Raw genomic sequence first — 57,375 nt, forward strand, 5'->3', positions numbered from 1 at the left:
CCAGGTGGCGTGTTGGGCGGTCCACCACGGTGCGGAGTGCAGGACGACGATGTCGGACTGTGCGCGCATTAGCAGGGTGAAGGTTCTCGGCTCGCGCACCTGATTGACGATGATCAGGGCGACACCGGTCACCTGCAGCATGCTGCCTTTGCCGTACTGGCGACGGTGCATCTGGCTGTGGGGGATGCGGGCGGAGAAGACGGATTCGCCGTCCTGCAGCAGCAAGATCTCTTCGTCGCCACGCTCGAATTGCTCGCGCAGTTTGCCGCTCAGGCGCACCAGTTGCGAGTCGTGGGGAGCGACGAGGAAGCCTTCGCGGTTGACGATCATATCGGCCGCAGAGACCTTCAGCGGCTCCATCTTCTGCCCGGTGCCCAGCTCCTGGAAGATGGCGTTTTCCATCTGTGGTGCGTAGGCTCCGCTGCCGGGGTAGCCTACGGCTTCGACGAGCGTACCGAGAGGGACGGCACGCTTCAAACCGCTCTGCACGAAGAGGCTTCCGCCGTTGTTGTCCTGCAGGTAGAGGCCTTCTCCCGGTTGCGACCAGGTGACCGTGCCGGTGACCTTGATCTGGCTGACGCCGGCGCTGCCTTGCTTGTACTGCAGCATGGCATTCAGCGGGCGATTGGGCAGGTCGAACGGCTCCTGCGGGGCAGGTCGCTCAATGGTGATGTCTTTGGTGCTGGCGACGAAGAGGCGGATTCCGATGAACTGGCGGCGATTGTTGAAGACTGTTCCGGAGACGCCTCGCAGCTCTACTTGCGAGGCCGTGAGTGTACGAATGGCTTCAGGGTCGAAGTCCTGAACGACGGCGTTGACGATGGTGCCTGCGCCGATGTCGACGGTGAGCATCAACCGTGGATGTCCCCAAAGCTGTTTTACTTCGGCCACGCGGACAATGCCGCGGAGCGCAACCCACTGGCTGTCGCGAACGCCACCGAGCAGGTCGGCTGCGGAACGGACGGTGGGCTCCGGCAAGGTTTCGTGGCCGACGATGCTGAGGCTATGCGCCGTAACGATGGGAGCAAAGAGCCCGGCGTCGGTATGTCCGCGCAACTCGATGCGGTCGCCCTGATGCAGGGCCGGAGTCTCGGATGCGCGGTCTACCGAGATGCCGCCCGTTTTGTCGGCGAGGAAGAAGCTGTTTTTCCAGCCAGAAAGCGTGGTGACGACGCCTTCGAGTACTACCGGGCGATGCTCGCTCGCTTCCGCTTCGGTCAGGGCGCGGATGCTGCTGATCGTTTCCAGCGTTGGGGCCTGGGGCTGCCGCGGCCAGGCTGCTCCAGCCGGCAGGCAGAGGAGTGCGACGATCGTCCATTTCTTGAGTGTTGCGGGGAGCATCATCCTTAAGGATACGTATCGGCCGAGATTTCCGATGTACCACCATCGGCACAAAAAACAGGCACCAGGGTCACCTCCCAGGCCTTGTTCGCTGGTCTGATTTGGCTATCCAAAGATATGGTTCTTTCTACCAAAACGTTTTAGTAAAGGGTTAGACTGCTACGCATGAAGTTTCGAGCCCTTTTCGTCGCTGTTTTGCTGACCGCACTGTCGGCTACTCTTGCTGCCCAGCAAACGACACCTGCCACTACGCCTGCTTCCGCTTCGGCCACGCAGCCCAAGCCCGGGCAGAAGCTGGGGGAGATTGCGATTACGTTTGATGATCTGCCTTCGCATGGAGCGTTGCCGCCGGGCGTGACGCGTATGGATATCGTCAAGCGCGTACTCGCGGTGATAGAGAAAGAGCAGCTTCCGCCGGTGACAGGCATGGTGAACGGGGCGCGGTTGCAGTGGGACCCGAAGGGCACGAAGGGCGTGTTGGAAGCGTGGCGTGATGCCGAGCAGCCGTTGGCCAGCCATGGGTTCACGCATCTGAACCTGAACGAGAAGCCGCTCGACGTCTGGACCGCCGACGTGGAGAAGAATGAGCCTTTGCTGCAGAAGCTCGCAGCCTACCCCGAGGGGCAGCCGCAGAAACAGTCGTGGAAGTATCTGCGCTTTCCGTATCTGGGCGAAGGGGAGACGCCGCAGAAGCGTGCTGCGGCCCGGACGTGGCTGACGCAGCACGGCTACCTGGTGGCCGAGGTGACGATGAGCTGGGGAGATTATGCGTGGAACGAGACGTATGCGCGCTGCTCCGTGAAGCATGATGATGTGGCGATCAAGCGTCTGCATGACACGTATCTGGCTGCGGCCCGGCAGAATATGTGGGCAGAGCGGATTGAGAGCTTCAACGCGTTTGGACACGATATTCCGCACGTTCTGCTGCTGCATATCGGCGCGTTTGATGCGGTGATGTTTTCTGAGTTGGTCGCGCAGATTCGAGCCGATGGCTACAAGTTTGTCTCGCTGCCGCAGGCGGAGATGGATGCGGCGTACAGCACGCCGCCGAACAAACTCGACGGCGGCGGGCTGTTTGAAGACCAGGTGTCGCGCGCCAAGGGGTTGGCAATTCCTCACCGCGATAGCTACGAGAAGGAGCTTGCTGCGATGTGCCGTTAGCCGCTTGTGTTCCTCTGAGAAACTCATCGGCGGCGTGGCTGCGTTTCCTGTGGCGCTTATGCAAGACTTAGCCGTATGAGCTTCCGTCTGCTGGGCGCGATGATCTGCCTTTGCCTGCTGTCGAGCACGATCGCGCGCGCGCAAAGCGGCACTCCTGCTGTGGGGAGTGAGCCTGCGCCGCAGATAGCGTTCACCTTTGACGATCTTCCGGCGCATGGTCCGCTGCCTCCGGGAGAAGACCGCCCAGAGCCGGTGCGAGAGATTCTGGCGGCGTTGAAGGCCGCGAATATGCCTCCGGTCTATGGCTTCGTCAACGGATTTCGCGTGACGCAGTTTCCTTATCAGGAGCACATTTTGAACGCGTGGCACGCGGCGGGCCAGCCAATGGGCAGCCACACGTACTCGCACCCGGGGCTTGACCAGCTTACTGCGCGGTCCTACATCAACGACATTCAGCGAAACGAAGAGTTTCTGCGTCGCGCAGACGAAGGCGGCGACTGGCGCTGGTTTCGCTATCCGTTTCTGGAGGAAGGGAACACGCTCTCCAAGCGGGACAAGGTGCGTACCTGGCTTTCGCTGCACGGGTATCGTATTGCGGAGATCTCCATGGACTTTCAGGATTACAACTGGAACGACACCTATGCGCGCTGCTCGGTGAAGAAGGATGAGGTTGCGATTCGCCACCTGCATGACACCTACCTGTCTGCGGCGTCCCAGGCTGTTGTGGCCTTCCGGGGGCTGTCGCATACGCTCTATGGCCGGGACGTTCGCTACATTCTGCTGATGCACGTTGGAGCGTTCGACGCGAAGATGCTGCCAGAGCTTCTTGCGCAGTTTCGCAGCGAAGGCTTCGAGTTCGTGACGCTGGAGAAGGCTGCGGCCGACGAAGCCTACAGCTTTGACCCCCACCAGACGACCAAGGGCGGATCGACGTTCCTGGAGCAGGTGGCTGCGGCGCGTAAGGTGAACGTCCCCGATCTTCCGGACTACTCCGTGGAACTGGCCCGTATGTGTCACTAAGAAGCTGAGTTTCTCCTGCGCGCCATCGCGTATCCTTAGCTTGTATGCCTGACAATTCTTCGCAAGAGCCCCTGCTCGCGACGCGCAATACGGCTGACGAGCCCTTTGCCGGTACGCCCCCGTTTGAGTCCTGGGGCCGCTATCCGCGCTATAACGCTACGGTGAAGCCTCTGCATTGGCAGAGCGATTTTCCCCGGGCCATCGACGGAGTGCACACGGGTGCGCTCGCCGTGGGGATGGGGCGGTCGTATGGCGACGTTGGCCTGCTGAAGGACGGCACGCTGCTGCATACCGTCAGCATGAATCGACTGCTGATGTGGGACCCGCAGACGGGTGTGCTCACCGCTGAAGCGGGCATTACGCTGGCGCAGATTCTCGATTTTGCTGTTCCGCGCGGCTTCTTTCTGCCCGTGACGCCCGGCACCAAGTACGTGACGCTGGGTGGTGCGATTGCGAACGACGTTCACGGCAAGAACCACGAAGCCGCTGGATCGTTCGGCAACCACGTACCGAAGTTTGAGCTGGTGCGCTCCGATGGCACGCATGTTCTGTGCTCGCCGACGGAGAATCCGGACATGTTCGCGGCGACGATCGGCGGCATGGGGCTTACCGGCGTCATCACCTGGGCACAGCTTCGGCTGAAGCCCATCGTGAGCCGCATGATCGACTACGAGGGCATTCAGTTTCACGGCATCGACGAGTTCCTCGCTATCAAAAAGCAGTACGCCAACGTGGAGTACACCGTCTCCTGGCTTGACTGTGTGTCCACGGGGAAGAACTTTGCGCGCGGCGTCTTCATGCTCGGCGACCACTCGAAGGACCCCGGTGAGTTGAAGCCCTCTGGCAAGCCCAAGCTGACCTTCCCCATGGACGCCCCGGGCTTTCTGCTGAATAAGCTGACGATCTCGGCGTTCAACACGGCGTTCTTCCATAAGCAGATGAAGAAGCACGTCATCACGAAGCAGGACTACGAGCCGTTCTTCTACCCGCTCGACGCGGTACACAAGTGGAACCGCATGTATGGCAAGCGTGGGCTCGTACAGTTCCAGTTCGCACTGCCGTGGGAGACCAGCAAGGAAGGCACGATCGCCATGCTGCAGGAGATTACCAAGAGCGGCCTGGCGAGCTTTCTCGCCGTGCTCAAAACCTTCGGGGACGTGCCCTCACTCGGCATGATGAGCTTCCCGATGCCCGGCTTCATGTTTGCGCTCGACTTTCCGATCAAGGACATCACCTTCCCGCTGATGCAGCGACTCGGTGATATGACGAAGGACTTCGGAGGCCGGCTCTACCCCGCGAAGGACGCCTGCATGACCGCTGACCAGTTTCAGACGTACTACCCGCAGTGGGAGCGCTTTGCTCGGTACAAAGACCCTGCGATCACTTCTAGCTTCTGGGAACGCGTGACCGGACCGAACGGAGGTGCACGATGAGCACGGTTCCTCCTATGAATACCGGCGCGATGGGTGCCGTTACTGCTGCCAGCGCTCGCACGACGAAGACTGGCGAACCTTATACACCGAAGCGCATCCTCGTACTTGGTGCGACGAGCGGCATCGCCGAGCAGTGCTGCCGTCTGTGGGCGGAGCGTGGCGATAGCCTCTTCCTTGTAGGCCGCGACACCAACAAGCTTGCAGCGGTGGCTGCGGACCTCAAGATTCGCGGCGCGGCGTATGTCGACAGCGCGGTGGCCGATCTTGACGACACGGCGCGCCATCCCGAGTTGCTGGCACATGCGATCAACTCGTTGGCTGGACTCGACGTAGCGTTCCTGGTGATGGGTGCTCTTGGCTCACAGCCTGCAGCGGAAAAGAACTTTGCCGACGCGCACCGCCTGCTGCACACGAACTACGTCGCTCCGGTAAGCCTGCTGACGTGGCTGGCGAACTACTGCGCGCAACGCCATAGCGGGACGCTCGCTGTGGTTAGCTCGGTCGCTGGCGAACGTGGCCGCAAGTCGAACTACGTGTATGGTTCGGCGAAGGCTGGGCTCACGGCGTTCACAGACGGCCTTCGCAATCGCATCGACCGCGAAGGCGTGAAGGTGATGACGATCAAGCCCGGCCCGGTGAAGACCTCGATGACCGAGGGTATGAAGGGCAGTGAAAAATTTGCGCTGGTTGAGGTCGTTGCGGCTACGCTGGTGAAGTCGATCGACAAGGGCACGCCTGTTGTATACGTCCCCGGCATCTGGCGAATCATCATGGCGGTTATCCGTACAATTCCGGACAGCATCTTCAAAAAGCTCAACCTGTAACTCGTATTGCGAGTAAGTAGAGCCCGATAAAAAAGTAACTTACGCCGACCTGATTTCAGGTCGGCGTACTTTTTTATCGCCTGGCGAATCAACCGGATACCTGCGCGACTATCTTTTGATGTCGTCCACCGACAGGGTATGGAAATTCAGGCAATATCGCTTTCCGAAGCTACGTTTGCTCAAGAAGTATCGCGTAGCGAGGGCGGGGAAATAGGGGAAATATAAAGAAATAGTGAATTACAACTTTGGCATCGAGATTGCGTATGTAGTGTGCGAGCGTCCCTCATAACCCAGCGATGAGTTGCACTGAGAACGTTCATTTCTATCCGAGGTAGCAACTAATGTTCGATCCCTCCTCATTTCGCGTAGGCCAGGCCGTTCGTCGTGGACTGCTTGTGCTCGCCTGTGCTGCTGCCGTGACGGTGAGTCACGCGCAGTCCAACCGCGGCACCGTGACCGGTGTCGTGCAGGACGCAACGGGCGCAGTTGTCGCCAATGCTGAAGTTGTTCTGAAGTCCCCGTCGCAGGGAACCACGATCGTTCTTAAAACGAACTCCGCTGGTGTCTACCGTTTCGACAGCGTGAACACAGGCGACTATGTTGTCACCGTCAAGTCTGCTGGCTTCGTAAGTCAGGAGCAACCTGCAACTGTCGTCGTCGGTTCGACCGTTGGACGTGATTTCAAGCTTGCTGTTGGCAGCTCGAACGATACCGTTGAGGTTGTTTCGAACTCTCTTGAACTTCAGACGGAAGATGCCGTTCGAGGCGGCACCGTCGCATCTCGCGAACTTGCAGAGCTCCCGATCTCAGGTCAGAACTCTCTGAATTTGATTCTTACTGCTCCGGGTGTTGTACGTTCAAACCTTGCAGCTGGTGGATCGCTGGACAGCGGTATTGGCGCAGTAAATGGTGCTCGTGCTCGCTCAAATAACTTCCTTATCGATGGCTTGCAGAACAACGACATCTCGGTAGCAGGCCCTCAATACGTCATTACCAATAACGACGTGTTGCAGGAAGTGAACTTCCAGACTTCGAACTTCTCGCCTGAATTCGGTCGTGCTGGTGGCGCTATTGTTTCTCAGATTACAAAGTCCGGTACGAACAAAATTCACGGTACCGTCGCGGTCGTTTATCGCAGCCAGCTCTTCCGCGCTACAACCTCGCTGGAGCGCAGTGCTTTCACTTCCAATCTGGCGACGTACGCCGCGCAGCAGGCCGCAGGCAACACTTCCTATCCGTACCCCGATGTGAAGAACAAGTTCCACGAGTTCCGTCCGGCCATCACCATTGGCGGTCCGCTTGTTATTCCTCATCTTTATGATGGCAAGGACCGTACCTTCATCTTTGGCGGTGGGCAGCTCTTCCGTGATCGTTATAACGCTCTGGCAACCTTCACCAGCATTCCGACGGCTACCGGCTACACGACCTTGAACAATTTGGCAGCATCAACCGGTTGCAGCAACGTGCGTTTGTACCTGAGCATTCTCAACGCACTCGGCAATCCAACCTCGAGCTTCCAGCAGGCGGCGACTTCTATTGCTGTCCCCACTTCGCTTGCAACGTCGACATGCAACGGCACCGCACGTACGGGCCAGACGCTCTCGACTGGTCAGTTCTACCGCTCGGCTCGGGAAGCTTACGACGATCAGAACTTCAATGTTCGCCTCGATCATAAGGTTTCGGAGAAGCAGAGCATGCTCTTCCGCTTCCTCTATGATGACAACGTTGACAACCTCGGTGGCAGCGAAGCTGTGGGCCCTGCGTTTGACGTTCCGTCACGTGGTCGTACTATGGGCGGCGCGTTCAACGACGTTTATCAGGTCAAGAACAACCTGCTAAATGAGTTCCGCTTTGGTTACACACGCTCCAGTGTTAAATTCCTGATCCCTGCAAGTGCTGCGTTGGGCGCTTCGCTTCCTGCGTACTCGGCTACCAGTCTCAACATTCCTGCGATCTCATCCTCCTTCAGCCAGGGACGTACGGCTAACAGCTTCGAGTATGAAGACACATTGACCTACGTGAAGGGCAAGCATGCCTTCAAGGTTGGCGGTGCTTTCCTTCGCCAGCTCGCAGTGCAGATTGCTCCATTCAACTCGCGTGGTACGGTTGCTTACTCGCAGATTACGGCAGCAAACTCAGCGGCGTACTATGCCACGGCTGTTACTGCTATCGCGAACTTCATCGACGATTACGCTGGTGTGAGTTCCGCGCCTGTGAACAAGTTGTTTGATACGGCCAGCCCTGCACAACCGGGTACCTATCGTCCAAACCTTTTCACGCAATCCTACTTTGCTCAGGACACATGGAAGGTTACTCCTGACCTCACGCTTGTTTACGGTCTCCGTTACGAGAACTTCGGTCAGCCGGCGAATAGCCTCCCGAATCCCGCGTTTGTGGGTTACGGTACCAGCGACTATCTTTCGACGGCTCGCGTGAACCAGGACAACAATAATGTTGGCCCGACGTTCGGCTTCTCGTATAACCCTCATATCGGCGGTGGCCTGCTGAATGGGCGCACCGTTATCCGTGGTGGATACCAGGTGACTTACGACACTTTCTACAACAACCTGTTGTCGAATATGAAGGCAGCTTCACCCAACTCACCGTCAAATCTCACGACTGCCAGCGCTATTTCCGCTACCACTCTCCGTGGTACTCCGGGAATTTCAACGGCTCTCGCGACCGCAGTTCCGACGTTGAACCCGTATACGACGCAGTCGTCGATCTTCCCGAAGAATATTCGTAACCCCTACTACCACCACTTCTCGCTGGGTATTCAGGAACAGCTGCCTGCGAAGATGGTGTTGGATGTGGCTTACGTCGGCACACTTGGCCGTCAATTGTTCTTCACCAACCCCATCAACCCGGGTCTTCCGAACACGGCTCAGACCGCAGTTGCAACGCAGACCACCACGTATGGCACCCAGACTCTGCGTGTGTACGCAAACCGCGGCAACGTTCAGACACGTGATAGTGGCCTGACCTCTAACTATCACTCTCTGCAGATTCAGCTTCGCCATAAGGGACTGAGCACGCCGGTAGGTCACATCTTCTTCCAGACCTCCTACACGTGGTCGAAGAACCTGGATGTACTGACGGAAACCTTCGCAACGAGTTCCTCGGGACAGAATCCCTCGCGCTCGCCTCTTCTTGGCGGCCCGCTTGGTTATCTTGACTACGGTCCTTCCGATAACGACCGTCGCAATGTATCGAGCACGGTCGTCAATTGGGCTGTTCGCGGACCGAGCCGTGGGGTTCTTAAGCGTGTTCTCGGTGGCTGGTCTGTTGCTCCGATCCTCACTGCGCAGAGCGGCACTCCGTACACCGTGCTCAATGGTGTTGACCGTGATCTCGACGGCTCCACTCTTGGCGATCGTCCTGACGTTGGCAATATGAAGGCTGCCTATGATTCGCGTGGTACCTATGACACCACGTGCACCAACGGCGTCCGTAATCTTGCAACCAGCTCTTGCACTTCGAAGGATCAGGTTCGCTACATCCTCGTAACGACTTACTCCCCCTCGAGCCCCAGCATCGCCCATCGTAACTTCGCTTACACCACGCGCTATCTAAACCTGGATACAAACATCCTGAAGAAGATTGCGATCAAGAACGATGTCAACCTTGAACTGCGTGGTGAGTTCTTTAACGTAACCAATAACCAGAACTACGACACCCCATCCGCTTATTCGAACCTCAATACGTATGGTGCGTCGACCAACTTCCTCAATACTTCGCTCCAGAGCGGCGGTTCGCGCTCCTTCCGCGTAGGTGGAAAGCTGTTGTTCTAAGCAGGACGAAGTCATAGAGAAGGCCGCCCTCGGGCGGCCTTCTCTATTTGCATAACGTGAAATCTCTTGTTCGTGAGGCTCCGAGCTAACCCGCTTACTGCTGCTGCTGGGCTTGCTGTAGCTGCTTCAGGCTTGGTGCTGGCTGCTCCGGAAGTGCTTGCGCTTTCTCCACCAGGATGACCCAGTCTTCCGGTACCGGGAGTTCGCGGTCAAGTGATGGCGTTCCCTGGCTAGGCTCGACGCGTACGGCTACAGAGAGTTCGCTCTTCGTGCGGCCGCGGTAGATGCCGTGCGTTGGAGGAACGTCGGAGTAGTCGCGGCCGATCGCTGTGCGGATATGGCGGTCGCCGGCGACAAGGTTGTTCGTCGGGTCGAAGCCGACCCATCCAAGCTCCGGCAGGAGGCACTCGATCCAGGCGTGCGTTGCCTGATCGTCGGAGCGATCCTTGAACTGGGCGCCGTGATAGAGGTAGCCCGAGACGTAGCGGCAGGGGATCCGCAGGTGGGTGCGGACCAACGTGATCATGACGTGCGCAAAGTCCTGGCAAACGCCCGCGCGCGCGATCAGCGCTTCGTCGATAGGCGAATCGGCGGTTGTCGATTTCGGCTTGTAGTCGAAGGCGCGGTAGAGCTGTTCGTTGAGCCGGTGCAGGGTCGTCAGAGGATCGTCGGAACGGTCCAGCTTCAGCTCCACAGAGAGCTTTTCCAGCTCTTCCGTCGAGGTGCAGAACTGGCTGGGGAGCAACATCTCCCAGAAGTCGCCTGCCTGCACCATGGCGTCGATCTCGTCCCACGAGCCCGGCGGCAGAGATGCCGGGACTTCTGGGTGCGGGGTCATCTCGACGATCGCTTCGGCCACGATCACAAGCTGCGCATGCTGGCCTGGAATGTCGAAGTGATGAATGTGGTTGTTCAGGTGGTCGCGGTAGCTGAAGACTCGGCAACGCGGCGAGACGGCGAGGTGGAACGTGAGGCAGCGTTGCTGTGCATCGGAGCGCGGATGCATCCGCGTCTCCATAATGCTTTCGCTCACGGGCGTCTTATACGCAAACTTGGTCAGATGTCGGATCGAGTAGTACATGGGCGGCTCCGTGTACAGCGACTGCAACTGCGACTTCATGGGGTAACTACACTTCTTTCTGATGCGGTCTTGCCTGTGCAAACCTTGCTTGAAACGGTGATGCAGCGCGAATTCTCAGCCCGCGAGCGCTGCTTGAATCGAATAGTCCACATAAAGATGGTAGATGGCTTCGTGGATCTCCTGGCATTGCGCCTGGATGTTGTGCAGGTAGGCGACAACGTTGCCCGCCAGAATCTCGTCCACGCTGGCGTAGCTCAAGGCTGCCGCCGCACGGCCGGCCATCTTGCGCAGGCTTTCTGCGCGGGTGCCGCCGGCGTCGTCCTGGATCTTGTCCAGCGCCTCGCGAATGCTCTCGATCGAGAAGCGGATCGAGTGAGGAAACTCTTCATCCAGCACCAGAAACTCGAGGATTTTTTCCGGGGTCAGATCTGCGGTGTAAACCTTGCAGTACGCCTCGAAGGCGGTCGCGGAACGCAGCAGACCCATCCATTCGAGATACTCGTTGCCATCGATGGTGGGTTCGGTCTGGGCCCACAGGTCACCCTGATACGCCTCCAGCAAAATGGCTGTAGCGGCAGCGCGTTCGAGGAAGCGGCCTACCTGGATGAAGTGCCAGCCTTCGCCGTGCGACATCGTGGAGTCGGTGACACCCTGGAACTGGTGCACGGCCTCCATGACCTGCTGAAGAAATGCAGCAGGCGCATCGCCTGTGGGCTGCTCTTCTTCTACCTTCATCATGGTGCGCAGCTCTGGCCGCGTCACTTCCAGGTACAGCGAGTTCAGCCGATGCCATTGCTCGGTCGAGATCTGCTCGCGTACGTGGCGCGCGTTTTCGCGGGCCTTCATAATGCAGTTCAACACGCTCGACTTGTTCGCGACATCGAACGTAAGCGCATGCATCAGGTCGTAGGGATTGCCTTCCCACTTCACCTGTTTCGGCTTGCCGAGAGAAGCGAGCAGACGCTCCCAGCGATGGTCTGCGGAGTTTGCGTTCTCATCCAGCATCAGGTTCAGATTCACGTCCAGCAGACGCGCTGTGTGTTCGGCGCGTTCCAGGTAGCGGGACATCCAGTAGAGCGAATCAGCAACGCGTGAAAGCATCCGTGGGAGGGTTCCTTTACAGCAGAGTTACAGGATGGTTGGATTTCACTCTACATCACGCGAAGGCTTTGGCGGCTATGGTTTGTGCGGTGGAGCTTTCATCAGCGCAACAAAGAGCTTGCTGAAGCGTTCGCTGTCTAAATCCTGCTGCACGTGAACCAGTTGTACGTCGCGTTGCGGCTTCGTGGCGGCTGACCAGGAGAGCGTTCCGCCGTAGTTCGGACCACGCGTCAGATCGACGTCGATGTAGAGCGTTTGCTCTTTCGTGATGATCTTCGGATCGAGCCACGCGGCGGCCTCGAGCTCGTCCCACAGGTAGTGATACTCGCGGGTGTACTTCGCCACGTACTGCGCGGCAGGCGTATCGCCAGCGGCGATTTCTTGCATCATCTCCTTGCTGAACAACGTCTTCACGCTGATGTCGACGGTTGTCAGATCGATGCGTGGCCAGTGCGCGCGCAGTACGATGTGCGCGGCTTCGGGATCGAACCAGAAGTTGAACTCGTGGCGCGGGTCGGTCGCAAACTCCGGGTCGCCGGTGTTGGGCTCAAGACTTCCGCCCATGATCAGGATGCCCTTGGTCAGCTCGGCGAACTCAGGATCGATCTTCAGCGCGAGTGCGATATTCGTCAGCGGCCCCGCGGCGTAAATCGTGACCTCGTGAGGATGCTCGTGCACCTGCCGCACCAGAAAGTGCGCGGCGTCTTCCTTCAGCGGAGCCGTGTGCGGTTCGCCTTCTTCAAGCTTCGGAACGAGCATCGGAGCGTGATAGGGCTGGCCACTGTTGTGCTCGGCGGAGTCTCCCCAGGCGCCGTACCAGACGCTGCGTCCGTAGATCGCGCGCTCCTGCCTGGCGTCGGCTTCATCATGCACGAGAGGGAAGATCGCTCCGGGCACGACGGGTACGTCCGTACGGTGGATCAGCTCGAGCATCCGCAGCGTATGCGCTACCTCTTCGGGCTCCCACGCGTTGCCGCTCACCATCGTCAGGCCAAGCACGCGGACGTCCGGTGACTGCAGCAGCACCATCATCGCCATCTGGTTAGAGCCGCCGGGGCCGGAGCCGTCCTGGTCCATGATCACCAGCCGCGGTGCAGGCTGCTGCTGGGCCTGCAGTGCCGCGCAGGGGAGTAGAGCTAATGTCGCCGTTGCAGCCATCATCGTCCGCACAAAAGAGAAGCGCATGGCCTCGATCATACGAGACCATGCGCTGTTTGGTGCGTTGGTGGTGATCGCTAGAAGCGAAGCATCAACGCGCTTGCGGCAGGAACGGTGAAGCTGGGTCGCTTCGCTGTGGCGGAGCACTTCGCGGTCTTCGCAAAGTCACGGCCACCGCTCCAGTTGACGCGCTTGGAGGTCAACGAGGATGCGGTCAGAGTCGCAGTACAGGCGCCCTTGGCCTCCGGCATGTCGATCGTCAACGCCTGCGTCTCGTCCTTGTTGATGATGGCCACCAGCGTCTTGCCGTTCGGCAGCTTGGCTGCATAGGCCGTTGCGTTGACTGAGCCTGCAGCTAGCTCCACGCCGATCATCTGTGCTCCGGAGAACTGCTGTCCGAACTGCATGCCGTAGAAGACCGGTTCCGGCACGTACTTGCCGTCGATATGCGCAATCGGCGTATAGAAGGGGCGCGCGTGTGGCTCCTTCGGGTCTTTCATCAGGGCTTCGCCTGGCAGGGTTCCGCCCAGAGAGGCTGCGACCTGATCCCCGCCGCCGCCGTGCAGGTTGACTCCCGCGTAGCCGTCTTTCGCCAGCGTCAGAACGTAGTCTGCGGCCCACAGCGATGCGGCGAAGGCGTCGGAGACTCCCGGCTTGCCGCCGAGGTAGCAGGTGTTGCCCTCGGTCATGCGGTAGGGCACATGCAACCGCTCTGCAGCGGAGGAGATGTCCTTTGTCAACTGATCGACCTTTGCACTGTGCTTCAGCAGCAGGTCGATGTTGACGTCCGGGTTCTTGGGCGGGCCGTTGAAGTAGTAGTGATGGCTCAACGCCGCTACCTGCGGACGCTCGCTCGCGGGCAGCTCCAGCAGCCGCGTCACGACCTTCGCATACCACTCAGGATTGCCCGAGGTGTCGGGCAGGCCGAACTTCGCGCTGGGCACGGCCCTCGTGATGGCCTGTGCTTCGGCCAGCCACTCGTCGAAGTACTTCTCTGCCGTCCAGGTCTTCGGATCGCGCAGATGCATTCGAAAGAGGTCTGGCTCGTTGCCTACCTGAAAGTACTCGAGCTTTGCGCCCAGCGTCTTCGCAACGAAGACAGCTTCTTCGGCGGCGCGCTGCGGCGTGTTTGTGCCCAGGTTGATGCCGTAGAGGCACGTCCAGCCTGTCGCATCCAGAAAGCCGCGCAGGTTGCGAACCGCTTCCGGGGTGATCGCGTACTGGTGCTTGTCGATGGTGAAGTTCTTGTCTTCGTGGTCGAAGTGAATCTCTGGTTGCGTGGCTTCCGATGTTGCCTTCCACCAGCCCACGTCGGAGGTGTTGCCACCGATGCGCAGCACGCCATGCGGTGCCAGCTCGGTGAACGCTGCGATCAGGCCCTTGTTCGCCACGGAAAAGAAGTTGGGGTCGGAGAGCTGCTCGGTCTCGTAGGAGAGGCCGATGAAGCTTGCCGGGATCTTCGCACCGAGCTGCTCGGGCTGAAGCGTCAGCGTGGCGGGTGAGGATGCAGGTTCAGCGAACGCGGAGCGGGCAGAAGCTGCAGCAGCGGCTGTCGCAAAGACAAACTGACGGCGATTCAAAATCGGCATGGCACAAAGACTATGCTTTCTTTACCGCTGAAGTAAAACGATTTAGTAGATTTTATTTTTAGCTGGCCTTGCGGTGCAGTGATGCACCGGGGCGCCAGCCCTCGCGTCGGCGTTTCGCTGCCAGCTCAAGGTCGAAGCTCCGCTCGGGAATATCCGAGGTGTCGACCTCCGCGTCGGGCTTGTCTGCGAGTTTACGCAGCCGTTCCAGTGCCTCTGGAAGAAGAGGATCAGCCGATGTTTTGCGAACGGTTTCGCTCATAATCCATCCTTTCGTGCTCCAAAGCCTTCCTGGCTGAAATGATACGCACAAAGATGTCCTGGTCGTCAGACTCTTCAAGATGGATCACAAGTAAAACCGTAATTCCAGCAGCGAGACCGACCGTTCTCCACCGCAACTCACCGTCGGCGACAGAGTCTTCCTGTGTCAGCCGAAACTCATCCTGGAAGATCAGTGCTGCGTCCTCGAATGCCAAGCCATGCTTTTCGAGATTGCTTGCAGCTTTCTTTTCGTCCCACTCGAAATAAATCACGCGTCTAGCTCAGCACCCAGGTGTCCTTGGAGCCGCCGCCCTGCGAGCTGTTGACGACCAGCGAGCCGCGCTTGAGCGCCACGCGGGTCAGGCCGCCGGGAACGATCGTCACCTTGTCGCCGTAGAGCACATAGGGGCGCAGATCGACGTGGCGGGGTTCGAGTTCGTCGCCGATCAGGCACGGGGCGCGCGAGAAGCTGATCGTCGGCTGCGCGATGTAGTTGTTCGGATTTGTGCGGATCTTCTCTGCGAACGCCGCACGTTCCTTTGGCGTGGCGTGGGGGCCGATCAGCATGCCGTAGCCGCCGCTCTCGCCCACAGCCTTTACGACCAGCTTGTCGAGGTTCGCCAACACGTGCTCGCGCTCCTTGGGGATACGGCACAGGAAGGTCTTTACGTTGTTCAGAATCGGATCTTCGCCGAGGTAGTACTTGATGATGTCAGGGACGAACGCGTAGAGCGCCTTGTCATCAGCCACGCCTGTTCCGAAGGCGTTCGCCAGCGTCACATTGCCGGCGCGATAGGCGTTGAAGATGCCGGCAACGCCGAGGATGGTGTCCGGGCGGAACGCCAGCGGATCGATGAAGTCGTCGTCGACGCGGCGGTAGATCACGTCCACGCGGCGCAGGCCGCTGGTCGTACGCATGTAGCAGATGTTGTCGTGGACGACGAGATCGCGGCCTTCTACCAGCTCAATGCCCATCTGGCGCGCGAGGTACGCGTGCTCAAAGTACGCCGAGTTGAAGACGCCCGGCGAGAGCAGAACGATGTTTGGCTCGGGGCGGCCTTCCGGTGCGAGCGAGCGCAGCGTTCCCAGCAGAACCTGGGTGTAATGCTCGATCGGGCGCACGTTGTAGTGGCGGAAGAGCTGGGGGAAGATGCGCTTCATCACGCGGCGGTTGGTCAGCATATAGCTGACGCCCGACGGGACGCGCAGATTGTCTTCCAGCACCACAAACTCGCCGTTCTGCATACGGATCAGGTCCGTTCCACAGATCGCGACGTAGACGTTGCGCGGAACCTGGAGGCCGACCATGTGGCGGCGGTACTGCGGGCAGGAGTAGACTAGTTCGCGCAGGACGACGTTGTCCTTCAGGATCCTGCCTTCGTTGTAAATGTCCTTCAGGAACATGTTCAGCGCGGTGATTCGCTGGGTCAGCCCGCGCTCTACCCGCTCCCATTCGGCGGAGGTGATGATGCGGGGGAGCAAATCGTACGGGAAAATTTTTTCTGTGCCTTCTTCGCGTCCGTAGACGGTGAAGGTGATGCCCTGGTTCAGGAAGCTGAGGTCGGCGGCCTGCTTGCGGCGCTGAACTTCGGCGGGCGGCAGCTCGGCAAAAAGCTCGAGAAGCGGCTCGTAGTGCGGGTGCAGAGCGTTTGGCCCGGCGAACATCTCGTCGTAGGCTTCATCCAGCTGGTAGTTCGCCAGTGCGGCCATTTGCTGGGAGAGAACAGCTTGCGAAGCGTCCGATGCGGTGCGATTGTCCATAGAGTGGCCTCAGTATAGGCGAAGCTTCTTCCTCCCGCGCACCCTCTGTGAGATAAACTGAAAGCGACGCGCCGAAAGCCGAAAATTCCCATTCTCCGGTGTGCTCCGCTCAGGAGCCCGTTTCTCCTCACGCGCGTCCAGACAAGGACAAGTTTTGAGCCAGCAGCCCATTCGCAATATCGCCATCATCGCGCACGTCGACCACGGTAAGACTACCCTCGTCGACGCTATGCTTCGCCAGTCCGGCACTTTCCGCACCAACGAAGCCGTTGTCGACCGCGTCATGGACTCCAACGACCTTGAAAAAGAGCGCGGCATCACGATTCTCGCCAAGAACACCGCGATCCACTACAAGGATTCGAAGATCAACATCGTCGATACCCCGGGCCACGCCGACTTCGGCGGCGAAGTAGAGCGCGCCCTCAAGATGGTCGACGGCGTTGTTCTGCTCGTGGACGCTTCGGAAGGCCCGTTGCCGCAAACGCGCTACGTGCTCTCGAAGGCCCTCGAAGCCAAGCTGACGCCGATCGTCGTCGTCAACAAGATCGATCGTCCCGACGCGCGTCCCCAGGAAGTGCTGAACGAGGTCTATGACCTGTTCATCGACCTTGACGCCGACGAGTCGGTCCTCGAGTTCCCGGTGATCTACACCAACGGCAAGGCCGGCACCGCGACCATGGACCTCGACAAGCCGGGTACAGATCTCGAGCCCCTCTTCGAGCTGATCCTCGCCAGCATTCCCGAGGCCCCCGGCACCGCCGACGGTCCGCTGCAGATCCTGGTCACGAACCTCGACTACTCGGATTACCTCGGTCGCCTGGCCATCGGTCGTGTCTTCAACGGCACGCTCAAGACCGGCCAGGAAGTCACACTCTCGCGCGTAGACGGCTCGCTCGTGCCCGTGAAGATCACCAAGCTCTTCACCTACGACGGCCTCAAGCGCGTCGATACCAACGAGACGCAGGTCGGTGACATCATCGCCGTCGCCGGTATCGAAAACATCACCATCGGCGAAAGCTTCTGCGCTATTGAAAACCCGCAGCCTCTGCCGATCATCAAGATCGACGAGCCGACGATCGCCATCATGTTCGCCGTCAACAACGGCCCCTTCGCTGGTAAGGAAGGCAAGCTCGTTACGTCGCGCAACATTAAGGAGCGTCTTGACCGCGAGCTGCTGACGAACGTCTCGATCCGCGTGGAAGACACCGGCTCTCCTGACACGTTCAAGGTCATGGGCCGTGGCGAACTCCAGCTCTCGGTGCTCATCGAAATGATGCGCCGCGAAGGCTTCGAGCTTATGGTTTCGCGTCCCACGATCGTGACCCGCCGCATCGACGGCGCTCTGATGGAGCCCTCCGAAGTTCTCTCGGTGGACGTTCCGGAAGAGTTCTCGGGCACCGTCATCATGAAGCTCGGACCGCGCAAGGGCGAGATGACGAAGATGGCAAACCACGGCTCCGGCCGTGTCCGCATGGAGTTCAAGGTTCCGTCGCGTGGTCTTATCGGCCTGCGCAACGAAATGCTGACCGAAACGCGCGGCACCATCATCATGAACTCCATCGCAGGCGAGTACATCCCGTACACCGGTGAGATCCCACAGCGTCCTACGGGCGCTCTGATCTCCGACCGTACCGGCACCACGACCCTCTACGCGCTCGACGGCGTACAGGAGCGCGGCGTGCTCTTCCTCGGCGACGGCGTCGAAGTCTACGAGGGCATGCTCATCGGTGAGCACTCGCGTGACAACGATCTCGACGTCAACTGCGTTCGCGAAAAGAAGCTCACGAACATGCGTGCTTCCGGTTCGGATGACGCTGTCCGCCTCGTTCCGTTCAAGGCCCTGACGCTCGAGCAGTCCATCGAGTTCATCGCCGACGACGAACTGGTCGAAGTCACCCCGAAGTCGATTCGTATGCGTAAGAAGATCCTCCAGGCGAACCGCCGTCCCAAGGGCACGCGTGGCGGCTCTACCCTCGAGTAACGAACACTGCAGCAACGACAACGGCCTCCTTCGCGGAGGCCGTTGTCGTTGCTACTCGTTCTTCAGGCGCGTGTTCCCGCGATCAAAATGTCGATCAGACGCCGCGCGCTGGCCTCCCAGCCGGGAACGGCCGTGGTGTGGAAGACGCCGACGAACGCTCGGATCAGGTCGCCGGGCTCTGTATCGGCGCGCAGCTCTCCGCTGTCGATCGCTCTTTGAATGGCCCGCGCGAATGCTCCATGGGTGCGCTCGCGCGAGCCTCCGATCAGCCGCATGGCTCCGCCCTCCACGGTATCCATTGCGGGGATGATGAGCGTCTTCTGAGCCACGTGATCGACAAACACGTGCATCCACGTCCGCAGAGCTTCCAGCGGCGGCAGTTGGTCGGCCAGGCGGTCGGCAGCGTTGGTCAGCTTCTCTACCTCGCTGTAATACACCGCTTCAATCAACGCCTCACGCGTCGGGAAGTGCCGGTAAAGCGTCCCGGAGCCGACTTCCGCGTTGCGGGCGATGTCATCAAGGCTCGTCTCAGCTCCGTCGCGTTTAAACGCTTCTTTGGCCACCTCCAGAATGCGCTCACGGTTCCGCTGCGCATCGGCGCGTAGCTTACGTGTGGGCGGGGCCGCGGGAGTTGAGGTGTTTCTCGTCATCAAAACAAATCTTCTAAAAATATTGCAACCGGAGGCTGTCTCCGTTTATCTCTATATGCGGAGACTATCCCCGTTTTATCTGGCGGGGTTGGGAAAGTCAATTTGGCGCCACTCCGCCGCGCCCATCACCGCAGGAGAGAGAACATGCGTGTATTTGTTACAGGAGCGACCGGTTTTATCGGAACGGAGCTGGTGAAGGAGCTGATTAAGGCTGGCCATCAGGTGCGCGGCCTTACGCGGAGCGAAGAGGGCGCTGAGCAGTTGAAGGCTACCGGAGCGGAACCGCATCGTGGAACGCTCACGGACCTCGAGAGCCTGCGGAGCGGCACGAAGGACATGGATGCGGTTGTCCACCTCGCCTTCAGCCATGACTTCGCCAACTTTGCTCAGAACGCCATCGACGAGCAGCACGCCATCGATGCCCTGGGTTCTTCCATGGAGCCGGGCAAGCTGCTGGTTGTCACGTCCGGCACGGGCCTTGCCAGCGGCGCTCCCGGGCACCTGCGCCTCGAGAGCGACCCGCCTGCTGAGAACTCGCACGTTCCCCGCCGTCCCGAGCAGAAGGCCAAAGCCTTCGTCGACAAGGGGCTTCGTGTCGCGGTTGTGCGCCTGCCGCAGGTACACGACACGCACAAGCAGGGGCTCGTTCCGCTGCTGACGCAGTTGGCCCGGGAGAAGGGTGAGTCGGCGTACATCGGGGATGGCTCGGCGCGCTGGGCTGCCGCTCCGCTCCCGGCGGTGGCAGAGCTTTATCGCCGTGTCGTCGAGCAGAACGGCGACGGCTATACCGTGTACCACGCGGTGCAGGAAGAAGGCGTTTCGATGAAGGAAGTGGCGGAGACGCTTGGCAAGGGACTGAACGTCCCGGTTGTCTCGATCACGCCCGAGCAGGCTCCCGCGCACTTTGGCTGGTTCGCTGGCTTCGCGGGTCTGGACATGCCGGCCTCCAGCGAGTGGACGCAAAAGACGCTGGGCTGGAACCCCGTAGGCCCTGGCCTTATCGAAGACCTGACCAACATGAAGTACTAGCCTCAACAGCAAACAGAGACGGCCTGTGCGATTCGTCGCACAGGCCGTCTCTATTGGAAGCCGGAATGGGTTACGCCGCTTTTCCTGATCTCTCCACGGGAAGAGCGATCTTTTTAACGCTGCGCGGCTTCAGCTTCTCTGCGATATGCAGGTCGTAAGCCACCTGCATGTCGAGCCAGAAGCGGGCCTTGCCTACTCCTGCGAGTTCCAGGCGGCAGGCCAGATCTGCGCTGAGAGCAGCTCTTTCATTCAGCACGCGGGACAACGTGACCCGCGATATACCGAGGCGATCAGCAGCCTCTGTCACGCTCATCTTCAGCGGTTCGAAGACGTCATGCTTCAGCAGTGCGCCTGGATGAGTTCTTTTGTTCAGCGGCATGGTGTCTTTCCTCAGTGATAGTCGCGATAGTCCACAAGCTCGACATTTACGCCGACAAAGCGAACGTCACTCTCCAGTTTCCGTTCACCCAAAGAGACCAGTGGCCGGACAGATCACCCTTGAGCGCGTGCAGGCCGAAGCCCGGAAAGCGGATGTCGTCGGGCTCCCGGGCGTTATCAAGAGCATCGAGCAGGCGCGCGAGCTTCCCAGCGTGAGCAGACTGTATGCCGCGCTTCGATCCTGTCCGGTAAAACTCTTCAAGTCCCTTGTGCCGGAAGCTGACGATCACTTCGTTGACTGTAACGCCAGGCGATACAGTCGGTCAACGTTTTACTTTGCCGCAGCCAGCATCTCGGCAGCGACCTTCTCGCGCCAGGCGGCGTACGTCAGCTTCGACTGCATCTTCTCCCACTCCGCATCCGGCAGCACGGTCATCTGCTCGCGCGTTAGCGCAGGGAAGCCCTGACCGACCGCGTGCAGACCGCCTTCGCGGCTTTCGACAAGGTAGTTCTTGCTGATCTGCGCGTGGTTGGCGATCACCCATTCGCTAATGTGCGTCGTGCCCTGCGCCTGAATCTCCGCGTCTGTTTTCCAGTTGGCGAAGTGCAGTTGCTTGTTCAGCCACTCCACGCCTTCCACTGTCACCCAGGAGGGCCGATGGTCCACGGTTGCCGGGTAGGTGATGCTGGTAAAGATGTTCTCCGGCTTCAGCCCGGGCGTCGCCACTACGCGGGCCCGCATGGCGGCAAACCAGTCGGCGTCGTGGTGGGGAATATCCATCACGTGGTCGCCGAGCCCGTTCATCACGAGCGTTGGTCCGCGCTTCGCGTTCAGGTAGAAGATGTCGTAGCCGCGTTCGGGCTTGCCATCACGCATCATCAGCGGCTTCAGGGCGCGATACGGCGGCCCCTGGCAGGGGTTCTTGTTCACGTCGAAGTAGCCGGTATTGTCGTCGTACGTTCCGCCCCCAGAGAGCAGCAGAGCGTGGAAGTGGGGTGCGTCAGGATGCTTTGGAGAGTAGTCCTGCAGCTCTGCCCCGGCGATGCCGGTGATGTACGCGCCCATGCTGAAGCCCACGGCACCCAGCCGCTTGGTGTCCACGTCCGGCCGCGAGGCCAGGTAGCGTAACGCCTGGTCGAAGTCCACCTGCATCAGCCCCGCGACCCGGCGCCCCCAGGCGTCGAAGGGAATGCCGTCGGGGGCTCCTGCGTCATGCGGCGACGGAGAAGAGAGCGATTTGCGCCCGGCATTGCGTTCGCCTTCGCCGATCGTGTCGTAAGTCACGACGACTGCACCGGCCTTGGCGAACATCAGCCCCGAGTAAAACGAGTACCAGCCGTACTTGTCCTGCCCATGTCCGTTTACGACGACCATTCCCGGCAGTTTGCCCTTGTGCGGCCTGGTCGGGCGGAAGATCAGGGCTGGCACCACCATGCCGTCGGCTGTGTTGTAGGTCACGCGGTCGACGGAGACGCCGGGCATGGCCTCCGCGCTCGACCATAAGTGGCTTTCGAGGGGCGGCAGTTGCGCCGGAATGTCATACGCCTGCCGGATCGCGTCGCGCATCGTGTTGTCGGTGGTCTGGGCTGGCAGCGAAGAGGCAAGGACGAGGAGCGAGCAAAAGGGGGCAAGCCAACGCATGGACGGAAGGATACCGCGTTGCGGATACGGCTGGCCAAGCTAGAATGACCGCACCGGCATGAACCTTTACGCGATCGTCCTCGGCATCATCGTTATCACGCTTCTCGGCGTCTCGCTCGCCCGCCTCGGCAAGGTGAAAACCAAGGCTGATTACCTTGTCGCGGGCCGCTCGCTCCCGGCCTTTGTGCTGGTCTTCACGCTGCTTTCGAGCTGGATCGGCTCCGGCTCGCTGCTCGGTGGGGCAGAGAACGCCTATCGCCACGGATTCGCCGCGCTCTGGCAGGCATCTGGTGGCTGGATCGGGCTGCTGCTCATCTACTTCATCGCTCCACGCGCGCGAAAGTTTGCGCAATTCACGATCCCCGACCTGCTGGAGTCGCGCTACAACCAGACCGCGCGTTTGCTTGGCGTGATTGCCGTGCTGTTCACCTACACGGCCATCACCAGCTACCAGTTCATCGGCGGCGGCGACATCATCCACCTCATCTTCCCGGGCGTTTCGTCGACGAACGGAGCGTACATTCTCGCGGGCTTCGTCATCGTCTTCACGGCCATCGCGGGAATGGGTTCAGTGGCTTACATGGATGTCGTCATCGGAATGCTTGCAACTGTCACGCTCATCGTGGCGCTGCCGGTGCTCATCCATCTTGCTGGAGGCTGGTCTGCCGTCCACGCTGCGCTTCCCGCCACGCACTTCCAGCTCTTCGGCGACATCCGGCCCATCAACGCGGCTGAACTGTTCCTGCCTACCTGCCTGCTTATGCTCGGCAACCAGTCGATGTACCAGAAGTTCTTTTCGGCCAAAACGGAGCGAGACGCCACCGTCGCCGTCGGTGGCTGGATGGTCGGCACTATCATTCTGGAAACAGTGATCGTAGGCGTCGCGGTCGTTGGCTCCGCGCTCTTCCGCACTGGGGAAGTCGCCGACCATCCGCGCGAGATCCTCGCGTACACCGCGACTCACGCCTTCGGCGGCTCGCATCTGCTCAACATCCTCGGCGCGCTCCTGGTCGGAGCCATCTTTGCGAAGGTCGTCTCCACGGCGAACAATTACCTCTTCTCGCCCGCGACCAACCTCGTCAACGATGTCTTCGTCCGCTACATTCGCCCCGAAGCGGGCAACAGCGAAATCCTGATGGTGTCTCGCGTCATGGTCGTTGCGCTCGGTTGCTGGGCTCTGGTGCAGGCTCTGCACATCAAGAGTGTGCTGGCGATGAGCCTCTACGCGTACACGATTTACTCGGCGGCACTCACGCCGGTTATCCTGGCGGCGTTCTTCTGGCGCCGCGCGACGGCAGCCGGCGCAGTCTCGTCGATCGCTGCAGGAACGATTGTGACGGTAGGTTGGAAGTACCTCACACCGCATCTTCCGCCGGTGCTCGCTCAGCGCGACGCCATCCTGCCTGCGTTGATCCTCTCGGTTGTTGGCCTCGTTGTTGTGAGCTTCCTGACAGCTGCTCCGAGTGAGGCGAAGCTTCGTCCTTTCGAGGGGTAGGATTGCGTGTTTTGCGCGTAAATGTAGCGAAGTTTTCGTGAAAACCGCCGGCGTTTGCGGGTATAAGTGCCTTGAAGCCGACGTGGTGGTGAAAACCTGCATCCTACCGACCACGGCCGCGCTCCCAAATCATCCGCCGTCCCGGAGGACTCTCATGGCAGCTCCCACTCCCATCGACCCGATCAAGCAGATAGGCAACGACGCCACCGCAACCTTTGAGAACGATCCGAAGTTCATCGAGCCCACTCCTGGCTCGGAAGGCTCCAGCGAGAACGTCGAAGAGCAGCGCAAGGCGCAGGCAGGCCTCTTCGCTCGTGACACCGACGACCTCATCGACTCCGACGAAGACGAAGATGTTGAGGATGAAGACGATGAAGACGATGAAGACGACGAAGAGTATGAAGACGAGGATGACGAAGAGTATGAGGATGAGGACGATGAAGACGACGAGGAGTTGGAGGACGACGAAGACGAAGTAGCTGCTTCGCCCGCTCTCGTGGCCTCCGGCAGCGATCTCAGCGACGAACCCGATGACGATGCAGGTGATGTCGACATGGGCGTGAGCGAAGATGAGATCACGGAGGACGACCTCGACACCGACCGCCTCGTGGCTGCCGCCATGAAGGTTTTCTCTCACCATGTTGCGGCGATGTCGCAGCACAGCCTCTAACGGAGTTCTCTGCTTCATGTCTCAGAATCGTGTGCTTTGGAAAGGTCTGGTCGCTGGCCTTGTCGCCGGTCTTGTTGCGACGGCGGCGAAAACTGCAGCGGAGAAGTTCTATCCTCCCCGTGTTCACGGCGAGCCGGAGCCCCCGGAGGCGCTGGCAGAGAAGCTTGCCGGGCACAGCCTTGAGGAAGCTCCGCGAGCGTTTGCTGCGGAGAGCATTCACTGGGGCTTCGGTGCTGCTGCCGGAGCGGCCTATGGTGCGCTTGCCGAGTACTTTCCTGCTGCAACCAGTAAGGAAGGCGCGACCTTCGGCTTAACGCTGATGTCGCTGACCCACGAGGGTGCGTTACCCGCTCTGGGGCTTGCGGCGGAACCCGAAGAGCAGGGTCTTCGCGAACATACTTCGGAGGCTGCGACGCACGTTCTCTACGGCGTGGTTGCAGAGAAAACGCGAGCGTTTGTTCGTCGCCTGCTCGACTAAAAACATTCGACCAGCGCAAAACCTCAGGCTTATGAGGGGTAAGCCCGACTTGTCCTGTCAAATGAGGCAAGGTCAATGCCCGTTGCCAGCGATGGCACATTCCTTTTCAGCGACAAGATGCTTTCGGGCGGTTGCACTTCGTGCTGAGGCTTTTGACCGTGCCCACGCCTTCCGCCTTCGGCTTATCCTCCCTGATATCCTTGATATCGAACAAGAATTAGCAAGGAGCGCATCAGAACATGCCTACCGCCGCACCCGAGCAGACGCTCGCCTATAAAGTCGCCGACATCTCCCTCGCTGAATGGGGCCGCAAAGAACTGACGATCGCCGAGTACGAAATGCCCGGCCTCATGTCGATCCGCCGCAAGTATGCGCCGTCGCAGCCGCTCAAGGGCGTTCGCATCACCGGTTCGCTCCACATGACGATCCAGACCGGCGTACTCATCGAGACGCTCGTCGCGCTTGGCGCTACGGTCCGCTGGGCTTCGTGCAACATCTTCTCGACGCAGGACCACGCCGCCGCCGCAATCGCCGCTGCTGGCGTCCCGGTCTTCGCCTGGAAGGGCGAGACCCTCGAAGAGTACTGGTGGTGCACCGATCAGGCTCTCCGCCACGAAGGCGGCCTCGGCCCGCAGCTCGTCGTCGATGACGGCGGCGACGTCACCCTCCTCATCCATAAGGGCTACGAGCTCGAAGGTGGCGAGAAGGAGTGGGTCGACGCAGAAGCTCACTCCACCGAAGAGGCTGTCATCAAGAAGCTCCTCAAGGCTGTGCACGCAGAAGACGCGCAGCGCTGGCACAACACCGTGAAGGAATGGCGCGGCGTCTCGGAAGAGACCACCACCGGCGTCCACCGCCTCTACAAGATGATGGAAGAAGGCAAGCTCCTCATCCCCGCCATCAACGTCAACGACTCGGTCACGAAGTCGAAGTTCGACAACCTCTACGGCTGCCGTGAGTCGCTGGTCGACGGCATCAAGCGCGCGACCGACGTCATGGTCGCGGGCAAGGTCGCTGTCGTCTGCGGTTACGGCGATGTGGGCAAGGGCTCGGCAGCGTCGCTGCGTGGCCTCGGCGCTCGCGTCATCGTCACGGAGATCGACCCGATCAACGCTCTGCAGGCCGCAATGGAAGGCTACGAAGTCACCACGATCGAGGACACCCTCGGCCGCGGCGACATCTACGTCACCTGCACCGGCAACCTCGACATCATCACGCTTGAGCACATGCGCAAGATGAAGGACCAGGCCATCGTTTGCAACATCGGTCACTTCGACAACGAGATCCAGATGGCCGAGCTCGAAGGCTCTGACGCCGTGCGCTTGAATATCAAGCCGCAGGTCGATCAGTACACCTTCCCCGGCGGCCCCTCGATCTTCATCCTCGCGGAAGGCCGTCTTGTGAACCTCGGTTGCGCTACCGGCCACCCCTCGTTCGTCATGTCGAACAGCTTTGCGAACCAGACCCTCGCGCAGCTCGACCTCTGGGCCAACAAGGACACGTACAAGGTCGGCGTCTACGTTCTGCCGAAGAAGCTGGATGAAGAAGTCGCTCGCCTGCACCTCGAGAAGATCGGCGTGAAGCTCTCGACGCTCACCACCAAGCAGGCCGAGTACCTCGGCGTCTCCAAGGACGGCCCGTACAAGGCTGACCACTACCGCTACTAGAGAGTGGTTAGTCGTTAGTAGTTAGTAGTTAGTCATAAGTAAAAGGCAGAAAAGCGAAAGGCCTGCGGGAAACCGCAGGCCTTTCGCTTTTGCCGCACTGACAACTGACAACTCTCTGTAACCACTCTAGGGTAGAAGGCGCATCTAGTCGTAATCGTTCAACGTAATCACCTGCAGCGGAGGCGTCGTCACCAGCGTGTTGTCATCGATGATGATGGTGCGCACCGCACCGGCCGTAAGCACGGTCTGCGAGCCAGTGTAGCTGGTGATGGTGGTCGAGATCGGCACCGTTCCGTTGGGCAGAATCTCCAGCTGGTACGTTCCCGCAGGAACGTTGATGTAGCCGGTGTTCGAGCCAAGCGTCAGGTTGGTGTAGAGCGCGTTCGTAGTCAGCAGTGTGCCGCTGGAGGACACCATGTAGATGTCCAGGGCTCCTGCGGAAGCCGACATGTCGACCAGTCGAATGCTGACCGAACCGCTCGGTGCCGGACCGCTCAGGTCGGTCAACGCCGTCAGGGCGAGGGTCGCCGAGGGGTTGCCGGCGATCACCGTATAGCGACCGCTGGTCTTGACCGTCAGGTTGGCCGAAGCCAGAGCCGTTGTGTCGTAGCCATACTGCGCTGCGGCTACGGTGTAGGTGCCCGGCGAAACATACAGGTAGTTCGGCGTGTAGGAGTTATAGCCGAGGTTGTAGGTCTGTACCGTCTTGTTCAGCAGGAAGTCCAGGCCAGGCGCGTCAGAGGACGCAGCCACGAAGCGCACACCAGCAGAGCTCGGAGAGGTGCTTTGAATGCTCTGGCATCCGGCCAGCCCCAGCGCCGCGACGGCTGCAAAGGCTGCGCGGAGCGCACGATTTCGGGATGTCAGCGCAAAAATAGCCGGCATAGGTTCATCAATCTGCTGTCAGGCTCATGTGCCGGAAGCTGTCTCTCAGCTTACCCGATTTCGCTGTTGTTTGGCGCGTCGCTGGCCTATCCAGCTGGTCGGATGCAGGGCAGTGATGCTGATAGCAAAAAATCAGCCCCGCGGCGGGCGAGATTTCTCTCAGCACGGGCCGCAGGGCTAGCTCTTGTTTGCTGCGACGCAAATAGTACACCCACGTCTACACTTTTGGCTCGTCGCGAAGCTTTATTTTTCCACAGCAGGCTTTGGCCTGTGGGCAATCACCAGCGCAGAGATCCGCCCATACTCGTCGGCGGGCAGAATTCCACGGGTAACCAGCTGATTCTTGGCGGTATAAGGTCGCCCGGCGATCACTCGCCGAGCGTACTCGTGACCCATGCCGGGCAGCATCACGAGTTGTTGGATCGAAGCGGAGTTAAGGTCCAGCTTTTCGCTGCCGGGGCTTGTCTGCTGGGGCATGCTGGAGCCCAGCAAAGGGGCTGTCAGCGCAATCGCCATCAGCAGCGTACACATTACAGGCTGCCGCGTGCCTTTTCGATTCCGGTCACGAAGCCGTCGCGCATCGTGATGATGCGGTCGGCGATCTGCGCGGCTTCGGGGTTGTGCGTAATCATCAGCACGGTCTGCTTCATCTCGCGACTGCTCTCGCGCAGCATGGCCAGCACGGCAGCGGAGTTCTCCGTGTCCAGGTTGCCGGTAGGTTCATCGGCCAGCACGATGGCAGGGCGCGTGATGAGTGCGCGAGCGATCGCGACACGCTGCTGCTGACCGCCGGAGAGCTCGTTCGGACGATGCTTCAAGCGGTCGGTCAGCCCCAGCATTCCCGAAAGGTGGTTGAGCAGGTCCTTGTCGAACGGCTTGCCGGTGTCGGCGATGGTGTGTGCCAGCTCGATGTTGTCGTAGGACGAAATCGTCGGCAGCAGGTTGAAGCGCTGGAAGATAAAGCCAATATGCGCGCGGCGAAGCTTGGTGCGTTCGCCGTCGCTGAGCTGGGAGATGTCCTGCCCTTGAATCCGCAGCGAGCCGCTCGTGGGCGAGGTCAATCCGCCCAGAATGTAGAAGAGCGTCGATTTACCAGAGCCTGACGGCCCCACAATCGCTACAAACTCTCCACGCTCGATGGAAAAGCTCGCGTCCTTCAGAGCTGGAACTTCCAGCTTGCCGGAACGGTATGTCTTGCTGATGTTTTTGGCTTCGATGATCGGAGAAGGAGTGCTCATAGCGACTTCTGCAGTGTACCGGAGCGGGGCATCCTGCGCTTTCCGGCTCAGGCCTCGCCTGCTCCCGGCATCAGGGCGCTGGCAAGGTTCAGCTCATCCAGAAAGCTCACCTTCAGCCAAAGCTCCACGATGCGAAAGGGCTCGCCGGAGCCTCGCTTCCACGACCGCAGGGTGCAGAGCTCGGTCAGCCCGAGATGGCTGCTGCGCGTCATCTCCAGCCCGGACGCCATCAGCGACGAGTACAGCCCGACGGAGTCGCGCAGGAGCATCTCGACGCGCAGCAGGACGTCCGTAACGGAGACGGTTCTCTTCTCCAGAACCCAGCATCCGCAGGCTTCCAGCGCTTCCACGACCCCGGGCAGCACGTTCCTGCGCTCGTCGTAGCTGAAGGCTTCTAGCTCCAGCATCGGCGTGCGATTACGCTCCGCGTTTGGCTGGAGAGAGTTCGCCGGAGATGGGCTGATAGGTGTCGGCATACGGTTGATGGCAAAGGGCGGAAACGGGACTCCCGGTTCTGCCACTTCCTCTTCATCGGAGCTCCTGATGTCTCCGTAACGTGTGGCTGCAACCGCTACACTCGTCTCAGCGCTTTGCTCCGGCAGAGGGTGAGGAGGTGGAAATGGTCGTAGGAGTTGGCACGGACATGATCGAAATTGAACGCATCGAGCGTTCTCTTGCCCGTTTTGGCGAAAACTTCCTTCACCGCGTCTACACTCCGGGCGAAATCGCCTACTGCCAGCGCAAGGTGAAGACCTCCGGGGAAAGCTACGCGGCGCGTTTTGCAGCGAAGGAGGCCGGCGCCAAGGCCCTCGGCACAGGCATCAGCCGAGGAGTGAACTGGCGAGAGTTTGAGGTGACCCGCCTGCCGGGTCAGCGTCCTGAACTCGTTCTGCACGGGCGGGCGCGAGAAATCGCTGACCGCCTCGGTATCCGCCGTCTCTCGCTGAGCCTCTCGCACTCCCGTACTGAGGCGATCGCCATCGTCGTGGCCGAGGATTAGAGCGCAAAAAACGAAGCTCGTGATAGCCGACCAAAGACACCCAGCTATCTACGGCCCACCCTCTACCCCCTACGCTCTATCTGTTTCGCGATACAGTGGAAAGAAAGCAGCCAAAACCCCTCTTCCGTTCTCTAAGTAGAGGGACACCCTGCTTCGCAGCAGTAAATACAACCCCACGGGAGGCTTATGCCCAGCCAGCAGGAAGTAAAGTGGTCGCAGCTCAAGGTCGGATTACTCGTCATGGGATCCGTCGTCTTGCTCTGCATTCTGCTCTTCCTTATGAGCAGCGCCTCCGGCATGAGCGTCTTCTCGCACAAGATCCACGTGGACTCTTACTTCTCCAGCTCCAACGGGCTGAAGAAGGGCGGGGAAGTCCAGCTCGAAGGCGTGACCATCGGTGAGGTCAGGTCGGTCATCATCTCTACCGACCCGGCGCACAAACTCGCGCCCGTCCACGTTCAGATGAAGCTGAGCCCGCGCTACAGCGAAAGCCTGCGTGTGGACACGATCGCTTCGCTCACCAAGGTCGGCCTCGTCGGCGACACCGTGGTGAACCTCGACAGCACCCACGCCGTCGGCCCTGGGCTACAGAGTGGAATGACGCTGCGTTCGCAGGACACCGACGACATCTCGGCGGTTATGTCAGAGTCGAAAACTACGCTGCAGACGTTGAACGGGACGCTGGGCAAGCTGAACGCCATCGTCGATGGCATCCAGAACGGCGAGGGCACTGCGGGGCAGCTTCTCAAGAACCGCGAGATGTTCGACAATCTGAACGCCACCACGCGCGATCTGCACACGCTGGTCGCGAACCTGAACTCGGGGCACGGCTCCGCAGGCAAACTGCTCCACGATAACGATCTCTACAATCATCTCGACTCGACCGCCGCAAAGCTCGACACCATTGCGAGCGGCCTGCAGCAGGGCAAGGGCTCTGCGGGCAAGCTGCTGACGGATGACTCGCTCTACAACAACCTGAACGAGTCGCTCACGCACCTGAACTCGATGCTCGCGGACGCTGACCACGGCAAGGGTGCACTTGGTCTGCTGACGAAGGACCCGGCGTTTGCCCGCAAGCTGGACCACACGGTCACTGGCCTCGACGACCTATTGAGTGGCGTGAACAGTGGTAAGGGAACACTCGGCAAGCTGGCTACGGATGATGCAGCCTACAAGCACCTCGACGGCTTGCTGCAAAACTCCACCGACCTCGTGACCGCGATTCGTCAGGACCCGAAGAAGTATCTGACGATCCACATGAAGATCTTCTAGCTGCAGGCCAGTAGGGCTCAGGGTTTAGAAATCCAAACGGCGAGGCTGGCAGGTATGCCAGCCTCGCCGTTTAGCGTCAGCATGGTTTCCGGCACGAGCGACGCCTTCAGCTAAACCCTGGACCCTTGTCCTTGCCCTCTTCGCCCTTTTTTGCAACTTCCCACGCTGTTTCCTCGTATCCTCCTCATTAGCGAAACTTATTCGCGTATTTCCGAGGAGAGCTTTCATGCGTCCTATTGCAGTTCTGTCGTTGCTCGCCGCGTTCGGCGTTTCCGCCGCCGTGGCGCAGAGTGCGTCCGCGCCCACCGCTCCACCCAAGCCCATCCTGCTCGACATCGCCGGTATCGACAAGACCGCCGACCCCTGCACGGATTTCTATCAGTACGCCTGCGGCAACTGGCGCAAGGAGCATCCGCTTCCCTCGGATAAGACCCGTTTCGGTCGCTTCAATGAGCTGCATGACTACAACGTCTACTCGCTCTACACCGAGATGAAGGCTGCCGCAGACGCGCCCAAGACGCCGCTGCAGAAGAAGTACGGCGACTACTTTGCCTCCTGCATGAACACCGAGAAGATTGACTCGCTCGGCATCAAGCCCCTCGATCCTCAATTCGCCCAGATCGACGCTCTGAAGAGCGTTGCCGGTCTCAGCGAGCTGAACGCTCACCTCGTGAACACCCACGGCCGCGCCTTCTTCTTCAACGTTGGCGTTGGGCAGGATCAGAAGGACAGCTCGCAACAGATTCTGATGACCGGTCAGGGCGGCCTCTCGCTTCCCGACCGCGACTACTACCTGAACGATGATGCTCGCTCAACGGCTCTCCGTGCGAAGTACGTCGAGCACATCAAGAAGATGTTCGTACTCGCCGGCGACAAGCCCGAGGTTGCGGCCAAGGAAGCTGACGACGTTCTCCGCATCGAAACCGAACTGGCCAAGGGCTCGATGGCTCGCGTCGAAATGCGTGACCCGGCCAAGCGTTATCACATCATGACCATCGCCGAAGCCGAGGCGCAGTCGCCTGTCTACAACTGGGAGAAGTTTCTGGTCGGCATCAACATGGCACAGGCGAAGACGATGAACGTTTCTTCGCCCGGCTACGTCACGACCGTGCAGCAGGTGCTCACCACCGAGCCCCTTCCCGCCCTGAAGGCGTACATGCGTTGGCACGTTCTGCACGGCGCTGCGGCTGATCTTTCCAAGCCGTTTGAAGACGAGAACTTTGACTTCTTCCACCGCACGCTGGCTGGACAGAAGGAGCCTGAAGCTCGCTGGAAGCGTTGCGTACAGGAAACCGACGGCGCGCTCGGCGAAGCCGTTGGCCAGGATTGGGTAAAGCAGTACTTCCCGCCCGCAGCCAAGGACAACATGGAGCACCTGATCAAGGCGCTCGAAGCTTCCATGTCGGTGGACATCGACCACCTCGACTGGATGAGCTCGGACACCAAGGTGCAGGCACACGACAAGCTGAACGCGATCGTCGACAAGATCGGCTATCCGCAGCACTGGCGCGACTACTCCTCGGTCGTCGTCAAGCGTGATGACTTTGTCGGCAACGAGACGCGTGTTGGCGTCTTCGAAGACCGCCGCAACCTCAATAAGTTCGGCAAGCCGGTGGACACGACCGAGTGGGGCATGACGCCTCCGACGGTCAATGCCTACTACTCGCCCTCGCAGAACAACATCAACTTCCCGGCCGGCATTCTGCAGCCTCCCTTCTATGACCACTCGCTCGATGCAGCCGTAAACTTCGGCGGTATCGGCGTGGTGATCGGCCACGAAATGACTCACGGCTTTGACGATCAGGGCGCCAAGTATGACCTGCACGGCAATGTTCGCCAGTGGTGGACCGAAGAGGACAAGACGAAGTTCGAAACCCGCACCAGCTGCCTCGCAGATGAGTACTCGGGCTTCGAAGTCGCTCCTGACCAGAAGCTGAACGGCCGTCTGACGCTCGGCGAGAACACCGCTGATAACGGTGGCCTCCGTATCTCCTTCCAGGCGATGGAGAAGACGATCGCGGAGAACAAGGAAAAGGCGTTGCCTGGCTACGTCGACGGCAAGCGCGACGGCTACACAGCCGAGCAGCGCTTCTTCCTCGCCTTCGGTCAGGTCTGGTGCGAAAACTCGACCGAACAGAGCCGCCGCATGGCTGCCAAGGTCGATCCGCACTCGGCTGGCCAGTGGCGTACGAACGGTTCCGTGCAGAACTTTGACGAGTTCGGCAAGGCGTTTGGCTGCAAGGTGGGCTCGCCCATGCGTCCCGCAAACGGTGGCTGCCGCGTCTGGTAAGCCGCTGAATCCACAACCGAGACCGTCCGGAACTCCCGGCGGTCTCGGTTTTTCTTTTGCTTCTGACCTTTGAAAATTGGCAGAAAACCCTTACCGCATCTACAATCGGATGTAGGTTTGTACTCCTCCCCGAGCAAGGTTTCCCCGGGCTCTCTGTGCCCGATACGGGCACTTGGCACGGGTGATTGAAGGAAGCGCATGAAGTTGAGTTTGTCTGGCCGTTTTGCATTGGCTCTGTTCGCAACACTGACGCTGGGCCTTGGCATGACGGGTTGCGGTGGTGGTACTGTCGCATTTCTGTGGGTCCTGGGTCAGCAATATAACCAGGTCGCCTCGTTCAAGGTGGATGATTACACCGGCAACCTGACGCAGACTCCGCATCAGCCGTTTACTTCGGGTGGAAGCACTCCCGTCGCTATTCAGGTGAAGACCGGCGGACGTTACGTCTACGTGTTGAACCAGGGCACTCTGCCTGCTGATTGCACCGCAGACACCGTAGCCTGCCAGGAGCACTGGACCAACGGCAACGTCAGCGTCTTCTCTGTCGGTGGCGATGGTGTCCTCACCTTCCAGCAGAGCTACGTGACGCAGGGCTTCAAGGGCAAGTGGATGGCATTCGACTCCACGGGCAACTACCTCTACGTTCTCGATCAGTACTCGCCTTCCGGCGACGGCAACGGTTCTGTCACGGCTTACTCGGTAGACAGCTCTTCCGGCCGCCTGTACCTCGTGCAGAACACGCAGTCGGTAGCCAACGGTGCAGCCGCGTCGACCTACTTTGAGGTTGGCAGCTCTTCCCTCCAGATCCCGACACCGTTCAAGATGATGTCGACGGGCTCGTGCCTCTTCATCAACAACAACAACACGATCCTGCCGTACACGTTCTCGAGCGGACAGCTGGTTGTTGCTACTAACGGTGCGGTTCAGCTCTCTTCGGCGAATATCTCGTCGATCGGTGGCAACAGCACGCTGATGAGCATCACGGACTCGACCGCAAACACGGTTGCCCTGTACTCGATCTCGTCCACCTGCTCGCTGACCGCGATCAACGGCGGTACGTTCAGCATGGCAGCGCTGGGTACCGCGAACCCGCAGTACTCGATCATCGACAGCTCAGGCAAGTACCTCTATGTCCTGAACCAGTCGACGACCTCGACCCTGCCGACGATCACGTACAGCTCGATCATGGGCTTCACGATCAACCAGACCAACAGCCAGCTTCAGGCTATCGCTGGTGCACCCTGGTCCGTGGGTTCGAATCCGACCTGCCTGGTAGAAGATCCGACCAACCAGTACCTCTACACGTCGGATCACGACACTGGAACCGTAACGGGCAAGGTGATCGATACCACAACGGGTATCATCTCCGCTCTCACTCGTGGCTCGACCTTTACAGCCACCGGTCAGGCCCAGTGCCTCGCAATCTCCGGTTCGGTTGACTAACGTAAATCGTTTCAAAATCAACGCCACGGTCTCTAAACAAGGCCGTGGCGAGACACAAAACTCGCCGGATTCCTCGTCCGGCCTACTTCATCTCAAGCAACACGCAAGGAAGCACATGAAGTTCTCCAAGCTGGGCCAGACCGTGATGACTGCCGGGCTTTCGCTCGCGATGACCCTCGGCCTTTCCGCCTGCAGCCGCGATTACATCGCCGCCTATGTCTATGCGCCCTCGGCTTCCAACGGAACCATCGGGGCCTACGCTGTCGATTACCAGAGCGGCATCCTCACCCAGATCTCTGGCTCGCCCTTCGCCTCGCAGCTGACGAACCCGACCCGCGCGATCGCTTCGCCGGACGGCAAGTCGCTCTACGTGGTTGGCGGAAGCCAGAACTCACAGGTGGAGGCTTTCTCCATCGGTACGGACGGCAAGCTGTATGGCTTGAACACGGTCAACCTGGCTTCGGGTGCTACGTATCCGGCGGGCAGCGCGATCGACTCCACCGGCAAGTTCCTCTACGTGACATACACGTATCAGAACGGCTACGGTCCCCAGTCGCTCGGTTCCGGTGGCGTCAGCATCTTCCCGATCGACACCACGACCGGCAAGCTGGGCACGCCGACGAACCTGAACCTGACCCCTTCGGTCAGCGGTTCGATCGTGAACCCGATAGGCATTACCGTTACGATTCCTGTTTCAACCACCGGCAACAACGTGTATGTCTACATCACGGCTCAACAGAGCACGCCGACGGCAGGCATCACGTACGAGTACCAGATGAATACGACGACCGGCGCTCTTACGCCGCTCGCTACTCCGACGATCTCGTCTGGTGTGAATCCGTCGTTCGTCATCGCGGAGCCCTCTTCGCGCTACGTTTACGTAGCGGATAAGACCTCGAACCAGATCGTGGGCTTCCAACTCGCCAGCACAGGCGTTCTCAGCACGTTGTCTTCCAGTCCGTTCACCACGGGTCTGTACCCGGTGTCGATGACCATCGACCCGCGTGGCAAGTATCTTTACGCGGTTAACTACAACGCAAACACGGTATCCGGCTTCACCATCAATCATATTGATGGTTCGCTGGGTGGCATCGCGGCAGTGGGTAGCTTCTCTACCTCCACCGGCCCGAACTGTGTGACGGTTGATCCTTCCGTCGGTAACTACCTCTACACCTCGAACTACCTGGATAACTCGATCTCGGGTGCCCAGCTTCGCAGTGAAGACGGTACGCTCACCGCAGTCGCGAACACGCCGTTCACCGGTGTTACCGAGCCTAGCTGCATTACCTCGGTTGCGAACGGTAGCCACGCTGACTCCTACGTCTACCCGAAATGATCGGTGTAGCTTAGCTGAAACCTCGAAACGGCCTGCGCAAGCAGGCCGTTTCGCTTTCTCGGTACACTCTCTTTATGCACTCGAATGCCTTCACCCTCGGACCGATCCAGGTTGGTTCTCCGAAGCTCTTCCTCATCGCCGGCCCCTGTGTCCTCGAAAGCGAACAGCACGCCCGCACCCTCGGCGCTTCCATTGCGCGTATCGCCTCGGATCTCGGCCTTCCGTACGTCTTCAAGGCCTCGTACGATAAGGCCAATCGCACCTCGATCAGTTCGTTCCGAGGTCCCGGGCTTATCGAGGGCTGCCGCATCCTGCGTGCTGTTGGGCAGGAACTCGGCGTGCCGGTGCTCACCGATATCCATACGCCCGAGCAGGCCACGCAGGCCTCGGAGGAGCTTGGCGATGTTGAGGCGCTGCTCCAAATCCCGGCGTTCCTCTGCCGCCAGACCGATCTGCTGATCGCCGCGGCGGAAACCGGCCGTGCGATCAACATCAAGAAGGGGCAGTTCGTCGCTCCCAGCGATATGAAGCACGCTGTTCAGAAGGTTGTCGACAGCGGGAACACGCGCGTTTCCCTCACGGAACGTGGTGCCAGCTTTGGCTACAACAACCTCGTCGTCGACATGCGCTCGCTGCCGATCATGCGTGGCTATGCTCCGGTCATCTTCGACGGAACGCACTCCGTGCAGACGCCTTCGGGCAACAACGGTACCTCTGGCGGTCAGCCCGAGTTCATCCCCGTACTGGCGAAGGCTGCGGTGGCTGCGGGTGTCGACGGCCTCTTTCTCGAGGTGCACGAGAACCCGGCTGCGGCGAAGTCCGACGGAGCGAACGCGCTGCATCTGAACAACCTGAAGCCTCTGCTCGAAACGCTGCTGGCGATTCATGCCGCAGCCAAATAGCCGCTACGCGATCAGTACCGCAGGAAAAGGCCCAGCCATCACCGGCTGGGCCTTTCGCGTTCCTTGATATTCACTTTTCTTCAGATCTCGTGGCGAAACTTCGCGACCTTGGCGTCGTGGCCTTTTCTTTCTTCGGCCAGCCTTACTTCGTTCCCACGACGATGGCTGTCAGCTTTGGCAACTGCTGATTCCAGTTGTCATAAACGTTCTCCACGATTAAGCGAAAATCCGCTCCAGCCCCCGGGGCCAGCGGAGCCATGCTCACGGGAACCGCATCCACTTCGGGTTCGCGCATCCGGATAATCTGCATGTCTTCTGTTTTAACTTCGGGCGGCATGTTGGCATCGTTGCCAAAGAGCACCTGCACGGTAATCCCGTTCACCGTCTGCGGACCTTTGTTCGTTACATGGCCGTCGAGGTAGAGCACCTTGCCGCCAGCCATCGTGTCCGACTGGCTCATCTTCAGGTCGGTGACTTCCAGATTGGTCGCGTAGGCTGCTGCGGGTTGCGGCTTGCTTGGGTCAAAGGCTGGTCCGTGCCGCCGTCCCAGCAGCACGAGGACGGCCACCAGAATCACCACGGCTACGGCCGCAATCGCTACAGCGGTGGTCGGAAATGTACGATCTTCAGGACGGGAGTTGGGCTTGGCAAACATCGCGCTCATGCCGACCATTCTAGCGGGAATGCCCTAGGCAAAGGTGGCGCGCTTCACCGTCTGACGGAAGTCGTGGCCGGTCATCTCGACCACCACGCACATCTCCTGCAGGCGCGAACGCATGCGTTCGCCGATGCGGTCGCCGAGCGACTCCTCACGCATCACGTTGCGGGTCGCGTTCAGTTCTGAGCCGAGCGGCCCCTGGTTCGCGTAGTTCGTGGTGATGATGGTGGTGCGGCGGTCGTTGTAGCGGGTGTTCAGGATGTGGGCGACCGTGTCCCAGACCCAGTCGGTCGGCTTGTTGGCACCGAGTTCGTCCAGCACCAGCACTTCGGCTTCAAACACGGGCTGCAGAATCTCCAACTCTGTGACATCGACCGAGCGGTTGTAGCTGTTCTGCACCTGCTTGAGGAGGTCGCGGTAGTCGAAAAACAGGCCTCGCGCGCCGCGTTCGGCGATCAACGCCTGCAGCATCCCGACGGCGAGATGGGTCTTGCCTACTCCGATCGAACCGGTCAGGAGCAAGCCGTTGCCGCCTGTTTCAAAGGGGTAGGCCTTCACGAAGTTGCGTGCCTGCACCATCGCGGCGTTCAGCGAGCGGTTGCCGAGTGTTTCATAGCTTTCCAGCGTGCAGTGCGCGTACCGCTGGGGAATTCGAGCAGCTTCGACCATGCGCGCAGCCTTGCGGGTTGCGCGGCAAACACACTGTTCGGCCATGCGGATGCCGTTGGGGCGTTCCACCACGCGCATTCCAGCGCCTTCGCAAATCGGGCAAAGCTCTTCCATCGCCCTCCTAGTATCTCCCGCAACGGGCTCCGCGCAAAACGAAAGCCTACGCAGGAAAAGAAGGCCGAGCGCCGGGAGGCGGGAGAGGCTCCGCCGCCGCTCCAAAAGGTAGCGGCTCTTTGGCCGAGGAGCCCGTGATGGTAAACTAATGGAAGCGCCTATAGCCCTGGGAGTCAGGGCCCAAGCACCGAGCGCGACAGGAAACCGATGTCCAGGCACTGTGACCTGCGGCAAGCGGACCGTTCTCGGGCAGGAGAGCTAAAGGAAAACACAATGCCTAAGCAGGGAATTCACCCTCAGTACGACGAAACCACCGTGCGCTGCGCGTGCGGCAACAACTTCCAGACCCGTTCCACGCACAAGGGCGACATCGTTCTTGAAATCTGCTCCGCCTGCCACCCCTTCTTCACCGGCAAGCAGAAGCTCGTGGACACCGCCGGCCGTATCGACCGCTTCCGCCGCAAGTTTGCTGCAACCGAAGCCAAGAAGGCCGAAGCCGCCGCGAAGTAACTCGGCAGCAAAACCAACACCAGCGAAGGCCTCCGCAGCGCGGGGGCCTTTTGCTTATAGGCTTGTCCGTATGTCCTTCGAACGGCATCTTCCTTATAATGATCTTCCAGAACTGCCGCCTGCGGTAGATCTGGAGTCTGTAGCGATTCTGAAGCACGTGATTGCGGCTTCTCGCGCGCTTGAGAGGCTGCGCGGCACGTCGGCTCGTTTGCCGAACCCGCGTGTGCTTATTAACGGAATCGTCCTGCAGGAAGCGCGTCTTTCGTCCGAAGTCGAAAATATTGTCACAACGAATGATGAGCTTTATCGTGCAGCTGCGGCAGCGGACGGAGCTACGGATCCAGCGACCAAGGAGGTGCTCCGCTATCGAGAGGCTCTTTGGTATGGATTCGACCAAATCAGTAAGCGCCCATTGTCTCCAAGTCTCTTCGTAGAGCTTGTGGGGATCATCCGCCAAACCTCTGCCGGTGTCCGCAGTACTCCAGGGACGAACCTCAAGTCTTCGCTGGGGGAGGTTATTTATACGCCTCCTGAAGGGGATACCCTGCTGCAGGCGAAGCTGACAAACCTGACCGACTACATCCATGCGGAGGATATGGTTGAGCCGCTGGTAAAGCTTGCGGTCATGCACTATCAGTTTGAAGCGATTCACCCATTTACGGATGGCAATGGACGTACGGGCCGCATTCTGAACATCCTTTATCTGGTGCAAAAGGGGCTGCTTGATCTTCCCGTGCTCTATCTATCGCATTACATTCTTCGTAATAAGGCCGCATACTATGCGGGGTTGCGAGGGGTAACGGAGCAAGGTGACTGGAACTCCTGGGTAATCTTCACGCTCAAGGCGGTCGAAGAAACCTCGCAGGAGACCTGCAGACTGATCGAGACGCTCCTTCGCCTCATGGACGAGGCCAGGGTGCTATTCCGCGCCAGCTATCCAAATGCCTATAGCAAAGATCTTATTGAAGCGATCTTCAGTAATCCCTATTGCCGAATTCGATTCATCGAGCAAGCTTTGGATGTAAGCCGCCCAACAGCTTCGGGATATTTGCAAAAGCTAAGAGAGCTAGGTCTTTTGCACGAGATCCGAGTTGGCCGTGACGTCTACTATGTAAACGAAAAGATGTTGGCGGCTTTGAATACGTCGCGGTAGCTTTCTTTACATATCCTCGGAACATGTAAAGAAATTTCAATTTTCTTTACGCATTATTTGAAAGTGTCAAAAGGTTTGACGAATGGGAAACGACGAAAAATACTGGAGAAACAAGTTTTCACCGGCACAAAACCCGGCATCTCCCGAAACGAATGTTCCTGCTGAGTTCACCATCGGCAATGTCCGCATTGCGCCCGCGACCGTGCTCGCGCCGATGGCGGGTGTCACGGACACGATCTTCCGTCGCTTCATCAAGAACGCTTCGATGTTTGCGGCGAACACCTCGTCGGCTGACGTCGATCAGACGACCTCCAATGAGCGCTCAGGTTGCGGGCTCATTATGACCGAGTTCACCTCGGCGGATGGCTTGTCGCGAATGCGCGAGACCAAGCGCAAGCGCTACCTGACGTATTACGACGACGAGCATCCGATCTCGGCGCAGATCTTCGGCTCCAATCCTGAGACGCTCGCGGAAAGCGCCCTCATCTGCCAGGATGCAGGCTTCGACATCATCGACCTGAACCTGGGCTGCCCGGCGAAACGTGTCGTGGCATGCAACGGTGGCTCCGGCCTGCTGCGCGACCTGCCGCTGATTCAAAAGATCTTCGAGCGTGTTCGCGGGAACGTGACGATCCCGTTCACCGTGAAGTTCCGCATGGGCTGGAACGAGTCCAGCATCGTCTGCGTGGAGCTTGCGAAAATGGCGGAAGATTGTGGTCTGAACGCCGTCGCGCTGCATGCTCGTACGCGCGAGCAGGGTTACGCCGGCGAAGCGCGTTGGGAGTGGATCGCCTCCGTGAAGGATGCGGTGAAGATTCCCGTTATCGGTAATGGTGACATTCGTACGCCGGAAGATGCGGCGGCGATGGTGGAAGCGACGAAGTGCGATGCCGTGATGATCGGCCGCGCGGCGCCTGCCAATCCGTGGATCTTCCGCCAGATTGCGGAGTACACCGCGAACGGCACCTACACGAAGCCCACCGAGGCTGATCGCTACCGCATGATTCGCGACTACTTCGAGCGGTTGATGGAAGAGCTTGACGAGCATCCGCAGTTTGAAGGCCTTGCCGAAACCGACGCCGAGAAGAAGCAGCGTAAGGTGCATGAGAGTGCGCAGCGAGACGCGATTGGCAGGATGAAGCAGTTTGCCTCATGGTTCACGCACGGCGTACCTGGCGGCGGAACACTGCGTCGCGAAATCTTCGAATCCAAGCGTGCGGCCGAGGTTGTCGACAAGATCGACGCCTTCTTCGCCGAGCGTGATCGTTTGGGCAAGTTGAACAGCACGACCGAGGCCGCGGCTGTAGAGGCTGATGCCGAACTCGATGCCACGCCCGCAGCCTGGGGCTGAGTTCTTTCGCAACAGGCAAAGTAAACGCGCTACACTCGCATCGAACCCCGTTTGAAAGGTTTTGCCGCTCGCTATGACTTCACGCCGCCTCTCCGCTGTCGCCGCCCTCACCTGTTCGCTTGTGCTCGTTGCCGGGTGCAAGAAAAAAGCTCCTGAGACGATCTCGGTTACGCCGAAGTCTGAGGTTGTGCCGCAGCAGTTCCTTGGCACGTGGCCTGCGGTCAGCAATACCGCGATGGCCATCACCGGCGACGTCACCGTCGGCTCGACCACCATGCGTATCGGCGAGCGCGTCGTGGTGATTGACGGCGCTCATGCTCTTGCTGCGCCGGATACGGCGGCTCTCGCGGGCTTCAACACGGTGCAGGGTGCGCCCATCGCTGCGTTCCTGGCGAAGGTGCCGATCCCGGCGAGCACAACGATGCTCGGCGGCAACTCGCTTTGCGGCAACCGCGATGCGACGTGGATCGCAGGTGTTCTGGGAAGCGGTGCCCAGCTTGGCCTCGTTGTCTTCAGCGGCGCACAGGCTCCGGTCCTTTCGGTCGATGCGCTGAAGACTTCGCACGACGTGTGTGCCAGCTTCAGCTACTCCAAGCAGTAGCCACGGCCAGAATCATAAGAACCAAAAGCGAACGCCGCAGAACTCAATGAGTTCTGCGGCGTTCGCTTTGTCTTGCTGCTTGTTTATCCCTTGGTGGCTGCTTCAACTTCTGCCCACTCGGCTTCGCTGAGCGTGATCTCCTGAGACTTCACGTTCTCTTCGAGGTGCTGAACGGACGTGGTGCCGGGGATGGGGAGGATGACCGGTGAGCGTTGCAGCAACCACGCCAGCGAAAGCTGCGAGACCGTCGCGTCATGTTGCTTTGCGAAGGTGTCGAGCTTGCCGCCGGGTTGTGCCAGCTTGCCGGAAGCGACAGGGAACCACGGGATGAAGGCGATGTTGTGCTTCTCGCAGTACTCCAGCACGGCTTCGCTCTTGCGCGTCGTCAGGTTGTACTCGTTCTGTACGCTGACGACGTCAACGATCTTGCGTGCCTTTTCGATCTCTTCGACGGAGACTTCACTCAGGCCTACATGACGGATTTTGCCTTCGTCCTGCAGCTTTTTCGCTGCGCCGAGCGACTCTTCAAGCGGTGTTTTCGGGTCGATGCGATGAAGCTGCCAGAGATCGAGGCGTTCCACCTTCAACCAGCGCAGGCTCATGTGAACCTGCTGCGTCAGATACTCCGCACGGCCCACCGGATGCCACTGCATCGGGCCGGTGCGGGTAAGGCCTGCCTTCGTGGCGACCACCACGCCGGGCTTATAGGGAGCGAGTGCATCGCCGATCAGCGGTTCACTTACGGTCGGGCCGTATGCGTCTGCGGTATCGATGAAGTTCACGCCCAGTTCGACGGCGTGGCGCAGTACTTTCTTTGCTCCTTCAGGATCTTTCGGCGGGCCCCAGATCCCTTCGCCGGTGATGCGCATTGCGCCGTAACCAAGGCGATTGATCTCCAGATCGCCGCCAAGTCGAAATGTCTTCGCTGCCATAAGCTGAAACTCCTTGCTTGGTTGGATGAGTCTTTGACGGTACGGTTGCGGCAAACTCTTTCACCGTACCGAAGAGCTTGAACTCGCACTGCTGCGCCGCCACACCACGCGCACGTTCTCGCGCCAGCGTTCGTCCACGGCGAGCAGTTGCCACTCGACCTGCGGCGACAGATAACGCAGAACGATCTCAGTCGCAGGATGAACGTGCAGTGCGGGAGCGACGAGGAATAGCCGCGGGTTCTCCGGCGATAGCTGCGCTCCGGGGAAGTAGCCGTGCCGCTGAAACTCGCCGACGCCACTCTGCATGTCCACGGGCAAACGATGCTGCGCGCGCACCCGTATCCAGTAGTCGAGTCCCTGTAGCGCGAAGTGCATATCTTCGCTGGCCTTTAGCTCCAGCACTGCGAGCCGACCGTCCGCTGTGACGCCGAGCAGGTCCAGCATCCCACGATCTCCTGCGCCCGCAATCGCAGGCACCTGGGAGTAAACCCAGCGTGCGTCGAAGTGCGGGATGATGCGGCGATCACGCTCCGCACGCGCCTGCCACGCAAGCTCTCGCGGAGCCGGCGTGAAGCGGTTGCCGATGTTGTCGTCATCGTTCGCATCGGGGACACGCTTTCCCTGTGCCGCGGAGGGCTGCGGCGCGAGGCCGCGCGTGAGCGGCGCCAGCGTTTCACGCAGCACCGATTCGAGCCAACGCTCTGGCGCTGCGCGGTACAGCGGGTCCTGCGCCGGGTTGCTCGGCCCACGTCGTCGCAACCCGGGCTGGGCGCGGCTGTGTGCGGCCTCAGCCTGTGGCGCGATCCTCGGAGTCATCGCGCGGCGCTGCGAGAAGTCCGCCTGCGAAGGCGCGGCACGACGTCGTGCGAAGAGGTCTGCGACAAGCTCTGCAATCTTTGCGCGAGTGGCTTCGGAAAGTACGGTCTCTTCAGCTCCTGCGCCGAAGCTGAGCTCGACGGCATGAGAAAACCCTTGTGCTGCCACACGTACGCGGGCGCGCGCGAACTCCAGCCCATGCAGCAGGAAGGCAAGCTCGGTCGACGAGCGAAGATGCTCCTCCACTCGTTGATTTTCGCCTGCGGGCAGCAGGGATTTCACCGTCTCTATCGCGTCGGCAAAGCGTTCCCGTGCACGTATCTCATCGGGACGGTGGATGAGCCGCATCGCCACGTTGCCAACGTCTTCGGGATCGAGTGGTGTCAGCGTTTCGCTGGCTTCGTCCAACTCCCAGAGCTCCCACTCCGCTGCTTGATTGAGCCACGCCATGCGGGTTTGTGTAAGCTGCCCCGCGCCACGGGGAACGATGACGCGCAGGCCGCGATACGATCGCTTGCCCGCAAGCTGCTCGCGGCAGTGCTGTAGCCAAAGGATGCCGACGGTGAGCACGCCGTCGACGGTGCTTATACTTTCACTTTCTCCCACGCCGACGACAGCCCACGCCTGTGTGCCTTCGCTCATCCATCCACGCGCATAGCCCGGGCCGAACGAGCGCTCGAGGTCCATCGCGGAGCGGAAGCCGTCGCTCTTCGCTGGCGCAAACTCTCGCTGTAGCACGCGCTCCAGCTTCGCGGCATACTTCGTTCGGACGGAGGCCCTCGCCGTGGGCGCTTTGCGTTCTACACGCGCGGTCAACTCCAGCAGCTTCGTTCCTTCGCGTCCCAGCCGAGCGGACGCCAGACGCAGGCGGCCTGCACGCTCTTCGACTGAGACGATCGCGCGCGCCAGGTTGCGCTCGGCGTTCCACGCCTGTAGCGTGCAGCGCCCATGCTCTTCTTTGGCGGTGATGGTGGCATCAGGCAGTTGGAAGAGGACCTTGCCCTCTTCGAGCAAGGCAGCCTCTTCATGTTGTTCCAGGAACGCCTGCACGATGGCTGCGATGGACGCAGGCGTGGTGACAGTACTCTCCGCGGAAGGAACTCGGGGCGGCGGCATACTCGCTACGCTATCATCACCATCCGCGTTCTGTGCGCAGGTGCGTGATGTGCGCCAGATGGTGTCGCGAGTGCCACTCGTACGTTGCCAGCAGAACCTCGAGCGACATGCGTCCGCGCTCCGGGTGCAGGATGCCGCGCGTTGTCCACTGGTCCTCGTGTACGTGGGCAAAGAGCATCTCCCACCGCGCGTGCAGCGCTTCAATCAGCTCGAGCGACCACTCGACCGGCGAGTCGTAGTCGGCCTGCTTTGCCCATGCGGACTCGTCATAGGCAAAGACCTCCGGCCAGTCTTCTGAGAGCGCTTTGCGTACGCGGGTCAGGCCGCCCATGTGCGCGTCGGCCACATGATGTACGACCTGCCGCAGCGTCCAGCCGCCTTCGCGATACGGCGTGTTGAGTTGCTCTTCGCTCAAGTCATCGACCGCCGCACGCATCTGTTCCGGCATCTCGGCAATGGTGTTCAGGGCCATCTCGCGCTCTTCGGCGGACATGCTTTCGGGGCGTACAAACCGGCCTACCGGATACCGTGGATCGCGTGCTTCGCTCATCGCTGTTGTCTCATCTCTGTGTTGCTCGCGCACCAGTCTATCGCTGCTCCGGTAACTTGCGTCCACAACCTTCCGTTGGCTCGCGCTACTCTAATCAACGATGACCATGCGCTCCTCTGCTCTCGTCGTTTTCGCTGCCTCGCTTTCGCTGCTCGCCGGATGCTCCCGTGCTGCGGCGCCGAAGGAAGATGCAGGGGAGGTGGCGTGGGACCAGTCCACCTCGTCCACGGCGAAAGCCGTGCCCGTAACGAGCGAGTCGGCAACGACCAGCGCCAACCCGAATCTTGGCTTTGACCGCAACGACTACCCTGGCGATGACACGATGGCCGCGATGCGGAAGCAGTTTGGCTTTACCGGTTTCTGGATCAACAACCCGCCGGGTGCGACGTCGAACAACTGGCACGGCAAGCGCACGTTGCTGCGCGGGCAGGGCTGGGGCTTCCTTGTGCTCTTTAATGGCCGTCTCGACGCCGAGATCCTGAAATCGCAGAAGAAGGGAACTGCGGCTGCGGAACTTGGTCGCAAAGACGCCTCTGCCGCGGTAGCTGCCGCGAAGGTGGAAGGTTTTCCTGCGGGAACGATCCTTTTTCTCGACCAGGAAGAAGGAGGGCGCTTGCTCGACGAGCAGGCCGCTTATTTGTTGGCCTGGACGGAGGGTGTCGCGACCTCCGGCTACAAGCCCGGCGTGTACGCCAGCGCACAGCCTGTTTCGGACGAACCCGGCACGACAATCGACACGGTGCGGGACATCCGCACGCGCGTGAAAGCGCAGCATCTCCATGAAATAGCGATGTTTGCGGCTCAGGACCAGTGTCCGCCCGCCCCCGGCTGCACCGCTGCGGCGAAGCCGCTTTCGGCCGCCGGGGAGCCCGATCTGATCGCTTGGCAGTACGCCCAATCGCCGCGCAGGCCGGAGATTACACGCTCCTGCGCGCAGACCTATGCGGCCGACGGAAACTGCTACGCCAAGGGCTTTCCGGGAGTCTTTCTCGACATGGATATCGCTTCTTCGCCCGACCCATCGCACGGCCGTTAAGGTCCGGGCAAACGCACACGTTTACAATGGATTATGGCCGCTGCACCACGCCCTGTTCCATTTGAGACTCTCGACCACAAGCGCTACTTCTTTGAAAAGCTTGGTCTGACTGAGCGTCTGCTCGAACGCTGCCTTGGGGAAGCTCTTTCCGCAGGCGGTGAGTTCGCCGATCTTTACTTCGAAGCCGTCACGTCCACCTCGCTGGGCATGGACGAAGGCATCATCAAGACCGCGTCGCAGGGCATCAGCGTCGGGTGCGGCGTACGTGTGCTCAGCGGAGAGCGAACCGGCTTCGCGTACACGGATGACCTCTCTGCCGATCGCCTGTTGAAGGCAGCGCGTACCGCAGCGCTTATCGCGAACGGCCCGCAAACGCAACGTGTGCAAGGTTTTACTGAAGCGATTACGCCGCAGCTCTATCCTGTCGCAGGCTGGAGTGCGGACGCCGACATCGCAGCCAAAATCAAGCTCATCGAACGCGCTGACAAAGCCGCGCGTGAGTTCGATTCGCGTATTGTGCAGGTTCGTGCAGGTCTCAACGACGAGCTGCGCCGCATCCTCATCGCGGCGTCTGACGGCACCTTCGCCTCTGACACGCAGCCGCTGGCCCGTTTCAACGTCTTCGTCATCGCACGCGACACCAAGAGCGATTCCGGTGAGCAGAACACGGCGCGCGGCACCTCTGGCGGCGGTGGACGAGTCACGCTCGAGCACTTCGACCTCGATGGCAAGACGCCTGAGCACTTCGCCCGCGAGGCCGCCCGCACCGCGTTGCTGCAACTGAATGCCGTTGCTGCTCCTGCTGGCGACATGGAAGTGGTGCTCGGCCCGGGATGGCCCGGCGTCCTGCTGCATGAGGCGGTGGGGCATGGGCTGGAAGCGGACTTCAACCGCAAGAAAACGTCGGCGTTTGCAGGACTTATCGGGCAGCAGGTTGCCTCGTCGAAGGTCACGGTCGTCGATAACGGCACGATCGCTGGCCGTCGTGGCTCGCTGAACATTGACGATGAAGGCAACGCTACGCAGGAGACGGTGCTGATTGAGAACGGCATCCTGCGCGGCTACCTTAGCGACAAACTCTCCTCGCGCCTGATGGGGATGCCGAACACCGGCTCTGGGCGTCGCGAAAGCTACCAGGCCATCCCCATGCCGCGCATGACGAACACCTACATGCTCAACGGCGAGGACGATCCGACAGACATTCTGCGCAGTGTGAAGCGTGGGCTCTACGCGGTGAACTTCGGCGGTGGGCAGGTGGACATCACCAACGGCAAATTTGTCTTCACGGCAAGCGAGGCCTACCTGATCGAAGACGGCAAGGTGACCGCGCCGGTCAAGGGCGCAACGCTGGTGGGCAACGGCCCGGAGGCGTTGAAGTACGTCTCGATGGTCGGCAACGACCTGGCACTCGACGAAGGCATCGGCACCTGCGGCAAAGCAGGGCAGAGTGTCCCCGTAGGCGTCGGGATGCCCACAATCAAGCTTGATCGGATGACGGTAGGCGGCACGGGCCGCTGATGCGGGCATCCAACTAATAAGTTTCTGCAAGTCCTCAGACAAGATTCATTCATGTACCTGAACCGCACCAGGAAACGAGATTTTCTATGCCGACCAAATCAACTCTCACTCCCGAGAAGCTGTACGAATGTGAAGTCAAGCGCCGTCGTCTGCGTGCTTCCGGCTCTGGTTTTGAACCGTTCTGGAAGGTAAAGACGATCGCCGACGCGATCATGGATGGCGACACCGAGTTCCGCTGCAAGGACTGCCACGGCGCTGTGAAGCTGCATAAGCGCAACATGGCTGCCGGTATGACCCTGCACGTTGAGCACCGCGTGCGTATGGACTCCGAGTACTGCGCGCTGGGCGCACACTTCCAGAACGCTACGGATGGCCGCGCCACCCGCCTGTCCTCTGCACCTGTTGTCTAAACCGTAGGAGTTGGTCGTTGTCGTCTCTTGAATCCACGTCTGCCGTCGAGCTTTCGCATCTGACGGAAGAAGCCGTGGCGCTTGCTTTGAAAGCGGGCGCCACCGATGCGGAGGCCGTCGCCTTTGAAGGCGATGAGTTCTCAGTCAACGTCCGTCTTGGACAGGTAGAACAGCTTACCGAATCGGGCTCGCGCGCGATCGGCATTCGAGTCTTCTTCGAAGCCGAAGGTGGCCAGCGTACGGCGTCCGTGTCTACGTCGGATCTGTCCGCAGATAGCCTTCGTACGGTGGTTGAAAACGCTGTGCAGTTGGCTCGGGTGACGGGCGTCGATCCGTTCGCAGGTCTGCCGGAGCGTGAAGCCTTTGGCTCGCTCGAGGCTGACTCGCTGGCGCTCTACTTTGAGGACGTTGATTCGCTTCCACCTGCTGAGCGCATCGAGATCGCTCGTCGCTGCGAAGCGGCGTCGATGGCGTACGACGCACGCATTCAGAACAGCAAAGGCGCAGACTTTGACCTCAGCACCTCGCGTCGTGTGATGACGAACTCACGCGGCTTTCAGGGGCAGTATCGGCGCTCGTACTGTGGCTTTTCGACGGTGCCGATTGCGCAGGATGAAACCAGCGGAATGCAGACGGGTTCCTGGTACTCCTCGTCGCGGACGCCGCGTCTACTGGAAGACCCTGAAGCGATTGGTCAGATCGCCGCACAGCGTGCGCTTCGGCGGCTCGGTGCTCGTCGTGTTCCCACGCAGCAGTGTCCTGTGGTCTTCTCTTCCGACGTTTCGCGCGGGTTGATGGCAAACCTGCTGAACGCAGCCGATGGCGATGCGATTTACCGCAACGCCTCCATGTTTGCGGGCAAACTTGGCGAGCAGGTTGCCGGCGAAAATATCACGATGATCGACGACGGCACGATGGTCTTCGATCACACCGACCCTAAGACAGGCGAAGCTCTGCGGGTGGGCGGCTACGGCACGTCTCCTTTTGATGGTGACGGACTTGCCTCGCGCCGTTCCGTCGTCATCGAGCGCGGCGTTCTCAAAGAGTTGATGCTCAACACCTACACCGCTCGCAAGCTGAACATGCAGACGACGGCGAAGGCCTCGCGTGGTCTGGCGGGCGCTCCGGGCATTGGTGGCGGCAACTACTTTCTCGAACCCGGGAGCATGACGCCGGAAGAGCTCATCGCCGACATTCCGAACGGCCTCTACGTGCTAAGCACGATGGGCTTTGGCACGAACCTCGTCACAGGGGATTACTCGCAGGGCGTCTCCGGTCTGTGGATCGAGAACGGCGAACTTGCGTATCCCGTGGAAGAGATCACCATTGCGGGCAACATGAAGGACATGTTCCGCAACGTCTCGGCTATTGCCAACGACCTTCACTTCCGCGGCTCTGGCGCTGTGCCTACCGTACGCATTGAGGGCATGACCATCGCGGGCAGCTAACTTCGTGTTGCCGCCGCGCAGGTCGCGGGTACACTACGGCCATGCGATTCCTTCCTCTCGCCATCATCTCTACTGCACTTATGGCTGCTTCGGCAGCAGCGCAAACCGCGCCGATCACGCTGTCTGTCGACCTGACCGATGCTCCGCGCCGCATTCTCCACGCTACGGAAATTATGCCGGTCACGCCCGGTGCGTTGACGCTGCTGTTTCCGAAGTGGATCCCCGGCGAGCATGGTCCGACTGGTCCCATCGATCAGAACGCGGGCCTGATTATCACCACCGAAACGGGTGAGCGCGTGAAGTGGGAGCGTGATGACGTCGATATGTTCGCGTATCACCTGACCGTGCCCACGGGCGCAACGAAGCTCACCATCAAGCTCGACTTCCTCGCCACGGCCTCTGCGCAGGGCTTCTCGGCGGGTGCATCCACGTCGGCAAACCTCGCGCTGCTTAGCTGGAACTCTGTGCTGCTCTATCCCGCAGGTATGAAGGCTGCGGACGTCTCGTTCACGCCTTCCCTCCGCATTCCCGATGGTTGGAAGTTCGGCACAGCGCTGGAGATGGCCGCCAAGCCCGACGCCACCACCACGGACTTCAAGACCGTTACGCTGGAGCAGTTGATCGACTCTCCGGTGCTTGCTGGCCGCTGGTTTCGCGAGATTCATCTAGCGTCGGACGTTTCGCCGCAGCACTTTCTTGACCTGGCTGGCGATGGCCCGGAAGACCTTGCACTTTCGGACGAGCATATCGAGAACTTCAATCGTCTCGTGCATGAAACGGGTGCGCTTTATAAGTCACGCCACTATCACTCGTACCATTTCCTCGTAACGCTCTCTGACCAGGTGGCACACTTCGGCCTGGAGCATCATCAGTCGTCGGACGATCGCGTCAGCCACTCGACCTTCTCGAACGATCAGCAGTTCATCATGAACGGCCTTCTGCTGCCGCATGAGTTTACTCACTCGTGGAATGGCAAGTATCGCCGGCCGGCAGGCCTCGCCACGGGCGACTATTACTCGCCGATGAAAGGCGAACTACTGTGGGTTTACGAAGGCCTTACCGAGTACCTCGGCGATGTTCTCGCCGCACGCTCCGGCATCTGGTCGCCGGAGATATACATCGCTCGCCTCGCCACGGTGGACGGCTACCTGAACGACACGCGTACCGGCCGCAAGTGGCGAGATCTGCAGGACACCGCTACCGCCGCGCAGGTTCTCTACTCCGCAGGAGGACCGTACGACAACTACCGCCGCAACGTGGACTACTACGACGAAGGCGAGCTGCTGTGGCTTGAGGCGGACCTGCTCATCCGCGAGAAGACCGGCGGCAAGAAGAGCCTCAATGACTTTGCAGCTCTCTTCGAAGGCTTCGGGGGCAACACCGGGCCGAAGGTCGTGCCGTACACCTTTGACGATGTCGTGAAGGGCCTGAACACGGTCGTTCCGTATGACTGGGCGACGTTCCTGCACACGCGTCTCGACTCTAACGACTTCCGCGCACCGGAGCAGAAGGGCATCGACTCGCTCTCTGGGTATAAGCTCGGCTACTCGGACAAGCCGAACTACTGGACGCAGTTGTACGAGAGCGAAGGCAGCCTGGACGCCCGCTACTCGCTCGGCCTTTATGTTGGAAGCTCCGGAACGCTGTCGGATGTGATCCTCGACAGCCCCGGCTTCAAGGCAGGTCTTGCTCCCGGCTTCCACATCGTCGCTGTCAACGGCCGTGCGTTCAGTTCTGCGCTGCTGCGCACGGCGATTCAGGATGCGAAGGGCAAGGGCCCGGCGATTGAGTTGATCGTGGAGAACACGGGTTACTACAAGATGGTTCGCCTCGACTATCACGATGGCGAACGCTATCCGTCGCTGGAACGAGTGGATGGCACGCCCTCTCGTCTTGACGACATCCTGAAGCCCATGACGCCGGCGAAGTAACTCGCAAGCCACACCGCAAATGCCACGAGGGGAGCCGATATCGGCTCCCCTCGTGACGTTGTTGTGAAGGCTCAGGCTATCTGGCCTGCTTCCATGGTGTCCGCAGACAATGGCAGTTCGCCCTTCGAAGCTAGCTCTCGCTCGGCCATGCTGGCCTGAATCTCGCTGTTCACTTCAGCGCCAAGCAGCAGCGTTAACCCGGTGACATAGAACCATGTGAGCAGGATGATCACCGCGCCCAGCGAACCGTACGTCAGCGAGTAGCTGTTGAAGAAGTGCAGATAGACGCGCAGTCCCATCGACGCCAGCACCCAGGTCAGGATACCGATGGTGGAACCCGGCGTCAGCCAGTGCCAACGCTTGTTCTTCAGGTCCGGTGCGAAGTAGTAGATCGTGCCGAAGAGCAGCATCAACAGCGAAATCGAGATGATCCATGAAAGCGTATGCAGCAGGATGGAAAACACCACGCCGATCCAATGGTGTGTGACAAAGTATGCCAGCAGCCAGCGCGATCCATAGTCGCCGGAGAAGAGCACCGTGAGGTTCAGTGTGACGATAGCGCTGAGCAGCGCCGTGACCAGAATCGCAGAGCCACGAGCCTTCCAGTACGGCCTTGACTCCTTCACCTTGTAGACGGTGTTCATGCCGTCCTGTATTGCAGAGAAGCCTACGGACGCTGACCAAAGCGCCGCAGCAATACCCAGCACGACCTTGCCGCCGGTAGAGGCCATCGCCGTTTGTTTGAAGGTCTCAATGACGATGTTGTACGCCGACGGCGGCACAATCAACGCAAGATAGTTCAGCAGATTCACGTAGATCTCGGAAGCATGTTGCGCGGCTAGACCGAGAATCGAACTTGCGCTGATCAGGGTTGGAAAGAGCGCAAAGAGGAAGTAGTAGCCAAGCTCTGCGGCGCGCGAGAGCAGGTTGTCGTCCAGAAAGGAGCGTCCAATCTGCGTGCTGATTTTGCGAAGGCTGAGTCCTTTGAGGTCCCACAGGCTCTGTAGCGGTGAGTGTGACACATGCTCCCACACACGCATCAAAAACGGATCGGCCGGGCGATGATCGCGGCTGTTGATCCGTTCGACGACGTTGCTCTTTTCGGGGGCTTCACTCACCGATGGGCGCTCCTGCAGATTCCTCTCGTGTACACACTCTCTTGTGATGCCTCGAGAGCACCCGAGCGTTGACAGACGCGGGAACAAAACGGATGCGATCTCTCACGTCATCAACAACATCGCCATTGTCTGCGGTGTGATTTACTTTGCGTTATGTTGCGTCGGTGGAGCACTGCCTGCAGCGGTGCCATCCACTGATCCCGGAGCTCCCTCGGTATTCTGCGGAGCCATCGTGGCGGCGACGGCGGCATTGCTTACATGGAAGAGCAGCGTCGCTCCTGCTGCCAGCCCTGCGTCTGTGCCCAGTGCTGGCGTTGCATCTGGAAGATCACGCTTGCCGGGTCTGCCGCGATACGTCAACACGTTAGTGCTGATGTCGACGCCGCCCACGCTCACCGCTTCGAGCGAAAACTCACCCGTAGCAATCAGCTTTCCAGCAGGCGCTGTGGCGATGACTGAAATCTCAACTGGAGTTCCTGGTTGAAAGACGCCCAGCGAAGTTTTCATGGGAGCTTTTAGCTTTGCGTGTACGGTGTCCCCGTTCTTCAAGCGTCCCGAATCGATGGCCCGTTCCAGCGTGACGGCCACAGCCGTTCCAGGAGCTACGCGAGCTCCCGATTTCATCCCCGCTACGCTGCCATGAGCAGGGCTGGCGAGTGCGCTGGAGTCGGTCGCTGCAGGCAGCGCTTTTTTCGTGGGCAGAGGGCTTGCCTGCGCGCTTGAATCTGTGGCGGGAGCGCTTTGGAACGTCTGCGCCTGAACACATACGCTCGCGAACATCCCCACCGTGACGAACATCCAGGCATAACGTCGCATCGTTCCCTCACTAGACAACTGCTGCACTACGTTGAGATGACTCCAGCAGGGCGCTTTGTTGCTCAGGCTCTCTCATCTTCTGCCTTTGGCCAGATCTTCGAGCGTCAGACCGGTGCTTTTGTTCGATACTGGAAGTGCAATGTCCAGCCCGCTTCTCATCGCGTCGACCGTCGCCACAGCCGCTGTTGCTGCAGTATCGGTTGCCACTTACGCCACGCTCAGTCCGGGCTCGCAGCTTTGCGGACGCACCCTCATTGCGGGCAATGATCCTTCGCAGATTGCACTCACCTTCGACGATGGTCCGAACCCAGCCATCACGCCTGCTCTGCTCGACCTTCTCGCGGAGCACAACGTACGTGCGACGTTCTTTGCTATCGGTCGCTTCGTTCGCTCCGAGCCCGAACTTCTGCGCCGAGTTCATGCTGCAGGGCACATCGTCGGCAACCATACAGAGACGCACCCGTGGCTCGCGTGGCAAAGCAACCGCCGCATCGCCGAGGAACTGCGCGCCTGCAATCAGGCGATTGAAGATGTGCTCGGCGCGCCGGTACGCTTCTTTCGTCCACCACACGGTGCACGCCGCACTTTTGTACTGCGCACGGCTCGTGAGCTTGGGCTCACGACGGTGCAGTGGAACTGCATGGGGAAAGATTGGATGAAGATCTCTGCCGAACAGATCGTGCGCAACCTGCAGTCCGGGATCTCGCGTGCAGAGCGCAACGGCCACGGAGCCAACCTGTTGTTGCACGACGGCTCCGACACGGGGCTCGGTGCAGACCGTCACGCTACGGTTGCGGCAGTAAGAACGCTCCTGCAAATACTGCCTAAGCGCGGCAAGCATTTTGTTACCGTCGACAAATATCTTCAGTAACTCTCTTGATGGAATCTTTCATCCGTGTTGTAATCGCCTAACGATGAACAATTTCATGACAACCATGCATTGTTGTTGCGCTCTGTCACTCGACATCGAGCGCCTGATGCTTTGTTGTGCCTAACGATTTCTTTATCTAGAGATCTTTGAGCAAACCCGGCATATAGCCGGGTTTTGTTTTGGGCGCTCCCCTCACAATTCGATTGCCTCACCACGCCTGACGCTGCGTCGTTAGGTAAGAAAGGTCGTACCTCAGTGCGCGTTCGCGTCGCTGTGCTTGCACTCCTGTCTCTCTTTGCCACTACGCTCCTTGCTCAAAGTTCCGGAACTGGAACACTTTCAGGCGAGGTTACCGATAACTCCGGCGCAGCTATTGTTCATGCTGCCGTTGTCGCTATCTCAACAACAACCGGCGCTCGCTCTTCCGCGTTCTCTGACGCACGAGGCAACTTTCGCCTACCTGCTCTTCGTGCGGACCTTTATCGCGTAGAAGCTACAGCGCCTGGCTTCAGTCGTCTCGTGCAAACAAACGTGCATCTCGATGCTGATGCGATTAGCTCGGTTACGCTCAAGCTCTCCGTTGGCGCGACGACAGATTCTGTCACCGTCAGCAGTACGCCTCCTGCGATCAATACCGAAAGCGGTTCTCTCGATACGCTTGTTACGGGCACGCAGCTTCGCGAGCTTGCATTGAATGGTCGCAACTTCACGCAGTTCCTCACGCTTGGTCCTGGTGTTAGCAGTTCGCAGTCCGGGCAACGTCTCGGCGTTGGGCAGGAGGGCAATCCGCTCACTTCAATCAACGGTGGCCGCATCAACTCCAATGCGTTTACTTACGATGGCATCCTCGCCATGGATACAGGCGGCAACCGTGGCCTGAACCTCTTTCCACCGATGGAAGCCATTCAGGAAGTGCAGATCCACAAGAGTAACTTCACTGCAGACATCGGCTCTTACGGCTATAGCCTTGTAAACGTTATTACTCGTTCAGGAGGTGATAAGTATCACGGCGACTTGTATGAAGTCTTTGCGAACGATGGGTTGAACGCACGCAATTACTTCAACACGACAAAGCCACCACTGAAAGACAACAACTTCGGTTATGACGTCGGAGGTCGTCTTCTTCCCACGTCTCACAGTCGCTTTGGGGAGAACCTGTTCTTCTTCTGGTCGGAGGCGTTTGACCGCCGCTCCGGTCCAGAGCTCACCAGCTTTACCTCTGCACCGCAGAGTACGTTCACTGCAGTAACACCGACCGCAGCACAGCGTGCAGGAGACTTCTCTGCACTCTCTACGCAGCTCATCAATCCCGCCACGGGGTTGGCCTATACGAATAATCAGGTCACGAATATTGACCCGAATGCCGCGCTGCTCGCCAGCCAATACTTTCCGCTACCGAATGCTTCGGGTGCGTCGAACTACGTCGTAAGCCCCAAGAGCCAGACTCGCTGGCGCGAAGAACTGATTCGCGTAGACGCTCTTCTCTCCGCGCGAGACAGTGTCATGCTGCGCTATGCGCACGATGCCTGGAGCCAGCAACAAGCGATTCTGAAGCCATCGAATCAGTCGTTCCCAACTATCGGTGGTTACTTCGCGAAGCCCGGTCAGAACGCTGTTCTTCAGTGGACACACACGATCTCGCCATCACTTCTTAATCAGGCAATGTTCGGCTACTCGCGCAACCAAATCACGCAAACGCCGAACAGCTCAGGCGCACGCTCTTCAAGCCTCAGCATTCCGAGCCTCTACAACGCGAACACGTACAACCTGATCCCAACTATTTCCATCAGCGGTTACTCAGCGATCGGCGCACAGGGGCTGACAAATAACACGAATAACGTGTACACCTGGCGCGATGACCTCACCGCTCAGGTCCACAGCCACGCTATCAAAACCGGCGTGAATATTCTTCGCATTCAGAAGTTCGATCGCTTTCCCTATGCGGGGCAGGCCGGCTCGTTTAGCTTTACCGGTGCGTACACTGGCAACGCTCTTGCCGATTTCCTTACGGGCTATGCCTATAGCTATGTCGAGCAAAGCAACGTGCCGAATACCTATCTCTTCTCGAACATGTATGAAGGTTATGTTCAGGATGATTGGAAAGTAACACGCAACTTCACCGTCAACCTTGGTGTTCGCGATACCGTCTTTCAGGGCGCACCAAACGGATACGACAAGTACGATCACATCTCTGACTTCGTTCCCTCGCTCTATATTGCGGCGAACGCTCCTTCTCTAACGTCGACGGGCGCACTTGTTTCGGGCACGGGTGACTCTTTGAATGGCATCATCACACCTTCGAGTTTGAAGGGACTAAGCCTTCCACGTTCCCTGACTCCTGCGCGCAATCAGATAGGCCCACGCATTGGTTTCGCGTGGTCGCCCTTCGGCTCGCCGCTCACCAGCGTTCGTGGTGGTTATGGCATCTTCTATCACTGGGACAATGACAACCACGAGAACCTGAGTGCGAATACACCGTTCTCTCAGTCGGCCACCATCTACAACACAACACTTACTGGTTTCACCAACGGAACCCAAACATTGTTCCCGCCCACGATTGCAGCGTTTGATACTCGCAAGCTGTATCCCACTGTCAGTCAGTACTCACTCACCGTGGAGCGTCAGCTCCCGTTTGCAACTGTTGCCACACTGAGCTACGTCGGCAATACGGCTCGACATCTCGACCAGACGCCTAACATCAACCAGGCTGCACCGAACGCAGCTGTGGCCGCAGGGACGGTGAACGTCAATACCGTTCGCCCATACAAGGGATACGCTGCAATTAACTACGATGTTCGCTCAGCATCGGCGAACTATAACTCGCTGCAATCGTCCATTCGCCATCGCTTCCAGAATGGTTTGTTCTTTGAAGCTTCCTACACC

At 59.7% G+C, this 57,375-nt stretch carries 51 protein-coding genes (2 of these 51 running past the window's edge); 28 read left to right on the forward strand and 23 right to left on the reverse strand.

Features of this window, described 5'->3' with window-relative positions; translation table 11 throughout:
• Positions 1 to 1,341, reverse strand: the 5' portion of a protein-coding gene (locus PW792_00255; GenBank protein ID MDE1160355.1) for a GGDEF domain-containing protein. It extends 579 nt beyond the left edge of the window; only the first 1,341 of its 1,920 coding nucleotides appear in the window; it begins with the start codon at positions 1,339 to 1,341; its stop codon lies beyond the left edge, outside the window.
• Positions 1,342 to 1,506: 165 nt separating this feature from the next.
• On the opposite strand from PW792_00255, the gene PW792_00260 reads away from it, so the two are divergent.
• The 5 genes from PW792_00260 to PW792_00280 all read left to right on the forward strand — a co-directional run bounded on the left by PW792_00260 (position 1,507) and on the right by PW792_00280 (position 9,570).
• The gene (locus PW792_00260; GenBank protein ID MDE1160356.1) at positions 1,507 to 2,502 is read left to right on the forward strand and encodes a polysaccharide deacetylase family protein; all 996 of its coding nucleotides are present in this window, start codon (positions 1,507 to 1,509) and stop codon (positions 2,500 to 2,502) included.
• A gap of 75 nt (positions 2,503 to 2,577) precedes the next feature.
• Positions 2,578 to 3,522, forward strand: a complete 945-nt coding sequence (locus PW792_00265) for a polysaccharide deacetylase family protein (GenBank protein ID MDE1160357.1) — start codon at positions 2,578 to 2,580, stop codon at positions 3,520 to 3,522.
• A gap of 44 nt (positions 3,523 to 3,566) precedes the next feature.
• Entirely contained in the window at positions 3,567 to 4,955 is a 1,389-nt protein-coding gene (locus PW792_00270) for an FAD-binding oxidoreductase (protein ID MDE1160358.1), read from the forward strand.
• 29 nt (positions 4,956 to 4,984) lie between these two features.
• Complete coding sequence (locus tag PW792_00275) at positions 4,985 to 5,779, forward strand: SDR family oxidoreductase (protein MDE1160359.1); 795 nt, start codon at positions 4,985 to 4,987, stop codon at positions 5,777 to 5,779.
• Between the two features lie 341 nt (positions 5,780 to 6,120).
• The gene (locus tag PW792_00280) at positions 6,121 to 9,570 is read left to right on the forward strand and encodes a carboxypeptidase-like regulatory domain-containing protein (protein MDE1160360.1); all 3,450 of its coding nucleotides are present in this window, start codon (positions 6,121 to 6,123) and stop codon (positions 9,568 to 9,570) included.
• A gap of 94 nt (positions 9,571 to 9,664) precedes the next feature.
• Here the strand turns inward: PW792_00280 and PW792_00285 are convergent, their stop codons facing one another.
• The 7 genes from PW792_00285 to PW792_00315 all read right to left on the reverse strand — a co-directional run bounded on the left by PW792_00285 (position 9,665) and on the right by PW792_00315 (position 16,518).
• Positions 9,665 to 10,651, reverse strand: coding sequence for a transglutaminase family protein (locus PW792_00285; protein ID MDE1160361.1), 987 nt, complete (start codon positions 10,649 to 10,651; stop codon positions 9,665 to 9,667).
• Between the two features lie 114 nt (positions 10,652 to 10,765).
• Complete coding sequence (locus tag PW792_00290; GenBank protein ID MDE1160362.1) at positions 10,766 to 11,752, reverse strand: alpha-E domain-containing protein; 987 nt, start codon at positions 11,750 to 11,752, stop codon at positions 10,766 to 10,768.
• A 75-nt stretch (positions 11,753 to 11,827) separates the two neighbouring features.
• Complete coding sequence (locus PW792_00295) at positions 11,828 to 12,949, reverse strand: nucleoside hydrolase (GenBank protein ID MDE1160363.1); 1,122 nt, start codon at positions 12,947 to 12,949, stop codon at positions 11,828 to 11,830.
• Between the two features lie 38 nt (positions 12,950 to 12,987).
• Entirely contained in the window at positions 12,988 to 14,499 is a 1,512-nt protein-coding gene (locus PW792_00300) for a hypothetical protein (GenBank protein MDE1160364.1), read from the reverse strand.
• 58 nt (positions 14,500 to 14,557) lie between these two features.
• Complete coding sequence (locus tag PW792_00305) at positions 14,558 to 14,758, reverse strand: hypothetical protein (GenBank protein MDE1160365.1); 201 nt, start codon at positions 14,756 to 14,758, stop codon at positions 14,558 to 14,560.
• Positions 14,727 to 15,029: a BrnT family toxin gene (locus PW792_00310; protein ID MDE1160366.1), complete on the reverse strand. Its 303-nt coding sequence runs from the start codon at positions 15,027 to 15,029 to the stop codon at positions 14,727 to 14,729. The genes PW792_00305 and PW792_00310 overlap by 32 nt, the downstream gene beginning before the upstream one ends.
• Positions 15,030 to 15,033: 4 nt before the next feature.
• Positions 15,034 to 16,518: a circularly permuted type 2 ATP-grasp protein gene (locus PW792_00315; GenBank protein ID MDE1160367.1), complete on the reverse strand. Its 1,485-nt coding sequence runs from the start codon at positions 16,516 to 16,518 to the stop codon at positions 15,034 to 15,036.
• A gap of 154 nt (positions 16,519 to 16,672) precedes the next feature.
• Between PW792_00315 and typA the strand changes: the two genes are divergently transcribed.
• Positions 16,673 to 18,499, forward strand: a complete 1,827-nt coding sequence (typA, locus tag PW792_00320) for a translational GTPase TypA (protein MDE1160368.1) — start codon at positions 16,673 to 16,675, stop codon at positions 18,497 to 18,499.
• 62 nt (positions 18,500 to 18,561) lie between these two features.
• Here typA and PW792_00325 read toward each other — a convergent pair whose 3' ends face one another.
• A complete protein-coding gene (locus PW792_00325) occupies positions 18,562 to 19,149 on the reverse strand; it encodes a TetR/AcrR family transcriptional regulator (GenBank protein ID MDE1160369.1) in 588 nt (195 codons plus the stop codon).
• A 144-nt stretch (positions 19,150 to 19,293) separates the two neighbouring features.
• Between PW792_00325 and PW792_00330 the strand changes: the two genes are divergently transcribed.
• The gene (locus PW792_00330; protein ID MDE1160370.1) at positions 19,294 to 20,178 is read left to right on the forward strand and encodes an SDR family oxidoreductase; all 885 of its coding nucleotides are present in this window, start codon (positions 19,294 to 19,296) and stop codon (positions 20,176 to 20,178) included.
• Positions 20,179 to 20,248: 70 nt separating this feature from the next.
• Here the strand turns inward: PW792_00330 and PW792_00335 are convergent, their stop codons facing one another.
• The 3 genes from PW792_00335 to PW792_00345 are packed head-to-tail and all read right to left on the reverse strand — an operon-like array spanning position 20,249 to position 22,198.
• Positions 20,249 to 20,557 carry a HigA family addiction module antitoxin gene (locus PW792_00335; protein MDE1160371.1) on the reverse strand — a complete coding sequence of 103 codons (309 nt, stop codon included), beginning with the start codon at positions 20,555 to 20,557 and terminating at the stop codon, positions 20,249 to 20,251.
• 46 nt (positions 20,558 to 20,603) lie between these two features.
• On the reverse strand, positions 20,604 to 20,846 hold the full coding sequence (locus tag PW792_00340) for a type II toxin-antitoxin system RelE/ParE family toxin (GenBank protein ID MDE1160372.1): 243 nt from the start codon (positions 20,844 to 20,846) through the stop codon (positions 20,604 to 20,606).
• 41 nt (positions 20,847 to 20,887) lie between these two features.
• Positions 20,888 to 22,198: an acetylxylan esterase gene (locus PW792_00345; GenBank protein MDE1160373.1), complete on the reverse strand. Its 1,311-nt coding sequence runs from the start codon at positions 22,196 to 22,198 to the stop codon at positions 20,888 to 20,890.
• 58 nt (positions 22,199 to 22,256) lie between these two features.
• Here PW792_00345 and PW792_00350 point away from each other — a divergent pair, with 58 nt between their 5' ends.
• From PW792_00350 to ahcY, 4 genes are all read left to right on the forward strand, one after another.
• A complete protein-coding gene (locus PW792_00350; GenBank protein ID MDE1160374.1) occupies positions 22,257 to 23,693 on the forward strand; it encodes a sodium:solute symporter family protein in 1,437 nt (478 codons plus the stop codon).
• 154 nt (positions 23,694 to 23,847) lie between these two features.
• The gene (locus PW792_00355; protein MDE1160375.1) at positions 23,848 to 24,363 is read left to right on the forward strand and encodes a hypothetical protein; all 516 of its coding nucleotides are present in this window, start codon (positions 23,848 to 23,850) and stop codon (positions 24,361 to 24,363) included.
• Positions 24,364 to 24,379: 16 nt separating this feature from the next.
• Positions 24,380 to 24,841 (forward strand): DUF1440 domain-containing protein, encoded by a 462-nt coding sequence (locus PW792_00360; GenBank protein MDE1160376.1) that lies wholly within the window; start codon positions 24,380 to 24,382, stop codon positions 24,839 to 24,841.
• A 239-nt stretch (positions 24,842 to 25,080) separates the two neighbouring features.
• Positions 25,081 to 26,508: an adenosylhomocysteinase gene (gene ahcY, locus PW792_00365; GenBank protein MDE1160377.1), complete on the forward strand. Its 1,428-nt coding sequence runs from the start codon at positions 25,081 to 25,083 to the stop codon at positions 26,506 to 26,508.
• A 144-nt stretch (positions 26,509 to 26,652) separates the two neighbouring features.
• Here ahcY and PW792_00370 read toward each other — a convergent pair whose 3' ends face one another.
• From PW792_00370 to PW792_00385, 4 genes are all read right to left on the reverse strand, one after another.
• Entirely contained in the window at positions 26,653 to 27,393 is a 741-nt protein-coding gene (locus PW792_00370; protein MDE1160378.1) for a DUF4397 domain-containing protein, read from the reverse strand.
• 243 nt (positions 27,394 to 27,636) lie between these two features.
• The gene (locus PW792_00375) at positions 27,637 to 27,924 is read right to left on the reverse strand and encodes a helix-hairpin-helix domain-containing protein (protein ID MDE1160379.1); all 288 of its coding nucleotides are present in this window, start codon (positions 27,922 to 27,924) and stop codon (positions 27,637 to 27,639) included.
• The gene (locus PW792_00380; protein MDE1160380.1) at positions 27,924 to 28,631 is read right to left on the reverse strand and encodes an ABC transporter ATP-binding protein; all 708 of its coding nucleotides are present in this window, start codon (positions 28,629 to 28,631) and stop codon (positions 27,924 to 27,926) included. Before PW792_00380 ends, PW792_00375 begins: the two co-directional genes overlap by 1 nt.
• Positions 28,632 to 28,678: 47 nt before the next feature.
• On the reverse strand, positions 28,679 to 29,152 hold the full coding sequence (locus tag PW792_00385; protein ID MDE1160381.1) for a hypothetical protein: 474 nt from the start codon (positions 29,150 to 29,152) through the stop codon (positions 28,679 to 28,681).
• Between the two features lie 98 nt (positions 29,153 to 29,250).
• On the opposite strand from PW792_00385, the gene acpS reads away from it, so the two are divergent.
• From acpS to kdsA, 6 genes are all read left to right on the forward strand, one after another.
• A complete protein-coding gene (gene acpS / locus PW792_00390) occupies positions 29,251 to 29,631 on the forward strand; it encodes a holo-ACP synthase (protein MDE1160382.1) in 381 nt (126 codons plus the stop codon).
• A 186-nt stretch (positions 29,632 to 29,817) separates the two neighbouring features.
• Positions 29,818 to 30,903 (forward strand): MlaD family protein, encoded by a 1,086-nt coding sequence (locus PW792_00395; GenBank protein MDE1160383.1) that lies wholly within the window; start codon positions 29,818 to 29,820, stop codon positions 30,901 to 30,903.
• Positions 30,904 to 31,129: 226 nt separating this feature from the next.
• Positions 31,130 to 33,193, forward strand: coding sequence for a M13 family metallopeptidase (locus PW792_00400; protein ID MDE1160384.1), 2,064 nt, complete (start codon positions 31,130 to 31,132; stop codon positions 33,191 to 33,193).
• A gap of 198 nt (positions 33,194 to 33,391) precedes the next feature.
• Positions 33,392 to 34,636, forward strand: coding sequence for a beta-propeller fold lactonase family protein (locus PW792_00405; protein ID MDE1160385.1), 1,245 nt, complete (start codon positions 33,392 to 33,394; stop codon positions 34,634 to 34,636).
• Between the two features lie 115 nt (positions 34,637 to 34,751).
• A complete protein-coding gene (locus PW792_00410; protein MDE1160386.1) occupies positions 34,752 to 35,972 on the forward strand; it encodes a beta-propeller fold lactonase family protein in 1,221 nt (406 codons plus the stop codon).
• Between the two features lie 74 nt (positions 35,973 to 36,046).
• Positions 36,047 to 36,874 (forward strand): 3-deoxy-8-phosphooctulonate synthase, encoded by an 828-nt coding sequence (gene kdsA, locus PW792_00415; GenBank protein MDE1160387.1) that lies wholly within the window; start codon positions 36,047 to 36,049, stop codon positions 36,872 to 36,874.
• A gap of 142 nt (positions 36,875 to 37,016) precedes the next feature.
• Here kdsA and PW792_00420 read toward each other — a convergent pair whose 3' ends face one another.
• Together PW792_00420 and PW792_00425 are read right to left on the reverse strand one after the other, a co-directional pair.
• Complete coding sequence (locus PW792_00420) at positions 37,017 to 37,538, reverse strand: DUF2393 family protein (protein MDE1160388.1); 522 nt, start codon at positions 37,536 to 37,538, stop codon at positions 37,017 to 37,019.
• A 24-nt stretch (positions 37,539 to 37,562) separates the two neighbouring features.
• Complete coding sequence (locus PW792_00425; GenBank protein ID MDE1160389.1) at positions 37,563 to 38,315, reverse strand: ATP-binding protein; 753 nt, start codon at positions 38,313 to 38,315, stop codon at positions 37,563 to 37,565.
• 273 nt (positions 38,316 to 38,588) lie between these two features.
• Between PW792_00425 and rpmE the strand changes: the two genes are divergently transcribed.
• The 4 genes from rpmE (at position 38,589) to PW792_00445 (ending at position 41,930) form a co-directional block, all read left to right on the forward strand.
• A complete protein-coding gene (rpmE, locus tag PW792_00430) occupies positions 38,589 to 38,825 on the forward strand; it encodes a 50S ribosomal protein L31 (GenBank protein ID MDE1160390.1) in 237 nt (78 codons plus the stop codon).
• Between the two features lie 70 nt (positions 38,826 to 38,895).
• Positions 38,896 to 39,978, forward strand: coding sequence for a Fic family protein (locus tag PW792_00435; protein ID MDE1160391.1), 1,083 nt, complete (start codon positions 38,896 to 38,898; stop codon positions 39,976 to 39,978).
• 82 nt (positions 39,979 to 40,060) lie between these two features.
• Positions 40,061 to 41,329: a tRNA dihydrouridine synthase DusB gene (dusB, locus tag PW792_00440; GenBank protein MDE1160392.1), complete on the forward strand. Its 1,269-nt coding sequence runs from the start codon at positions 40,061 to 40,063 to the stop codon at positions 41,327 to 41,329.
• A 73-nt stretch (positions 41,330 to 41,402) separates the two neighbouring features.
• The gene (locus PW792_00445; GenBank protein ID MDE1160393.1) at positions 41,403 to 41,930 is read left to right on the forward strand and encodes a hypothetical protein; all 528 of its coding nucleotides are present in this window, start codon (positions 41,403 to 41,405) and stop codon (positions 41,928 to 41,930) included.
• 83 nt (positions 41,931 to 42,013) lie between these two features.
• Here the strand turns inward: PW792_00445 and PW792_00450 are convergent, their stop codons facing one another.
• From PW792_00450 to PW792_00460, 3 genes are read right to left on the reverse strand one after another with little or no spacing between them, the layout of a single operon-like run.
• Positions 42,014 to 42,862: an aldo/keto reductase gene (locus tag PW792_00450; GenBank protein ID MDE1160394.1), complete on the reverse strand. Its 849-nt coding sequence runs from the start codon at positions 42,860 to 42,862 to the stop codon at positions 42,014 to 42,016.
• A 60-nt stretch (positions 42,863 to 42,922) separates the two neighbouring features.
• Positions 42,923 to 44,794, reverse strand: coding sequence for a hypothetical protein (locus PW792_00455; protein ID MDE1160395.1), 1,872 nt, complete (start codon positions 44,792 to 44,794; stop codon positions 42,923 to 42,925).
• 16 nt (positions 44,795 to 44,810) lie between these two features.
• Entirely contained in the window at positions 44,811 to 45,344 is a 534-nt protein-coding gene (locus tag PW792_00460) for a putative metal-dependent hydrolase (GenBank protein MDE1160396.1), read from the reverse strand.
• A 106-nt stretch (positions 45,345 to 45,450) separates the two neighbouring features.
• Between PW792_00460 and PW792_00465 the strand changes: the two genes are divergently transcribed.
• From PW792_00465 to PW792_00485, 5 genes are all read left to right on the forward strand, one after another.
• The gene (locus PW792_00465; GenBank protein MDE1160397.1) at positions 45,451 to 46,380 is read left to right on the forward strand and encodes a DUF1906 domain-containing protein; all 930 of its coding nucleotides are present in this window, start codon (positions 45,451 to 45,453) and stop codon (positions 46,378 to 46,380) included.
• A gap of 33 nt (positions 46,381 to 46,413) precedes the next feature.
• Complete coding sequence (tldD, locus tag PW792_00470) at positions 46,414 to 47,898, forward strand: metalloprotease TldD (protein MDE1160398.1); 1,485 nt, start codon at positions 46,414 to 46,416, stop codon at positions 47,896 to 47,898.
• A gap of 86 nt (positions 47,899 to 47,984) precedes the next feature.
• Complete coding sequence (locus PW792_00475; protein ID MDE1160399.1) at positions 47,985 to 48,308, forward strand: hypothetical protein; 324 nt, start codon at positions 47,985 to 47,987, stop codon at positions 48,306 to 48,308.
• Between the two features lie 17 nt (positions 48,309 to 48,325).
• Entirely contained in the window at positions 48,326 to 49,756 is a 1,431-nt protein-coding gene (locus tag PW792_00480) for a TldD/PmbA family protein (GenBank protein ID MDE1160400.1), read from the forward strand.
• A gap of 41 nt (positions 49,757 to 49,797) precedes the next feature.
• Positions 49,798 to 51,687 carry a M61 family peptidase gene (locus PW792_00485; GenBank protein MDE1160401.1) on the forward strand — a complete coding sequence of 630 codons (1,890 nt, stop codon included), beginning with the start codon at positions 49,798 to 49,800 and terminating at the stop codon, positions 51,685 to 51,687.
• Positions 51,688 to 51,758: 71 nt separating this feature from the next.
• On the opposite strand, the gene PW792_00490 is transcribed toward PW792_00485, so the two are convergent.
• Both PW792_00490 and PW792_00495 read right to left on the reverse strand, forming a co-directional pair.
• Positions 51,759 to 52,805 carry a YihY/virulence factor BrkB family protein gene (locus PW792_00490; GenBank protein ID MDE1160402.1) on the reverse strand — a complete coding sequence of 349 codons (1,047 nt, stop codon included), beginning with the start codon at positions 52,803 to 52,805 and terminating at the stop codon, positions 51,759 to 51,761.
• A 141-nt stretch (positions 52,806 to 52,946) separates the two neighbouring features.
• Complete coding sequence (locus PW792_00495; GenBank protein MDE1160403.1) at positions 52,947 to 53,621, reverse strand: hypothetical protein; 675 nt, start codon at positions 53,619 to 53,621, stop codon at positions 52,947 to 52,949.
• Between the two features lie 139 nt (positions 53,622 to 53,760).
• Here PW792_00495 and PW792_00500 point away from each other — a divergent pair, with 139 nt between their 5' ends.
• Entirely contained in the window at positions 53,761 to 54,492 is a 732-nt protein-coding gene (locus tag PW792_00500; GenBank protein MDE1160404.1) for a polysaccharide deacetylase family protein, read from the forward strand.
• A 255-nt stretch (positions 54,493 to 54,747) separates the two neighbouring features.
• On the forward strand, positions 54,748 to 57,375 hold the 5' portion of the coding sequence (locus PW792_00505; GenBank protein ID MDE1160405.1) for a carboxypeptidase regulatory-like domain-containing protein. The gene runs 600 nt beyond the window's last position; 2,628 of the gene's 3,228 nt are visible here — the first part of the coding sequence; its start codon is at positions 54,748 to 54,750; its stop codon lies beyond the right edge, outside the window.

The sequence above is a fragment of the Acidobacteriaceae bacterium genome (assembly GCA_028283655.1).
In the GTDB taxonomy this organism is placed as follows: domain Bacteria; phylum Acidobacteriota; class Terriglobia; order Terriglobales; family Acidobacteriaceae; genus Granulicella.

Excerpts from the sequence above, each read along its gene's own strand:
- PW792_00260 (MDE1160356.1), top strand. The coding sequence starts at position 1,507 with ATGAAGTTTCGAGCCCTTTTCGTCGCTGTTTTGCTGACCGCACTGTCG.
- PW792_00265 (MDE1160357.1), top strand. The coding sequence starts at position 2,578 with ATGAGCTTCCGTCTGCTGGGCGCGATGATCTGCCTTTGCCTGCTGTCG.
- PW792_00270 (MDE1160358.1), top strand. The coding sequence starts at position 3,567 with ATGCCTGACAATTCTTCGCAAGAGCCCCTGCTCGCGACGCGCAATACG.
- PW792_00275 (MDE1160359.1), top strand. The coding sequence starts at position 4,985 with ATGGGTGCCGTTACTGCTGCCAGCGCTCGCACGACGAAGACTGGCGAA.
- PW792_00280 (MDE1160360.1), top strand. The coding sequence starts at position 6,121 with ATGTTCGATCCCTCCTCATTTCGCGTAGGCCAGGCCGTTCGTCGTGGA.
- PW792_00285 (MDE1160361.1), bottom strand. The coding sequence starts at position 10,651 with ATGTACTACTCGATCCGACATCTGACCAAGTTTGCGTATAAGACGCCC.
- PW792_00290 (MDE1160362.1), bottom strand. The coding sequence starts at position 11,752 with ATGCTTTCACGCGTTGCTGATTCGCTCTACTGGATGTCCCGCTACCTG.
- PW792_00295 (MDE1160363.1), bottom strand. The coding sequence starts at position 12,949 with ATGATCGAGGCCATGCGCTTCTCTTTTGTGCGGACGATGATGGCTGCA.
- PW792_00300 (MDE1160364.1), bottom strand. The coding sequence starts at position 14,499 with ATGCCGATTTTGAATCGCCGTCAGTTTGTCTTTGCGACAGCCGCTGCT.
- PW792_00305 (MDE1160365.1), bottom strand. The coding sequence starts at position 14,758 with ATGAGCGAAACCGTTCGCAAAACATCGGCTGATCCTCTTCTTCCAGAG.
- PW792_00315 (MDE1160367.1), bottom strand. The coding sequence starts at position 16,518 with ATGGACAATCGCACCGCATCGGACGCTTCGCAAGCTGTTCTCTCCCAG.
- PW792_00325 (MDE1160369.1), bottom strand. The coding sequence starts at position 19,149 with ATGACGAGAAACACCTCAACTCCCGCGGCCCCGCCCACACGTAAGCTA.
- PW792_00330 (MDE1160370.1), top strand. The coding sequence starts at position 19,294 with ATGCGTGTATTTGTTACAGGAGCGACCGGTTTTATCGGAACGGAGCTG.
- PW792_00335 (MDE1160371.1), bottom strand. The coding sequence starts at position 20,557 with ATGCCGCTGAACAAAAGAACTCATCCAGGCGCACTGCTGAAGCATGAC.
- PW792_00345 (MDE1160373.1), bottom strand. The coding sequence starts at position 22,198 with ATGCGTTGGCTTGCCCCCTTTTGCTCGCTCCTCGTCCTTGCCTCTTCG.
- PW792_00350 (MDE1160374.1), top strand. The coding sequence starts at position 22,257 with ATGAACCTTTACGCGATCGTCCTCGGCATCATCGTTATCACGCTTCTC.
- PW792_00355 (MDE1160375.1), top strand. The coding sequence starts at position 23,848 with ATGGCAGCTCCCACTCCCATCGACCCGATCAAGCAGATAGGCAACGAC.
- PW792_00360 (MDE1160376.1), top strand. The coding sequence starts at position 24,380 with ATGTCTCAGAATCGTGTGCTTTGGAAAGGTCTGGTCGCTGGCCTTGTC.
- ahcY (MDE1160377.1), top strand. The coding sequence starts at position 25,081 with ATGCCTACCGCCGCACCCGAGCAGACGCTCGCCTATAAAGTCGCCGAC.
- PW792_00370 (MDE1160378.1), bottom strand. The coding sequence starts at position 27,393 with ATGCCGGCTATTTTTGCGCTGACATCCCGAAATCGTGCGCTCCGCGCA.
- PW792_00375 (MDE1160379.1), bottom strand. The coding sequence starts at position 27,924 with ATGTGTACGCTGCTGATGGCGATTGCGCTGACAGCCCCTTTGCTGGGC.
- PW792_00380 (MDE1160380.1), bottom strand. The coding sequence starts at position 28,631 with ATGAGCACTCCTTCTCCGATCATCGAAGCCAAAAACATCAGCAAGACA.
- acpS (MDE1160382.1), top strand. The coding sequence starts at position 29,251 with ATGGTCGTAGGAGTTGGCACGGACATGATCGAAATTGAACGCATCGAG.
- PW792_00395 (MDE1160383.1), top strand. The coding sequence starts at position 29,818 with ATGCCCAGCCAGCAGGAAGTAAAGTGGTCGCAGCTCAAGGTCGGATTA.
- PW792_00400 (MDE1160384.1), top strand. The coding sequence starts at position 31,130 with ATGCGTCCTATTGCAGTTCTGTCGTTGCTCGCCGCGTTCGGCGTTTCC.
- PW792_00405 (MDE1160385.1), top strand. The coding sequence starts at position 33,392 with ATGAAGTTGAGTTTGTCTGGCCGTTTTGCATTGGCTCTGTTCGCAACA.
- PW792_00410 (MDE1160386.1), top strand. The coding sequence starts at position 34,752 with ATGAAGTTCTCCAAGCTGGGCCAGACCGTGATGACTGCCGGGCTTTCG.
- kdsA (MDE1160387.1), top strand. The coding sequence starts at position 36,047 with ATGCACTCGAATGCCTTCACCCTCGGACCGATCCAGGTTGGTTCTCCG.
- PW792_00420 (MDE1160388.1), bottom strand. The coding sequence starts at position 37,538 with ATGAGCGCGATGTTTGCCAAGCCCAACTCCCGTCCTGAAGATCGTACA.
- PW792_00425 (MDE1160389.1), bottom strand. The coding sequence starts at position 38,315 with ATGGAAGAGCTTTGCCCGATTTGCGAAGGCGCTGGAATGCGCGTGGTG.
- rpmE (MDE1160390.1), top strand. The coding sequence starts at position 38,589 with ATGCCTAAGCAGGGAATTCACCCTCAGTACGACGAAACCACCGTGCGC.
- PW792_00435 (MDE1160391.1), top strand. The coding sequence starts at position 38,896 with ATGTCCTTCGAACGGCATCTTCCTTATAATGATCTTCCAGAACTGCCG.
- dusB (MDE1160392.1), top strand. The coding sequence starts at position 40,061 with ATGGGAAACGACGAAAAATACTGGAGAAACAAGTTTTCACCGGCACAA.
- PW792_00445 (MDE1160393.1), top strand. The coding sequence starts at position 41,403 with ATGACTTCACGCCGCCTCTCCGCTGTCGCCGCCCTCACCTGTTCGCTT.
- PW792_00450 (MDE1160394.1), bottom strand. The coding sequence starts at position 42,862 with ATGGCAGCGAAGACATTTCGACTTGGCGGCGATCTGGAGATCAATCGC.
- PW792_00455 (MDE1160395.1), bottom strand. The coding sequence starts at position 44,794 with ATGCCGCCGCCCCGAGTTCCTTCCGCGGAGAGTACTGTCACCACGCCT.
- PW792_00460 (MDE1160396.1), bottom strand. The coding sequence starts at position 45,344 with ATGAGCGAAGCACGCGATCCACGGTATCCGGTAGGCCGGTTTGTACGC.
- PW792_00465 (MDE1160397.1), top strand. The coding sequence starts at position 45,451 with ATGCGCTCCTCTGCTCTCGTCGTTTTCGCTGCCTCGCTTTCGCTGCTC.
- tldD (MDE1160398.1), top strand. The coding sequence starts at position 46,414 with ATGGCCGCTGCACCACGCCCTGTTCCATTTGAGACTCTCGACCACAAG.
- PW792_00475 (MDE1160399.1), top strand. The coding sequence starts at position 47,985 with ATGCCGACCAAATCAACTCTCACTCCCGAGAAGCTGTACGAATGTGAA.
- PW792_00485 (MDE1160401.1), top strand. The coding sequence starts at position 49,798 with ATGCGATTCCTTCCTCTCGCCATCATCTCTACTGCACTTATGGCTGCT.
- PW792_00495 (MDE1160403.1), bottom strand. The coding sequence starts at position 53,621 with ATGCGACGTTATGCCTGGATGTTCGTCACGGTGGGGATGTTCGCGAGC.
- PW792_00500 (MDE1160404.1), top strand. The coding sequence starts at position 53,761 with ATGTCCAGCCCGCTTCTCATCGCGTCGACCGTCGCCACAGCCGCTGTT.